This is a genomic window from Streptomyces sp. NPDC048415 (assembly GCF_040651675.1).
GTDB lineage: Bacteria > Actinomycetota > Actinomycetes > Streptomycetales > Streptomycetaceae > Streptomyces.
This window is the reverse complement of sequence record NZ_JBEZKJ010000017.1, coordinates 1-56,386: the sequence shown is the minus strand read 5'-3', so window position 1 is coordinate 56,386 and position 56,386 is coordinate 1. Positions and strand designations below refer to the sequence as shown.

Below are 56,386 nucleotides of genomic sequence, written 5' to 3'. Positions count from 1 at the left end.
TGCGGCAAGACCAACCTCGCCATGCTGGAGCCCACGATCTCCGGCTGGACGGTCGAGACGATCGGTGACGACATCGCCTGGATGCGGTTCGGCGAGGACGGCCAGCTGTACGCGATCAACCCCGAGGCCGGTTTCTTCGGCGTCGCGCCCGGCACCGGTGAGCACACCAACGCCAACGCGATGAAGACGCTGTGGGGCAACTCCGTCTTCACGAACGTCGCGCTCACCGACGACAACGACATCTGGTGGGAGGGGATGACCGAGGAGACGCCCGCCCACCTCACCGACTGGAAGGGCAACGACTGGACCCCCGAGTCCGGCACCCCGGCCGCCCACCCCAACGCCCGCTTCACCGTCCCCGCCGCGCAGTGCCCGATCATCGCGCCCGAGTGGGAGGACCCCAAGGGCGTGCCGATCTCGGCGATCCTCTTCGGTGGCCGCCGTGCCACCGCGGTCCCGCTGGTGACGGAGTCCTTCGACTGGAACCACGGCGTCTTCCTCGGCGCGAACGTGGCCTCCGAGAAGACCGCCGCCGCCGAGGGCAAGGTCGGCGAGCTGCGCCGTGACCCCTTCGCCATGCTGCCGTTCTGCGGCTACAACATGGGCGACTACATGGGCCACTGGGTCGACGTGGCCAAGGACAAGGACCAGGAGAAGCTCCCGAAGATCTACTACGTGAACTGGTTCCGCAAGAACGACGCGGGCAAGTTCGTGTGGCCGGGCTTCGGCGAGAACAGCCGTGTCCTGAAGTGGATCGTGGAGCGGCTGGAGGGCAAGGCCGAGGGCGTCGAGACGCCGATCGGCATCCTGCCGACCCGGGAGGCCCTGGACACCGACGGTCTCGAACTGTCCGAGTCCGACCTCGACTTCCTGCTCACCGTCGACAAGGACGTGTGGCGCGAGGAGGCCGGGCTGATCCCCGAGCACCTCAACACCTTCGGCGACCACACGCCGAAGGAGCTGTGGGACGAGTACCGCGCGCTGGTGCAGCGCCTGGGCTAGACCCACTCCGTAAGCTCCGCGGCCGGTCGGACTTGCCCTGACCTGCGACGTCGTCAGGACCGGCCGCGGTGATGGCAGCCCGGGAAGGCCGGGGCCCCGTACAACGGTGTACGGGGCCCCGGCCTTCGCGCGTGGCGCGGCGCGTCGAACGTAATCCCGGCCCCCATTTCTGGCATCACCTCTGCCCGGGACGGGAATTCGCGGGACACTCGGGACATCCTGCAACGAACCCCGAAACGACCCCGGAACGAGGTGAGCGGGGTGCGCACACCGGTCAGCGATCCCCTGAAGATAGGGCCGTACCGCATCGTGGGGCGGCTCGGCTCCGGCGGGATGGGGTGGGTGTATCTCGGCCGCTCGCCTGCCGGGCGCGAGGTCGCGGTCAAGGTGGTGCGGCCCGAGCTGGCGGCGGAGGCGGAGTTCCGGGAGCGCTTCACCCGCGAGGTCGCGGCGGCACGGGTGGTGAGCGGCGCGTACACCGCGGCCGTCGTCGACGCCGACACCGAGGCCGAACTGCCGTGGCTGGCCACGATGTACGTACCCGGACCCTCGCTCGCCGAGGCCGTCAGCACCGACGGGCCGCTGCCCGAACCACAGGTACGACAGCTCGGCGCGGGCCTCGTCGAGGCGCTGGGGGCCATCCACGCCGCGCACGTCGTGCACCGCGACCTGAAACCGGCGAACGTGCTCCTCGCCTCCGACGGGCCGCGCGTCATCGACTTCGGGATCTCCCGCGTCGACGGCGCCCCCGGCCTCACCCAGATCGGCGTCGTCGTCGGCACCCCGCCCTTCATGTCGCCCGAGCAGATCAAGGGAGCCCCGGTGGGTCCGCCGAGCGACGTCTTCTCCCTCGGCGGCGTACTGGTGTACGCGCTGACGGGCCGCCCGCCGCACGGCAGCGGGGAGGCGGTGCGTTACCGGGTCGTGCTCGCCGAGCCCGAACTCGACGGCGTACCGGCGTCCCTCAGGGAGCTGATCGCGCGCTGCCTGGCCAAGCGGCCCGAGGACCGGCCCCCGCTGGACGGGCTGCTCGCCGGCCTGCTGGAGCAGACGCCGAAACCGGCGTCCTGGCCGCCGCCGACCGTGGCCCACAGCATCAAGGTGCGCACCCACGAGCTGGCGAACCGTCGCAAGGAGGGCACCAGTGAGTCCGTCCCGTCCTGTCTGCTGCTGCACGCCCAGGCGCTGCTGGACGCCGGGCTGACCGACGCGATGGTCGCCGAGGCGGTGGGCCGTGGCGACGCCTGAGTCCCTTCCCGGCCGGAGCCACGACATCCTCGAAATGGGCACACACTGGCGGCAGTTGGTGCAGAACTGGGTGGGCAGACGGAATTACCACACCGTGACCGACACCGTTTCCGTTTCCATGCAATTCGATCTCGAGGAAACGGGGCGGATGGTCACCGTGCGCTTCATGACCACCAAAAGGCTCCTTGTCGCCTTCGCGACCGACGGCCACTTTCTGCGTCAGGACCAACTGGCCGTCGCCGCGGCGGCATCGAACGCGTGGAATACCGAACAGCTGAACCCTATGTTGTCCGTGTGGGACGTACGAGGTCCGCGCCCTTGTCTCGCAGGAGTGTGCGACCTTCCGCTGACCTGCCGGATGACGCAGGCGGATTTCGATGCTCTGGCCAGTGATTGGGTGGAACGGGCGCGGCAGATGTTCACCCGCTGCCATCAGGTATTCAAGTTGTAGAAGTGAAACCCGTTATGTGCCCCAACCCCTTCCGGGCACACGCCGGTTGCCCCCACTATGGGCGAGTGCCTTTCCAGGCCACGGTGGTGTGCCTTTGGGCCACGGGGGGTCGTCCATGCGGCGTTCGCTGTATGTCATCGCGCTTTTGGGACTGCTGAGCGCGTTCGTTCCGGCCGGGGCGGCGTCGGCCAGGACATGCGACGGGCAGCTCGCGCAGCGGCTTCGGTGCTGGTCCGGACTGATCGATGCCGGGCCCGTCGAGATCACCCTGGATCAGGCGCTGCCGCTCGACAGCAAGGCGAAGGACCTCAAGGCCATAGAGCGGGAACTGGCCACCCGCGACCAACTCGTGGTCCGGGTGCCCGCGGGCGCGCACACCGGCGAGGGCGGAACGGTGCTGCTCGCGCTGGCGGGCGGCCGTCTCGTGGCCCCGGACGCCAAGATCGACCGGCTGACGGACCCGGAGGTGCAGAAGTGGCTGGACGGCCTCGGCGCCTGCGATCGGCATGACGCGAGGAACCTGTGCGGCCTGATCGCGCCCACCAAGGGAAAGCAGCCCGAACTGGTCGGCAGTGAGCTGATCAGTCAGCGGAAGGCCGCGAACCTCTCGGACCACACGTTCAGGATCGGCCCCTCCACACCGCCCACCTCGAAGGCCCCCTCCCACAAGGAGTCCACGTCGAAGCCCGGCGACGGTTCCTCCCCGGGCACGGGCATGGACACCACCACCCAGGTCCTTGCCGTCCTCTGCGGCCTGCTCGTCCTCCTGCTCACCGCTCTGCTGTTCCTGATCCGGCGATCCTCCCGGGCGGTGGGCACCCTCTCCCGCCGTGCCCTCGCCGCACCGGGCGTCGGGGCCGTACCGTCCGCCGCCGCGCACCCCCGTACCGCCGACGAGGCCACCACCCGCCTGAGGGTCACGCCGGCACCCCGCTACGGACGTCGGGTCGGCAACGTACCGGGACCCGCCAGGTCCGCCGTCGTGCGCACCGAACTGCACCCCCAGGGCTATGTCGAGCTGGACCGCGTGCTGTACCGGGCGGTGTGGGCGGAGCCCGGCCGGCCGCCGCCCGCCCCCGGCGGACTCGTCGACGTCACCGACGCGCGGGAGCGGAACTCCGACGTCCTGTACGCGTTCCCGCCCACCACCGGACGGCACGCCAAAGGCACCCGGCCCTGAGACCAGGAGACACAGAGATGCACAGCGAATACCCGCCCACGCTGCCTGCGGAGTACGCCGACATCGAGTTCGAGAACAACGCGCAGCGGCTGCCGCTCGTGCTCTGTCTCGACACGTCGAGCTCCATGGCGGGAGCGCCCATCCAGGCCCTCAACAACGCGCTCAGGGAGTGGACCCGGGAACTGCACGACGACGTCAGCCTCAGCTACAGCGTCGAGGTCGCCGTGGTCACCTTCGGCGGCCAGGGCGTCGCCGCCTGGCGCGGCCCCCAACTCCTCCCGCCACGCGCCCCGGTGAGCCCCTTCGTGCCCGCGCACACCTTCCAGCCGCCGCAGCTCGGCGCCGCCGGGGTGACCCTGATGACCGAGGCGCTGGAGCTGTCGATGCACATCGTCGCGGCCCGCAAGGCGGAGCTGCGCGCCTCCGGACTCCAGTACTACCGGCCGCAGATCTGCCTGGTCACCGACGGGCTGCCGACCGACGGCACGGGTCATCTCACCGACTCCTGGCACCGGCTGGTCCCCGTCCTCGCCGAGGAGCAGCGCGCCCGCCGCTTCCGGCTGTACGCGATAGGCGTCGGCGGCATCACCGACATGGGCGAGCAGGTCCTCCAGGCGTTCGCGCCGAAGTTCAACGCCCGGCTGCAGGGATTCCCGTTCCGCGAGCTGCTCCAGATGATGTCCGCGAGCGCGAACGCCGAGCAGAAGGGCGCGGGCGACGAGGTCTTCGAGAAGATCTTCAGCCAGTTCAAGACCCAGCGCCCGGCCTGGGAATCCTGACCGATGGCCGCGGGTGACGAGCGTGCGGTGCCGTGGCGGATCCACGGCATGAGCGTCGAGGGCTACCGCCACCGCCGCCAGGGACTGCCCTGCCAGGACGCCTGCGCGTACAAGGTGTCGGCGTCGGTCGCGGTCCTCGCGGTGGCGGACGGCGCGGGCAGCAGGCCGCGCTCCGAGGAGGGGTCGCGGCTCGCGGTGGAGCTGGCCGCGGAGCACTTCGCGCGACGGGCCGCCGCGGCGGCGGAGTGCCAGCCGGGCGAGAGCGTGCACGAACTGCTCGAGGGCGCCTTCCGTGACGTCAGCAAGGTGTTCCTGGACAGAACCGGCGCCGACGCGGCGGACTTCGCCACCACCCTCACCGTCGTGGTGCTCGCGCCGGGCTGGCTCGGCCATCTCACCGTGGGCGACGGCTTCGTCGTGCTGCGCGCCGGTACGGAGGACGGGGAGCGGCAGTTCCATCTGCTGCCGCAGACGGCGGCGGTCAGCGAGTACAGCAACGAGACGGTCTTCCTCACCTCGCCGGACGCGGCCCGCTGGGTGCACACCGACTGTGTGTCCGACGAAGGCATCGACGGGGTGCTGCTGTCCACCGACGGACTGGTGCAGGCCGCGCTCAACCGCTCCGGGGGCGGCGGCGCGCTGTCCCCGAACGTCTCCTTCGTGGACGCCGTGTTCCGCTCCCTCGACGCTCCCGGGCCCGTGACCGACGACGCCCACGAGGGCCTGGCCACACTACTGAGGTCGGACCGGCTCACCGCCCTGAACGCCGACGACAAGACGCTGCTGCGGGCCGTGCTCAGGGCGCGGCCATGAGCGGCCTCACCGTGTTCCTGGACGGCAAGCCCGTCACCCTGGCTGAACTGCCGTTGAAGGGCGGAGGCCAGGCGGCGGTCTTCCCGGTCGTCGGCGACGACGGGATCGTCGTGAAGCTCTACCGCGAACCACCGGGCCTCGAACAGGAGCGGCGGCTGATGCGGATGCTGACCATGTCCCCGCTCGCCGCCCGCCCCACCGACCGCTCCCAGCCGCCCGAACTGGCCTGGCCCACCGCCCTCGCGCGCGGCCCCCACGGCGAGTTCCTCGGCTATGCCATGCGCCGCTTCGGCGAACCCCAACACGTCCAGCTGATCGGCCTGTTCACCCGCGCCCAGCGCCTCAAGCTCTTCGCCGACCGGGCCGACTGGCGCTTTCTGCTCGGCGTCGCCTGGAACCTAGCCTTCATGACCGCCCGCATGCACTACGACAACCTCGTCATCGGCGACTTCTCCAGCAGCAACGTGGTCGTCGACGCCAACGGCTTCGTCACCTTCCTCGACTGCGACTCGATCGCCTTCAACGACCCGGTGACCGGGGAACTCTTCCCCTGTCTGATGCACACCACCGACTACTCGTCCCCCGAGCGCCAGGCCGGCGGCCCCGCCACCCGCGCCACCGACGACTTCGCCCTCGCCGTCCTCGTCTACCAGCTGCTGACCGCCGGCAACCATCCCTTCGGCGGCGTCCCGCACGACAGCGCCTCCGAGTCGACCGTCAAGGACAACATCGCCGCCAGCTGCTCCTACGTCGTCCGCCCGGAGCGCGTCGTCATCCCGCGCGGCACCATCGACCCCTCCGTGCTGCCCCCCGAACTCCTCACCCTGGCCCGCGCCGCCTTCGGCCCCGGCGTGCAGGCCCCCGCCGCCCGCCCCCCGGCGGAGGCCTGGCTGCGCGCCCTCGACAAGGAACGCTCCCTGGTACGCGGCTGCCAGAGCCGCCCGCTGCACGCGTACGGCTCCCATCTGCAGTCCTGCCCCTGGTGCGGCCGGGCGGCGGTCACCGGACACGACGTGTTCAACGGGCCGACACCGGTGCCCGTCCCGGACACGCCGCGGGCGGAGGGGACCGGCGGAGCGTGGCCCACGGCACTGAAGGTCGCCCTGCTGATCGCGGTGGTGGTGATCCTGATCGTCATCGCCACGCAGGGGGGATGAGCCCCTACCGCGTGCGCCCCCGGTCCTCCGGATACCGCGTGTGCGACTCCTGCCGTCGCGCCTCGGTCTCCCGCAGCGCCACCGCCGGCCGGTCCGACTCCTCGTGCAGCACGGTGAGTTGGCGCTCCAGGTGACGCTCCGGCGGTTCGCTGCCGGGTGCCGGCCGGGGTCCACCACCGCGTCCGCACGAAGGTGTCGCCGGCCTCGGGAATGTCCTGCCGGACGGCGCGGGACAGCACGTGTACGCCCCCGGGTCCTGGGCGAGGACCTCGGCGCCCCAGCCGGGGTCCAGCAGGGCGGCCAGGAGGTCGGTCAGCCCGGTGAGCCAGCCGGCCGCGGCGGGCGGCAGCTCGACGCCGTCCAGATACTCCCGGGCCTGCCGAATCGCCCCGCAGCTCCTTAAGGGCCGCGGCCTGCCGGTGGCGCGGGGGGCGCGGCTCGGGCGCTCCAGTTGTGCCGAGGGGTCCGGGAAGTCCGGAAGGGCGGCGCGCTCGGGCGGGGCGATCAGGGCGCCCGCACCGTACAGGCCCGCGACGACGACCGGCCGGTACGGGCCCGCGACCCGATCGCTGGTTGTGGCGCCCGGTCCGCGCGTCGCTGTGGGTGCGCGCGGACCGGGGCCGTCTGAGGGGAGCCCGGGGGCTCAGCGGGACGCGAGTTCGCGGGGGTCGGCGGCGGAGGCGTGGGCGTCCATGCGCTCGGCGGCGAGGATCGCGGCGGCCGTGTCCGCGCGGGACGCCGCGACGACGAGGGCGCGTCCGGCGAGGGCGTGCGCCCGGTGGTGGAGTGCCGCAAGCCGCGGCTCATGGTCGGCGGCGGTCGCCGAGGAGCGTACGGGCGGCACTCCGTCCCGCAGTCGCGCCACCTGCTCGGCGAGCCGCTCGGCCGCCGTGTCCAGATCGGCGGACGGGGCGAGCGCGCGGATCTCGTCCGTCACCGCGAGCAGCGCGGCGAGGTGGCCGGCGAGCTGGATGTCCAGCTCCTCCTCGCGCGAGCGGTGGGGGAAGTCGGAGGGGGCAGGGCCGGCCATCGTGTGGACCGACTTGGTGCGGATCGGTTCGTACATGGGATGGCCTCCTGTGCGCTGACAGGAAGCCATCCTAGCTTAGATTCCGTCTAAAGTTGAGCCTGGTCGCAGAAGTCGTCACCGCGCCCACCCAGCGTGAGCGTCACGGCTGGCTGTAGCCGTCCAGGAAGTTCCCGATCCTCGTCACCGCGTCGGTCAGATCGCCGACGGTCGGCAGCGTGACCACCCGGAAGTGGTCCGCCTTGGGCCAGTTGAAGCCCGTCCCCTGGACGACCATGATCTTCTCGCGGCGCAGCAGGTCGAGCACGAGCTGCCGGTCGTCCTTGATCTTGAAGACGTTCGGATCGAGGCGCGGGAAGAGGTAGAGCGCCCCCTTCGGCTTCACGCAGCTCACGCCGGGGATCTGCGTCAGCAGCTCGTAGGCGACGTCCCGCTGCTCCTTCAGCCGTCCGCCGGGCAGCACCAGGTCGTTGATGGTCTGCCGCCCGCTGAGCGCGGCGACCACACCGTGCTGCCCCGGCATGTTCGCGCACAGTCGCATGTTCGCGAGGATCGTCAGGCCCTCGATGTAGGAGTCGGCGTGCGCGCGCGGGCCCGAGATCGACATCCAGCCGACCCGGTAGCCCGCCACCCGGTATGCCTTCGACATGCCGTTGAAGGTGAGCGTGAGCAGGTCCGGGGCGATCTTGGCGGTCGCCGTGTGGGTGGCGCCGTCGTACAGGATCTTGTCGTAGATCTCGTCGGAGCAGACCAGGAGGTTGTGGCGCCGGGCGATGTCCGTCAGGCCCCGGAGCATCGCGTCGTCGTACACCGCGCCCGTCGGGTTGTTCGGGTTGATGATGACGATCGCCTTGGTGCGGTCGGTGACCTTCCGCTCCACGTCCGCGAGGTCGGGCATCCAGTCGGACTGCTCGTCGCAGTGGTAGTGCACGGCCGTACCGCCCGACAGGGATACCGCGGCGGTCCACAGCGGGTAGTCCGGGGCGGGTACGAGGACCTCGTCCCCGTCGTCCAGCAGGCCCTGCATCGCCATCACGATCAGCTCGGAGACGCCGTTGCCGACGAAGACGTGCTCCACGTCCGTCTCGATGCCGAGGGTCTGGTTGTGCATGACCACCGCCCGGCGGGCCGCGAGCAGGCCCTTCGCGTCGCCGTACCCGTGCGCCGAGGAGACGTTGCGGAGGATGTCCTCCAGGATCTCGGGGGGACACTCGAAGCCGAACGCCGCCGGGTTGCCCGTGTTGAGCTTGAGGATGCGGTGACCGGCCGCTTCGAGCCGCATCGCCTCCTCAAGAACCGGACCCCGGATCTCGTAGCAGACGTTGGCGAGCTTCGTGGACTGGATCACCTGCATGTCCGTGAGCTTACGGCCGCGTAACGCCCAGCGGGGCGTGTTTTTCACCACGTGAGACGTGGCGGTTTGGTCATCTTTGTCCCCGCGCTACGCCGCAAGCCCTTACGGTCTCTACAATTCGCGCCCATGTCCTGGCAGAGCGGCGATCCCGAAGCCCCGCCGAAGGTGTACCTCCCGCGGCCCGACGGCGAGGCGCCCCCGGCCTACGAGACGTACGCGGATCCGGCGGAGGCGCACGGCTGGCGGGAGGGACAGGAGGACGGCGGCGCCGGTGCGGGGGAGACGTACGGCGACGGCGACGACACCCTCGTACAGCGTGCTGTCCCCGATGCGCCGCCGGGGCGGCACGAGCGGCTGCTGCGCCGGCGCCGTGCCCGGCTGGTGCGCCGGGCCGCGGTGGGGGCCGGGGTGGGGTGTGCCGTTCTGCTCGCCGTCGTGGTCTCGGGAGTCTTCGACTCCGGGGCGTCCACGGGCCCTCGGACCTCGGGGGGCGGCGGGGGCGACAGCGCTCGCGAGGACGCCTCCTCGACGCCGTCCGCGCCGGCCGCGACCGCCACGGGCGGTGGCACGCAGGGGCCGTCACCCGACGCCTCGCGCTCCTCCGCGAGCCCGAGCGCCCTCTCGTCCGCTACGGCGGTGTCCGCGTCCCCGTCCCCGAGCGTCTCCGCCGCCCCCGCGTCCACGGCCTCCGCGACCGTCTCGGCGACCGCCACGGCCGATTCCGGCCCGGGTAACTCGGGTGGCAGCCCCGGCCACGGGCAAGGTGCTACGAAGCGGCCCAAGTAGCCGCCGACCCAAGTAAGTTGGCTCTGCCGTAACGGGGGAGGCAGGGCGTGGAGTTCTCGCTGTTGAACGACGAGCCGGTGGTGGCGCCGGGGGACGATCTGCTGGGGGCCGGGCGGGCCGCCAAGGAGCTCGCCGAGCTGCTGTGCGACTCGCGGTCCGCGACCCCGTTCACCCTGGCGGTGGACGCCGGCTGGGGCATGGGCAAGAGCAGTCTGATGAAGCTGCTCGACGCGGAGCTGCGGAGCAGGAGTGTCCCCACGCTCTGGTACAACGCCTGGACCTCGACCGGGGCAGACGCGCTGGAAGGCCTGATCAAGTCCGTCCTGATGAAGTTCGACAAGCGGCTGCTGCGGCGGGCGGCCCACCGGGTGTCGGAGCAGCGGGTGGTGATCGGGGTCGTACGGGCCGCGCTCACGCTCCTCGCGGGGCCGCTCGGGGCCGCCGGACTCGTCGACCGGCTGTGGCGCGACCTCTCCGTCGACCCGCAGGCCCGCAACACGATGCGGGACGAGCTGCGCAAGCTCGCCGCGGCGTGGGCGGAGTCGACGCCGTACCAGCCCCGGCGGATGCTCGTCGTCTTCATCGACGACCTCGACCGCTGCTCCGAGGAGACGGTCCTCGCGGTGTGCGAGGCGGTCAAGGTGTACCTGGACGTTCCCGGGCTGGCCTTCGTCATCGGCTGCGACCGGTCGGCGCTCGGACCGAGCGGGCTGTTGCGCGATCTGTCCCCGGCGGGGTCGGCGTTCATGGAGAAGATCTTCCAGACGAGCTACCGGGTGCCGGTGCCGGGCGTCGACAAGGTGAAGGAGTACGTCGGCCACTGCGCCGAACGCTCCGGCCTCGAGGACCTGCTCGGCGAGAACCTGGTGGATCTGATCGCCACCCACTCGTCCCGCAATCCGCGCCGGATCAAGAAGCTCCTCAACGGGTTCGGCCTTGAGCGGGCCCTCAACCTCGTGTGGGAGCCCTTCAGTTCGGGGGCGGTGATCCGCATTCTGCTGCTCCAGCAGCTCTATCCCGACTTCTACCGCACACTGCTCGCCCGCGATGGCGCCGATGTGCACGGGATTCACGAGTTCCTCCGCTACCGGAGGGTCCGGCAGGTGCTGAACCAGCCCTTCGCACCTCCCACCCCGGAAGCCTGGGAGGCCGCGGCCGAGTGCCTTGCCGCGTACGACCTGGCCGCACCGGCCAGGAATCTGCCCGAGTCCTGGGGTTCGTCGCTGGCCCAGCTGGAGGAGTGTCTGCCCACCGGCTTCCCGGGACTGGTTCTCGACCAGAACTTCGTCACCCTCATGAGGGAGTTGGTCCTGCTGGACGAACTGGACGCCCTGGTCGAGCAGTTGCAGCAGGGCGCCCCCTCGGTCGTCGTGGCCGACCCCGACACCGAGCCCCCGCCGGCGGGATCGGCGGGAACTTCCCGCACTCCCGCGCCGTACGCGGGCATGCAGCTGCTGTGGATCGACGACCACCCCGACCGGAACGCCGAGTTCGTCGAGCGTCTGGAGGCCCAGGGGGCCCGGGTCTGGGTGGCCACGGACCGGGAGCGAGCCGAGCACGTGCTCGGCGTCACCCGCATCGACCTGCTGATCTCCGACGTACAGCGCGGACTCGACCGCGACGCGGGCATCACCGATCTCCGTAGCTGGCGGGAGCGCGAACGGTACGCGGGACCCGCGGTGTTCTTCACCAGTCGCATCACCCCGAGCCGTGAGGCGAGCGCCTCGGCCCTCGGCGCGCGGATCGCCACCAGCCCCGCGGTGCTCTTCCAGTACGTCGACGAGACACAGGGACAAGCCGACAAGCCGAACGCTGGGTGAGTCGTGTGAAAGGGAAGGATTCGCGGGTAATTCACCTAAGCACCGTCCCGTACTCGACCTGGGCCGAACTTCCGTGTGGTCAGAATCCACCGGATGGCCGCATGCCCGGCAGGCGCGGTGCCGCGAGCGTCGCCCTCGCCCTCGCCTTCGCCCTCGCCTTCGCCTTCGCCTTCGCCCTCGCCCTCGCCCTCGCCCTCGCCGGGAGCCTCGGACCGGCTTCGCGGCCATGGAGCGGTCAAGAGCCCCGGACGAACGGGCCGTCGGCAGCCCCGACTCGGCCGGAATCAACTCCTTGCCCCCGAGCCCCTCGACCCTCACAATGCGCATGACAAAAAAGAAGGTGACCGGAAAGTCTCCTGTCGCCCCTGTCGCAAGAGGGGACCCCCACATGAGAAAGCCTCTCGTTGCCGCGCTCTTCGCCCTGGTGATCGCCGGAGCAGGCGTGGTACCCGCGGTCGCGGCACCCGCGCCCGCACCGGCTGAGCAGGCGTCGACCGCTCAGGCGCCCCATGCCCAACCGGCCCTCCGGGCCGTCGACTTCGCCGGCACCGTCGCGCTCAGCAACTGTTCCGGCTCGGTCATCCGGATGCCGAACTCCGAGGACGACGACCCGGCACTCGTGCTGTCCAACGGCCACTGCCTGGAGACCGGCTTCCCGGAGCCCGGCGAGGTCATCGTCGACCAGTCGTCCACCCGTTCCTTCAGCCTGCTCAACTCCGCCGGGACGAAGGTCGCGACCCTGCGCGCGAGCAAGGTCGCGTACTCGACGATGACCGACACGGACGTCACGATCTACCAGCTCACCCGCACCTACGCGCAGATCAAGAGCTCGTACGGCATCAGCGCGCTGACGCTGAGCGACACGCATCCGGTCGCCGGGACCGCCATCAAGGTCGTCTCCGGCTACTGGAAGCGGATCTACAGCTGCAACATCGACGGGTTCGTGTACCGCCTGAAGGAGGGCGGCTGGACCTGGAAGGACTCGGTCCGTTACACCTCCGCCTGCAACACCATCGGCGGTACGTCGGGTTCGCCCGTGATCGACACCTCCACCGGCAAGGTCGTCGCCGTCAACAACACCGGTAACGAGGACGGCGAGACCTGCACCGAGAACAACCCCTGTGAGGTCGACACGAGCGGGAACGTGACGATCCATCAGGGCATCAACTACGCCGAGGAGACCTACCAGATCGTCCCCTGCTTCGGTCTCGACAACAAGCTCGACCTGAGCCGCACCGGGTGCACCCTGCCCAAGCCGTAAGAGGTACGCGGCGGGCGGTCATCCGGTGACATCGCGGCGGACCGCCCGCCCCGCCAGTACGTCCGTCCTGCGCCCGTCATCGATCACGAAGCGGCCGTCGACGAGGACGTACGGGATACCGGTCGGCGGGGTGCGCGGCGCCTCGAAGGTGGAGCCCGCCGCGACCGTGGCCGGGTCGAAGAGGACCAGGTCGGCGCGGTGGCCCTCGCGGACGGTCCCGCGGTCGGGCAGGCGCAGGCGGGCGGCGGGGCGGCCGGTGAGATGGGCGACGCACTCCTCCAGGGACAGAACGCCCAACTCCCGCACGTAGCGGCCGAGATAGTGCGGGAAGGTGCCGTACGCGCGCGGGTGCGGCTTGTCGCCGCGCAGGATGCCGTCGGAGCCGCCCGTGTGCACCGGGTGCCGCATGATCGCCCGGACGTTCTCCTCGTGGCCGACGTGCTGGAGGATCGTCGAGCCGAGGCGGTCCTCGATGAGCAGGCGGCGGGCGGTGCGCCAGGGGGTCTCGCCACGTTCGTCGGCGCAGTCCCGCAGCGTCTTGCCGACGTAGGACGCGAGTGCGGGGTCGCTCACCCCCGAGATCTCGATCGTCTCCCACTCGATGGGCACGCCGTGGCAGCCGTCGGAGCCCACGACCTCCAGGTGGTGCCGGATCCGCTCGGCGGTCGCGTCGTCCCGCAGCCGGGCGAGGATCACCTCCGGTCCGCCCTCGCTCGCCCAGCTGGGCAGCATCGCCACGAGCGTGGTGCAGCCGGGGGTGTAGGGATAGGTGTCCAGGCTGATGTCGGCGCCCTGCGCGAGCGCTTTGTCCAGAAGGGCGAGCAGGTCCGGGGCCCTGCCCTTGTTCACGCCGAAGTTCATGGTGGCGTGGGCGAGGTGGAGCGGGCAGCCGGCCTCGCGGGTGAGGGCGATCATCTCCTCGTACGCCTCCAGGGCGCCCGCCCCGTAGGAACGGTGGTGCGGGCAGTAGTAGCCGCCGTGCGCCGCGACGACCCGGCACAGCTCCGTGAGTTCGGCGTCCTGGGCGTACATCCCGGGCGTGTACGTCAGACCGGACGACATCCCGACGGCGCCCTCCCGCATGCCGTCGGCCACCAACTGCCGCATCCGGTCCAGCTCCCGGGGAGTCGCCTCGCGGTTCTCCCAGCCGACGACGAGCGCCCGCACCGTGCCCTGGGGGATCAGATACGCGGCGTTCACCGCGATGCCCTGGTCCAGACGGTCCAAGTACTCGCCGACCGACCGCCAGCTGAAGTCGATGTCGTCCCCCGGCCCGTTCCAGCCGGTGATCGCCCGGCGGACCTCGGCGAGCGTACGGTCGTCCACCGGCGCGTACGACAGCCCGTCCTGGCCGATGACCTCCAGCGTGACGCCCTGCGCCGCCTTCGCGCTGTGGTCCGGGTCGCTCAGCAGGGCCAGGTCGCTGTGCGCGTGCATGTCGATGAAACCGGGTGCCAGGACCAGGCCCTCGGCGTCCACCTCCCGCATCGCGAGGGGGCGTTGGCATCCCGCCGCCGCAGCCTCCTGGACGATCGCGACGATCCTGCCGTCGTCGACGACCACATCGGCGCGGTAGGAGGGCGCGCCGGTGCCGTCCACGACGTCCGCGTCACGGATGACGAGATCCATCACGGCGGTCTCCTGTCTCCTAGAAGAAGGTGCGGACGTAGTCGACGACCGTGCCGTCCGCCTCGACCAGCGGAATCAACTGCCACTTGTCGAAGGACGTACAGGGATGGGACAGGCCCATGCCGAGCCAGTCCCCGACCCGCAGGTCCGCCTCCGGGGCGGTGCGGATCCAGGCGTGCTGGTCGGACAGCCCGGTGACCGTGATGCCGGTGGCCGGGCGCTCGGTGCCGTCCCGGCGGACCACCTGCGCCTCCGGAAGGTCCAGGTCGTACGCCGCGTCCCGCTTGCCCGCGTTGGCGAAGGCCTGCTCGGGGGAGGGGCGGGAGACGACCTGGGCCCAGAGCCGGAAGGCGGGGTGCAGGGCGCCCTCCTCGGGGACCCGTGCGAACGGCGTGAGCCTGCGGTAGTGGCCGTCGTCGTGCGAGACGTATGCGCCGGAGCGCAGCAACTTCAGTACCGGCAGGGAAAGTTCGGGGATCTCCGCGAAGACGTCGGCCACCGCGTCGAACCAGGCGCTGCCGCCCGCGCTGACCACGATCTCCTCGAGCCCCGAGAACCGGCCCGCCTTGTCGAAGTCCACCGCGAGGCCGGTCAGCCGGCGCAGCCACGCGTGCACGCGCTCGGGGTCCGCCTGCGGGACCTCGCCCTCGTAGCCCGCCACGCCGACCAGGCGGAGCGTCGCCGTCGCGGCCACCGCGTCCGCGACCGCCGCGCAGTCCGTCTCCGTACGGACGCCGGTGCGGGCGCCCTCGCCGGCGGCGAGCTCGACTACGACGTCCACGGGGCGGGCGGTCTCCCGCAGCGCGGCGTCCATCAGCTGTACGCCGCGTACCGAGTCGACGTAACAGACGAAGCGGAAGCCGGCGTCCCGGGCCAGTTCGGACGCGATCCAGCGCAGGGCCGCCGCGTCGACAAGCTCGTTCGCGAGGAAGATCCGGTCGATCCCGAACTCCCGTGCCACGCGGACCTGGTGGGGGACCGCGAGGGTGATGCCCCAGGCGCCGTGCTCGATCTGCTTCCAGAACAGCTGGGGGGCCATCGAGGTCTTGCCGTGCGGGGCGAAGGCGAGGCCGTGGCGGGTCGCGTACGTCTCCATCAGTTCGAGGTTGTGCTGGAGGCGCTCGGCGGAGAGGGCCAGGACGGGGGTGGTGAAGCCGTCCGTGAAGAGGCTGCGGCGCTGGGCGGCCAGCTCGCCGACGGTCAGGCCGGCCGCGTCCGGGGGGAGGCCCTTGAAGCGGTGGTCGACGCGGTCCGCCGTGAGAGCGGCCAGCTGTGCTGCGGCGGTGTCGGCGCCCATGGGGCCTCCTTGATGAGGTGCGTTGCAGGTGCGTTGCGTTGTATGCAACGGTCATTGCGTATGTCGCTTACTGCTGTCTAACATCCCAGCCAACGCAGGGTCAACGGTGCCGTTGGCCGCGAGAGCGAGGAGTCCCCACCATCGTGACCATCAACGGGCAGGCATGTGCGACATCCCACGACGCGGCCGTCGTCGACGTCGTCGCGCTCGGCGAGTCCATGGTCACCTTCCTGCCGTCCCGCCCGGGCCGCCTCGCCGACGTGCCCTCGTTCGAGCGGGGGATCGGGGGCGCGGAGTCGAATGTCGCGTGCGTACTCGCCGCCGCCGGGCACCGCGTCCGATGGATCGGCCGGGTCGGCGAGGACGGCTTCGGCGATCACCTCGTCGACGCCATCCGTTCGTACGGCGTCGACACCTCCGCCGTATGCCGGGACCCCGCGCGTCCGACCGGCGTCTACTTCCGCACGGCGGGGGACCGGGCGACCGACGGCCACGAGGTGGCCTACTACCGGGCCGGTTCGGCCGCCTCCGCGATGGCGGTCGAGAACGTGGACCTGGACGCCGTCCGCTCCGGCCGCGTACTGCATCTGTCCGGCATCACCGCCGCGCTCTCCGAGGACTGCCTCGGCCTGATGCGCGAGCTCACCGCGCGCGGGCCCGGGCGACGTCCGCTCGTCTCCTTCGACGTCAACCACCGCCCCGGGCTGTGGCGCGAGGCCGCGGGACCGCGCGTCCTGCTCGACCTCGCGCGCGGCGCCGACCTCGTCTTCGTCGGTGACGACGAGGCGCGGGACGCCTGGGGGCTGTGCGGGGCGCGGGCGATCCGCGACGCGCTGCCCGAGCCGGACGTCCTGGTCGTCAAGCAGGGCGGGGGCGGGGCGACCGTCTTCGACAGCACGGGCGACGCGGGCGCCGAGGACGCCACATTCGTACCGGCCCTGCGCGTCGACGTGGTGGCCGCCGTCGGCGCCGGGGACGCCTTCGCCGCCGGGTTCCTGTCGGCGACCCTGCGCGGGCTCCCCGCCAGGGACCGGCTGCGGCACGGCCACCTCATGGCCGCCGCCGCCCTCACCGTCCCCGGCGACCTCGGCACGCCGCCCTCCCGGGGCCACGCCGACCGGCTGGCCGCCCTGGACGACGGTGCGTGGGAGAGACTTCGACTCGGCCCCGGCTGGACCGAAGCCGTCACGCGGGCCGCGGAGGAGGTACGTACCCCATGAGCCAGACCGTCGACCGAGCGCTGAGCATCCTGCCGCTGCTCGCCGAGGGGCCCGCCGACCTCGGGCAGGTCGCCGACCGCCTCGGCGTCCACAAGTCCACGGCCCTCCGCCTGCTGCGCACCCTGCACGAGCACGGCCTCGTCTACCGCCAGTCCGACCAGCGCTACCGCCTCGGCGCCCGCCTCTTCGCCCTCGCCCAGGAAGCCGTCGAGAACCTCGACGTCCGCGAGATCGCCCACCCCCACCTCGTACGGCTGAACGAACAGTGCGGGCACACCGTCCACCTCGCCGTGTACGAGGAGAACGAGGTCCTCTACATCGACAAGGTGGAGAGCCGCTATCCGGTGCGCATGTACTCGCGGATCGGGAAGCCGGTGGCCATCACCGTCGCGGCCGTCGCGAAGCTGCTCCTCGCCGACCTGCCCGAAGCCGAGCGCCGCTCCCTCGCGGAGAAGCTCGACTACCCCCTGTACACGGCCCGTTCGATCCCCGGCGCCGCCGCCTTCCTCAAGGAACTGGCGACGGTGCGCGAACAGGGCTGGGCCACCGACCTCGGTGGCCACGAGGAGTCCATCAACTGCGTCGCCGCGCCCATCCGCGGCGCCGACGGACGCGTCGCCGCCGCCATGTCGCTCTCCGCGCCCAACGTCGTCGTCACCGCCGACGAACTCCTCACCCTGCTCCCGCTGGTGCGCCGCACGGCGGACGCCATCAGCAGCGACTACTCAGGCAAGACACCGGCAAAGGACCCCGTATGACGGACAAGATCGCCCTCACCCCCACGACCCACACCACCCCGCCCGCCAAGTTCTCGCACGGCGTCAAGAAGGGGAACATCCTCCAGGTCGCAGGGCAGGTCGGCTTCCTCCCGGCCGAGGAGGGCAAGCCCCCGACACCCGCGGGCCCGACCCTGCGCGAGCAGACCTTCCAGACCCTCGCCAACGTTCGGGCGATCCTCGAAGAGGGCGGCGCGAGCTGGGACGACGCGATGATGATCCGCGTCTACCTCACGGACGTCGACCACTTCGCCGAGATGAACCAGATCTACAACCAGTACTTCGAGGAGCAGGGCCTCACCGCGCCCCCCGCCGCCCGCACGACGGTCTACGTCGGCCTGCCGGCCGGACTCCTCATCGAGATCGACGCCCTCGCCGTCCTCGGCTGACGGCCACTCAACTCCCGCACCCCGTACGTCGTCACGGTGCGGCGCCCCTTGTTCCCTCGGGCGCCGCACCGCGATCCCCCCCTGCCCGAAAGCCCCATGCACTTACGAAACAGAGGCCCCCCTTGTCGTCGTATCCGCTCGCAGCGACAGCTCCAGCCACCCCCGACACCCCACCCCACACCGGCGGTCTGCTCCTCCTCATCGACGGAACGGCCGGTCTGCTCACCGTCGCCGCCCTCGGTATCGCCCTCCTGCTCCTCCTGATCATCAAGGCCAGACTCCAGCCGTTCGTGGCCCTGCTCGCCGTGTCCATAGCCGTCGGCCTCGCGGCCGGACTGTCGGTCACCGAACTGTTCGGCACGGTGCAGCGGTCCACCGCCGTGTCGGTCATCGAGACCGGCATGGGCGGCATCCTCGGCCATGTCGCGATCATCATCGGCCTCGGCACGATGCTCGGCGCGATCCTCGAAGTCAGCGGCGGCGCCGAAGTGTTGGCGTCCCGGCTGCTCAACCTCTTCGGCGAGAAGCGGGCCCCGCTCGCCATGGGCCTCACCGGCCTGATCTTCGGCATCCCGGTCTTCTTCGACGTCGGCATCTTCGTCCTCGCGCCGATCGTGTACGCCGCCGCCAAGCGGTCCGGCAAGTCGATCCTGCTCTACTGCATGCCGCTGCTCGCGGGCCTCTCGATGACCCACGCGTTCCTGCCCCCGCACCCCGGACCGGTGGCGGCGGCCGGTCTTCTGCACGTCCAGCTCGGCTGGGTCATCCTCATGGGCATCGTCTGCGGCATCCCCGCCGTGCTCGCCGCCTGGGCCTACTCCGCCTGGATCGGCAAGCGGATCTTCGTCGCCGTACCGCAGGACATGGTCGAGGCCGCCGCCGAGGCCAGGCTGGCCGTCATCGAGGAACAGCGGGCGGCGGGCGTGGAGCCCCGCGAGAAGCCGGTGCCGCTCGGCACGGTCCTCGGCATCATCGGTACGCCGCTGCTGCTGATCCTCGCGGCCACCTTCTCCTCGATCGCCCTCGACCCGTCCACCGGCCGCTCGGTCATCGAGTTCTTCGGCAGCCCCTTCGTCGCCCTCACCATCGCCCTGCTCCTCGCGTACTACCTGCTCGGCATCCGGCGCGGCTGGTCCCGCAAGTCCCTGGAGACCGTGTCGACGTCGTCCCTCAAGCCGGTCGGCAACATCCTGCTGGTGGTCGGCGCGGGCGGCATCTTCGGCGCCGTACTGAAGGCCAGCGGTGTCGCCCAGGCCCTCTCGGACACCTTCAACGACGTCGGCCTTCCGGTGATCGTCCTGTCCTACCTGATCTCCGTGGTCCTGCGGGTCGCCCAGGGCTCGGCGACGGTCGCGATCGTCACCACGGCCGGCATCGTGGCGCCACTCCTCGCCGAAGGGCACCACTCGCAGGCCTTCGTCGCCCTCGTCATCATGGCGATCTCGGCGGGCTCCATCTTCGCCTCTCACGTGAACGACGGCGGGTTCTGGATGGTCGCCAAGTACTTCGGCATCAGCGAGCGCGACACCCTGAAGTCCTGGACCGTCCTGGAGACGGTGCTGTCGGTGGCGGGGTTCGCGGTCGCGGCGCTGGTGAGCCTTTTCTTGTAACAGCCGTGCGGCTAATCAGGGGCTGGCTGTTCCGGGCACAGGATCTTCGACCATACTGCCCGCTGTGGAGCAGCGCATAGGTTCGAACAGCCAGCCCCTGGACGTCCCCGTCGTCCCCGCCGCCGCGGTCGACCCGGCGTACATTCCCGGGCTCACGTCACCCGCGCCCGCGGAGCCGGAGAACACGGTCGAGGAGACCGAAGCGGAGGAGACCGAAGCCGAGGAGACCGAAGCCCAGGAGGCCGAAGCCCAGGAGACCGAGGCCGAAGACAAGGCCGCCAAGGAAGAGGCCTCCGCCGGGGAAGATGCCTCCGACGAGGAAGAGGCCTCCGACGAGGAAGAGGCCTCCGACGACGACGCCCCCGAGTCGGACGCCCCCGTCTTCGAGGCCTCCGACCGGCGCGCCTCGATCACGGCCGACCACAGTGGCGTACGACTGCGTCTGGACGACCAGGAGGCGGAGTTTCGCTGGGACGAGATCGGCGCCGTCGAGACGGAGTCGCCCCGCTTCGGGAAGCGGTTCACCATCACGGTGCACACGCCGGACCGCCGCTGGTACCCGATCGAGATCGAGGCGACGGCCCGGGCGCGCTTCAAGGAGTGGGAGACGCGGCTGGACGAGGTCCTGGACGCCTACTTCCAGGAGTAGCCCCGGTCAGCTCGCGCAGTACTGCGCCTCCTTGCCGATCGACCGGTACATGCAGTCCGCGTTCTCCAGGAGCTGCAGCACCGCGTCCCGGTTGCGTGACGTCTCCCGCTCGATGACCTCGTCGGGCGGGTAGAAGCCGCCGCCGGAGCTGGACGTCGGATACATCTCGAAGGTGTAGTCGAAGATCCTCTGGGTGCCCCAGAGGTAGTCGTCGATCGAGCCGTCCGTGATGTACAGGTCGCTGGACTGCTCCGGCGTGTAGCCGTTGCTGGCGGCCATCTTCTGGCCGACGGCCTTGAAGGCGCCCGCGTCGTCCGCCGTCATGCCGGTGGCGGTGTCGGAGTACGTGTACCCGAAGGGCCACAGCACCAGTTCGCTGTAGGTGTGGAAGTCGATCCCGGCCTTGATCTGCTGCTTCCCGCCGACGACCCGGCCGCGTACGAAGTCGGCGACCACCTTCACCTCGGGCGCGGACTCGGCGGAGGCGCCGCGGTAGGTCTCGGAGGACGTGGAGCCCGAGGAGCCGCCGCAGCAGCCCCACTTGTAGTTCCAGTTCCGGTTGAGGTCCGTACCGACGTACGAGGAACCGGAGTTGGGCTGGCGGTTCTTGCGCCACGAGCGGTACGAGCCGGTCGCGATGTCGTACTCGCCGCCGTCGGGGTTGAGGTCCGGGACGATCCAGATCTCGCGGTTGTTCACCATGGTGGTGACCCGGGAGTCGGAGCCATAGCCCGCGCCGAGCTCGCGCAACAGGTACAGGGCCATCTCGACGGTGAGGTGCTCACGGGCGTGCTGGTGGAAGGTGAGGAGGACCTCGGGCTCGTTCTCGTCGGTCGCCACGTTGTCGCTGACCTTGATGGCGACGATGTCCCGGCCCTGGTACGACTTGCCGATCACCTTCTTGCTCATGATGCTCGGGTAGGCCGCGAGACGCTGGTCGATCTCCGTGTTCGTCTCGGCGTAGTTGTGATACTTCGAGTCAGCCGAGGGGAAGTCGAGGACGCGTACGTCGTCGGCGCCGCTCGCACGGTTCGGCGCCGAGCCGAGCAGCGAGACCTCGTACCCGAGTCCGCGCAGCTTCTTGATCTGGTCCGCGCGTCCCGAGACGACGACGGTCTCCTCGTCGGCCTCGTCCACGGTGACGCCGGCCTGCTGGATCGCCGTACGGGTCACGGGCGTGGTGCTCTGGTGGATCTCGTACTGCCTGATGTCGTCGGAGGAGGGCGCGGGGGCCTTCACTCCGCCGGCCGTGGCGTCGGTGGCGGTGGCGGTGAGGGGAGCCGCGAGGGCGAGGGCAGCGAGAACGGCGAGGGCGGCGGTGCGCCGCCCGCTTCTGCCGGTGCCGTCCGGGCTGCCGCTGCCGCGTATGCGGAGTCGCATGAAGTCTCCTTGGATCTCCAGGAATTCCGGGATCTCCGGAATGTGGGGAGTGGAGCGGGGGGTGGTTCATGGCGACGTGCTGGGTGCGGGTGTGGCGCTCATGGTGAAGGCATGGCATGAGCAGGTCAAGCGAGGACAAAGGGCCGGTGGCGGGAATCGGCCGTATCTCCTGTGATGATCGGTGCGGGCACCCTTGTGCACCCCCGACCCTTTACGCTTTCTTGAAGCGCATGACGGAGACCACTGGGAAGCAAGCTTCAGGGGAGACCATCTCCCGCCCCCACAAGTCCAGTTGGAAGTACATCGGCCCGGGCATCGTCGTCGCCGCGACGGGCGTCGGCGCAGGTGACCTCGTCGCCACCCTCATCGCGGGCAGCAACTTCGGCTACACCCTGCTCTGGGCCGCCGTCATCGGCTGCCTGGTCAAGATCTCGCTGGCCGAGGCGGCCGGCCGCTGGCATCTGTCCACCGGCCGCACCCTCTTCGACGGCTGGGCGAGCCTGGGCCGCTGGACGACGTACTTCTTCGTCGTCTACGCCGTCGTCTGGGGCTTCGTCTACGGCGCGGCGGCGATGTCGTCGAGCGCGCTCCCGCTCCAGGCGCTGTTCCCGGACGTCTTCCCCGCCGACTGGTCGATCAAGCCGTGGGCCGTCATCTGCGGGCTCGTCGGCCTGGTCTTCGTCTGGTTCAACAAGTACGAGGTCTTCGAGAAGGTCATGACCGTGCTGGTCGGTGTGATGTTCGTGGTCACGGTCTACCTGGCCGTGCGCGTCACCCCGAACCTCGGCGACGCCTTCGCCGGGCTCCTCCCCGTCCTCCCCGACGAGAAGGACTCCATCCTCAACACGCTCGGGCTGATCGGCGGGGTCGGCGGGACCATCACCCTTGCGGCGTACGGGTATTGGGTCAACGCGAAGGGCTGGACGAACACCGGCTGGATGAAGGTGATGCGGCTGGACAACCGTGTCGCGTACGCCACCACGGGCATCTTCGTCGTCGCGATGCTCTTCGTCGGCGCGGAACTCCTGCACTCCGCGCATGTCGCCCTCTCCAGCGGCGACCAGGGCCTCATCCAGCTCGGCGACCTCCTGGAGGAGAAGTACGGCACGGCGACCGCCAAGTTCTTCCTGATCGGCTTCTTCGCCACCTCCTTCACCTCACTGATCGGCGTCTGGCACGGCGTGAGCCTGATGTTCGCGGACTTCGTGGAGCGCTACCGAGCGCGCCGCGAGGTGAAGGGCGAGGAGGTGGCCTCCGGCGCCCGCGAGAAGTCCTGGCCCTTCCGCGGCTACCTGCTCTGGCTGACCTTCCCGCCCATCGTCCTCCTCTTCCAGGGCCAGCCCTTCCGCCTGGTCATCCTCTACGGCGTCCTGGGCGCAGCCTTCCTCCCCTTCCTCGCCCTCACCCTGATCTGGCTGCTCAACTCCTCCCGCACACCGCGAGAATGGCGCAACGGACTGCTGAGCAACGCCATGCTCGCGATCGCGGGAGTGCTGTTCCTCGTGCTGTGCGTGAAGCAGATCTGGGACCAGCCCTGGTCGGAGTTCTTCTGAGCTACTTCCTTTGGCCTACAGCGCGTGCACGTGCGGTCCCACGGCGTTCGACCACGCGTTGCCCGCCGACGCGTCCCAGTTCGTCGACCAGGTCATCGCGCCGCGCAGACCCGGGTACGTCTTGGAGGGCTTGAAGGAGCCGCAGTTGCTGCCCTTGGTCAGGCAGTCCAGGGCGTTGTTCACGATGGTCGGGGAGACATAGCCGCTGCCCGCGCCGCTGGTGGAGGCCGGCAGACCCAGGCCCACCTGGGACGGGGAGAGGCCGCCCTCGAGCTGGATGCAGGCGAGGGCGGTCAGGAAGTCGACCGAGCCCTGCGAATAGACCTTGCCGTCGCAGCCGAGCATCGAACCGCTGTTGTAGTACTGCATGTTGACGACGGTGAGGATGTCCTTGATGTTCAGGGCCGTCTGGAAGTACGCGTTCGACGTGGACTGCATGTCGATCGTCTGCGGGGCCATCGTGATGACGAGGGACGAGCCCGCCTTCGCCGACAGCGACCGCAGCGCCTGCGACATGTACGTCGCGTTGAGGCCGTTCTCCAGGTCGATGTCGACGCCGTCGAAGCCGTACGTCTGCATGAGGGAGTAGACCGAGTTCGCGAAGTTCGTCGCCGACGTCGAGTCGCTGATCGACACCGTGCCGTTCTGGCCGCCGATGGAGATGATCACCTTCTTGCCCGCGGCCTGCTTGGCCTTGATGTCCGCCTTGAACTGGTCGACGGTGTAGCCGCCGAGGCCGGCCGAGTCGAGGGTGAAGCTCACCGCGCCGGGCGTGCTGGTGGCGTCGGCGAAGGCGACGGCGATGATGTCGTATGCGGACTGCACGGCGGAGATCTTCTGGACGGTCGCCCCGTTGTTGAAGTTCTGCCAGTAGCCGGTGACGGCGTGCGCCGGCAGCGACGTCCCTCCTCCGGTGGACGCGGTCGTCGTGCCCGTGACCGCCGACGACTTCGCCGACTCACCGGCCGAGTTCGTCGCCGTGACCTGGAAGGAGTACGACGTGGAGGCGGCGAGTGAGGACACGGTCGCCGAGGTCCCCGTCACCGACTGGACCTTCGTACCGCCCTGGTAGACGTTGTAACCGGTAGCGCCCGACACCGTGTTCCAGGACAGCGAGACCGACGAGGAGGTCGTGCCGGCGACCGCCAGACCCCCCGGGGTCGCGGGGACGGTCGGGGCCGGGCCGCCGCCACCGCCGCCGTCGGGGCCGTACACCGACAGGTCGTCCGCGTAGTACGCGGCCTGCCCGTACCAGCCGTGCGTGTACACCGTCACCGAGGTGGTCGACGCGCCAGTGGTGAAGCTGGTCGACAGCTGCTTCCAGGAGGCGGAGTCGGGCGTCCACGTCGACACGTCCGTCGTACCCGTGCCGGTCACGCCGACGTAGCTGTACCCGCCCTGCACCCAGGCGCTCAGCGTGTACGTCGAGTTGGGCTTGACCGCGACGGACTGGGTGCACTGGGCGTTGTCCTGCCCGGCGGGCGTGGCCTTCAGCGCGGCCGAGCCGCCGTGCACCGGGGAGGAGACCGTCGTACCGCTGCTCGCGGAACAGGTCCAGTTGCTCAGGCCCGACTCGTAGCCGCCGTTCTTGGCGTTGTTCACGTCGGCGGCCGAGGCGTCGGTGGCGAGGCCGGTGAGGGTGAGGGCTGACGCGGCGAGTGCGGCGGCGAGGAGCCCCGCCCAGGTACGTCTGCGCCTGGGCATGCCTGATACGCGGTCCACTGGGACCTCCGATGAGGGGAGGGGGGATGGGGGGTGCGCGACGGTGGCCACCGTTGGTTGTTGTACAAGTTGGTCCAGACCAATTCGGTTGTCAAGACCTGTGGAGTCCGCGGAACACTCCAACCCGCTTTACCCGACGGCGAGTTGTGTCATATGCGTCTCACTCTGCGTTGATCAAGCCCGCACCTTCCGTGAGTTGATCTCGGGAAGTCGGTGTTGAGCGGCCCATGCCGTGGATATGGTGCTGATGCAAGAGGACGTCACAGTGACGGTCTGCGGCCATCCGTGACGGTCCATGGCGTAAAAGGGGCGATCTGAGGCGGTGGTTGACCACCCCGCCGCAGCGAACGGGGTGTGTGCAGCGTGCCGACCGCGATAGCCGTCACCAGTCCCGACCTGGTGCTCCCGCCGCACGACCGGCAGACCCCGCCCGCCGTCGTCCAGCCGCTCGACACCCTCGAAGGCTCCCTCACCGGAATGCACGCGCTCATCGAGCAGCACGGGTACGTCATCTCGCTCTACCCCTCCTCGGTCGAAGGAGCCGTCACCCAGCGGCTGCACACCGTCCGCTCCGTCCTGGAGAGCGACCGCATCGCGCTGCTCGGCATCGATCTGCCGCCGCTCGGAGTCGCCCTGCTGGCCCAGCAGCTGCGACAGCTGTCTGTCTGCGACTTCAGTCCCGGCGTGCTCGCCTCCTCCGCCCGGCTGCTCGCCCACTACATCTACGCCGGCGCCCTGCTCGGCTCGGTCGCCAAACTCGACCGCGTCCCGGTGACCCTGACGTCCCACGCCAAGTCCTGGGTGCCGGGCGCCCAGTTCGCCGTACTGGCCAATCCGCGACCGCAGCTCATCAGGGTCGGCCAGGAGGAGCTGCCGGGGCCCGAGTTCGGCACCCGGCTGCTCGCCGCCGCGGGCCAGCCGCCGTCCGACTGGGTCACCACGACCCTCGCGCCCGCCTGGCGTGTCCAGGGCGTCGCGACCGTTCCGCTGCCGCAGGAGTCGGCCCGCTGGTGGGGCACCTCGCGGCTCGTCGAGTTCGCCGCCGGGCTGTACGACGTCTCCGTGCTCTACCAGCTCGTGTCGTCCGTCCGGCGGGAGGAGTGCCACTGGTGCGGGCTCGAACTCATCGGTGACCGCTGCGGGTTCTGCGCGTCGCCGCTGCTGTCGCCGTCATCGTCGCAGGAGCTTCCGGGCACCGCCGTACGGGCAGCCTCTTCGGTACGCGCCCTGCCCCGAGGCGCCACATAAGCACCACGCAGCACACCTGAACACCAGGCACGACCGCTCGACCCCGCCGTCCCCCGCAGATCGAGGTTGTCCGCGTCATGAACTCACGCCAGCGCCGCGGCGTCATCCTGCTGGTCCTCTCGGCCTTGTGCGCCCTGGGCGCCTTCGCCGGAGTGCTTTCGGTGATCCGTGACGTGAACTCCAAGGTCGGCCCGGAGGTGGCGGCGTACCGCCTGAAGGGCGACATCGCGCCCTACAAGGAGCTGTCGGCCGACCAGTTCCAGAAGATCTCGATGCCCAGGCGCTGGCTGTCGTCCACCGCCGTCACCAGCCTCTCCCAGATCCGCGGCAAGATCGCGGTCACCAAACTGGAGAGGGGCTCCCTGCTGCAGACCGACATGATCGTGGACCGTCCCGAACTGGCGGCCGGCCAGCAGGAGATCGCGATCATGATCGACGCGGCGACCGGCGTCGCGGGGAAGATCAACCCCGGTTCGCGGGTCAACATCTACGCCACCTTCAAGGCGCAGAACGACAAGGGCACCGACCAGTCCAAGGTCATCGTCGAGAACGCCCGCGTCATCGACGTCGGCAAGCTCACCGCGCTCGACCCCGGCCAGTCCAGCTCCGACCGCCGCACCAGCGCCACCCAGGCCGTCCCCATCACCTTCGCGCTCGACACCGCCGACGCCCAACGCGTGGCGTACGCCGAGTCGTTCGCCGAACACGTCCGGCTCGCCCTGGTCGCGGGCGGCTCCGACGCGGCCGTCCCACCCGGCGACCGTACGTACACCCTCGACGAGGACAAGTAGGAGGCCGCGCATGACGACCGCTCCCGCTGGGGCCCGTCGAAAAAGGCGTGAACCGCACGCAGTGTGCGACAGCCGTCAAAGGTGCCGTCGATGACCATCCGCATCCTCCCCGCCGTCGGCGACATCGACTCGGCCCGCGCGCTCACCACGCTGCTGAGCCAGCTCGCCGACGCCGAACCGGCCCCGCCCGTCCCCGACTCCACGGCCCTCCTCGACACCCTCGCCCGGCTCGCCGCCGAGTCCCTGGACGAGCTGCCCGAAGTGGTCCTGGTCCACGAACGGATAGGCCCCGTACCCGCGCTGGACCTGATCCGCGACCTGGTGATGCGCTTCCCTGCGGTCGGTGTCGTCCTCATCACCGCCGACACGAGCACCGGCGTCCTCACCGCCGCGATGGACTCCGGCGCCCGCGGCATCATCGGCCTGCCGCTGGGCTACGACGCCCTCGCCGAACGCGTCCAGGCGGCCGCCGCGTGGTCCGCCGGCATGCGCCGCCACCTCCACAGCGGAACGCCCGAGCTGTACGCGGGCCCCGGCGGCACCGTGGTCACGGTGACCGGCGCGAAGGGCGGCGTCGGCGCCACGCTCACGGCCGTCCAACTCGCCCTCGCCGCACGGGCGTCCGGCCGCAGCGTCGCGCTGCTCGACCTGGACCTTCAGTCGGGTGACGTGGCCTCGTACCTGGACGTGCAGTTCCGCAGGTCGGTCGCCGACCTCGCCGGAATCAGCGACATCAACCCCCGCGTCCTCCAAGACGCGCTCTACACCCACGACAGCGGCATCGGACTGCTCCTGGCCCCCGCCGAGGGCGAGCGCGGCGAGGAGGTCACCGACCGGCTGGCCCGCCAGGTCCTCGGTGCCCTGCGCTCCCGCCACGACGTGGTGGTCGTCGACTGCGGCTCCCAGATGAACGCGGCCACCGCGGCGGCCGTGGAGATGGCCGACCAGGCGCTGCTGCTGGTCACCCCCGACGTCGTCGCCGTCCGCGCCGCCAAACGCATGGTCCGCCTGTGGGACCGCCTCCAGATCCGCAAGGCCGAGGAGACGACCACGGTCATCAACCGCCACTCCCGCGGTACGGAGATCCAGTCCTCCCTCGTCGAACGGGTCACCGGCACCAGGGTCGCCCGCTCCGCCGTCCCCGCCGCCTTCAAGGAACTCCAGTCCGTCGTGGACGCGGGCCGCCTCCAGGACCTGGACGCCCGCTCGACGGTCAAGCAGGCGCTGTGGGCGCTCGCGGGCGAGCTGGGTCTCGTGGTCGCCCAGGAGGGCGGGGGCGGCGGACGGCGTCGTAAGGCGTCCTCGGACCGAGGAGCGCTGACCCTGCGCCGAAGGGGCGGCGACCGGGGAGCGGTGACCCTCGAATTCGCCGGGATGTTCCCCCTGCTGCTCGTCGTCATGACGATCCTGTGGCAGTGCGTGCTGTACGGCTACTCGTACTCGCTGGCGGGGAACGCGGCGGACGAGGCGGCACGGGCGGCCACGGCGGCGAACGCGGTCAACGGCGATGTCGCCGGGGCGTGCGCGGCGGCGGGAAGCCGGCATCTGCCGGGGTCCTGGAAGGGCGCGGAGATCGAATGCGGTCCGGCGGGCTCGGTGATGAAAGCCACCGTGAAGGTCGACGTGCCGCTGTTCTTCCCGGGGTTCGACGCGGGCTGGCAGGTGAACGGGACCGCGGGCGCGGCGCTGGAGGGGGACGGCGGATGAGGCCCTCCTTGAAGCGGCGGCTGAGCGAGGACCGAGGCGTCTCCATCCTGGAGTTCGCCGGGTTCCTGCCCATCCTGCTGGTCATCGGGATGGCCGCCATCCAGCTCGGTCTTGTCGGGTACGGCATCAACCAGGCGGGCTCCGGGGCACGAGCCGCCGCGCGGGTCGCCTCCCAGGACGGTGACGGCTCGGGGGCAGGCCAGGCGGCCGTGAGCGGATGGCTGAACCCGGACGTTCCCCCTCCCGCGAAGGGCGCCGACACGACCACTGCGACAGTCACGGTCCACGTCCCTTCCGTCATCCCCCTCTTCGACGACGTGACCGTGGTCCGCCACGCCACCATGCCCACCGACGACTGACCGCTCGTGCGAGAGGAGCCGAAATCATGAGCCTGCGTTCCCGTATCGCCGCCCCCGACGAGGGGGGGCCCGCCCGTGAGGACGGACACCTCGTCGCCGTCTACCGCGCCAAGCTCCTCGAGGAGATCGACCTCGCCGAGATGTCGAGCCTCGCGGCAGCCGAACGCCGGGTACGCCTGGAACGCGTACTGGGCCACATCATCAGCCGCGAGGGCCCCGTACTCTCCTCCGCCGAGCGCTCGCAGCTGATCCGCCGGGTGGTGGACGAGGCCCTCGGGCTCGGCGTCCTCGAACCGCTCCTCGCCGACGCGTCGATCACCGAGATCATGGTCAACGGGCCCGACTCGATCTTCGTCGAGCGAGCGGGCCGCGTCGAGCAGCTCCCCCTCCGCTTCGCCTCGAACGAACAGCTCATGCAGACCATCGAACGCATCGTCTCCACGGTGAACAGGCGCGTGGACGAGTCCAACCCGATGGTCGACGCCCGCCTCCCCACCGGCGAGCGGGTCAACGTCATCATCCCGCCGCTCGCGCTCACCGGCCCGACGCTCACGATCCGCCGCTTCCCCCGCGCGTACACCCTTCCGGAGCTGATCGGCCTCGGCTCGCTCGACGAGCAGATGCTGATGCTCCTCGCGGCCTTCGTGCGGGCCCGCTTCAACGTCATCGTCAGCGGCGGCACCGGCAGCGGTAAGACGACCCTCCTGAACGCCCTCTCCGGGCTCATCCCGTCCCAGGAGCGCATCATCACCATCGAGGACTCGGCCGAACTCCAGCTCCAGCAGGAGCACGTCATCCGCCTCGAGTCCCGCCCCCCGAACGTGGAGGGCAAGGGCCAGATCACCATCCGCGACCTGGTCCGCAACTCCCTGCGCATGCGCCCCGACCGCATCATCGTCGGTGAGGTCCGCGGCGGCGAGACCCTCGACATGCTCCAGGCCATGTCGACCGGCCACGACGGCTCCCTCGCCACCGTCCACGCGAACTCCGCCGACGACGCGCTCATGCGGCTGCAGACCCTCGGCTCGATGTCCGAGGTCCAGATCCCCTTCGAGGCCCTCAAGGACCAGATCAACTCGGCGGTCGACGTGGTCGTCCAACTGGCCCGGCACGCCGACGGCTCCCGCAAGGTCACGGAGATCGCGCTGCTCGTCTCGCACGGCCGCGAACAGTTCCGCGTCGTGCCCGTGACCCGCTTCGTCCCGCGCCCCGTCGGCCCCGACCGCGTCGTCCACGGCCACTTCGAGCATCTCCCGCTCCCGCGCTCGGTCGCGGAGAAGCTGTACGTCGCGGGCGAGCCGCTGCCGCCCGCCTTCGGAGTGGCGGAGGCCATCGACGTACTGAACACGAGGCAGGCGATCGGATGACCCCCAGAACGGAGAGGAGCGAGCCGTGAACAACCCCGCCCTCCTCGCCCTCGGCGCGACGGTGCTGTGCGGCACACTCGCCGTCGCGGGCGTGCACACGTACGCCTCCGGGCGTGCCCAGCGCCAGGCCCTCGTCGACCGTCTCGCCGGCGGCGGCCCCTTGCGTGAGGCCGCCGGCCGCGTACGCCGCTTCGCGGCCGTCGACCGCCGGCTGCGTCGCACCCGCCTCGGCCGCACGATCCACCTGCGCCTGTCGGCCACCGGGCTCGACGTGACGGCGGGCGAGTTCTCCACCTACGTCACCGCCGTGGTCGTGGCCCTGTGGCTGATCGCGTCCGCCTCGCTCGCCCCCTTCTTCGGCCCGATCGCCGGCGCCCTCGGTCTGTGGAGTGCGGCCATCTTCCTCAACTGGCAACGGCAAAAGCGCATCGAGGCGTTCATCAGCCAACTCCCGGACGTGGCCCGCCTGCTGGCCAACGCGACAGCCGCGGGACTGGCCCTGCGCACCGCGCTGGCCATGGCGGCGGAGGAGCTGGAGGCCCCGGCGGGCGAGGAACTGGCCCGGGTGGCCGACCAGTTGACCCTGGGCCGCACCGTCGACGACGCCCTCGGCGAACTCTCCGAACGCCTCCCCTCCCGCGAGCTGATCGTGCTCGTCACGACCCTGGTCCTCGCCAACAAGGCGGGCGGCTCGGTTGTCAGCTCCCTGCGCAACCTCACCCAGACCCTCGAAGACCGCAAGGAAACCCGCCGCGAGGTCCGCACGATGCTCTCCGAGGTGAACGCGACGGCCTTCACGGTCCCGTTCCTGGGCATCGGCTCGCTGGTCCTGATCAACTCCTCGAACGAGGGAGCCCTGGCCCGTGTCACCGGCTCCCCGCTCGGCCAGGGCCTGATCCTGCTGGCCCTCGGCCTCTACACCGTCGGCTTCTTCGTCATCCGCCGCCTCGGCAAGATCGAAGTATGAGGGAGGGGTTACGTTGCTGCCGTTGCTGCTCGCCGTCCTGATGGGCGCGGCCGTCGCGGGCGTCCTCCTGGGCATCCGCCTGATCCGCGCCGACGCCAGACTCCCCAGCGACCTCACGCTCGCCCTGGAGGTCGGCGGAAGCCGCGTCTCCAAGGCGGACTCGGCGGTCGACCGCCTGGGCATGCGCCTCGCTCCCACCGTCCTGCGTCTGATGGGCCCGCGCCGCGTCGACGCCAAACGCCGCCGCATCGACATGGCAGGCAACCCGGGCGGCTTGACGCTGAACCGCTATGCGGCCCGCCGCGCGGTGTACGGCATCTTCGGCGTCGTACTGGGTCTCGTCTTCCTGTCCAACGGCCAACTGCTCTTTGCCGCCCTGACGCTGGCCTTCGGCCTGGTGGCCGCCGACGCCCTCATCTGGCAGGCCGTCCGCGAACGCAAGGAGGTCATCGACCGCACCCTCCCCGACTTCCTCGACGTCCTCGCCGTCGTGGTCTCCGCGGGCCTCGGCTTCCGCCAGGCGCTGGACCGGGTGGCGGAGAAGTACGAGGGTCCGTGGGCGGACGAGCTGCGCATCACCCTGCGCCAGATGGACATGGGCGTCAGCCGCCGCCAGGCCTTCGACGAGTTGCGCAAGCGCAACTCCTCCGAGCAGGTCGCCCAGTTCGTCTCGGCCCTGCAGCAGGGTGAGGAACTGGGCTCCCCCATCGCGGACACCCTGATCCAACTGGCCACGGACATGCGCCGAACCGACGCCCAGAACGCCCGTCGCCGCGCCGCGAAAACCGTCCCCAAGGCCACGATGGTCACCCTCGTCTTCATGCTCCCGGCCACGATGATCCTCATCGCCACGGGCATGTTCTTGGGCTCGGGGACGAACTTCGGCTCGATTTTGGGCCGATGATGAAGGGGCGTCTCGCGGAGCTGTGGGCAATCGTGCCGCTGGGGCGGCGCCCCTCGGGTAGCTACGGGCCGGCGTGCCGCAAGGGGCGGCGCCCGTCCCAACGAGAGCGGCACCTCGTAGGCGACGAGCAGCGCACCCAACCCGACGGCAACCAGCACGCCGGGCCCTCGGCGGAGGGGGCAGGAACCCGTGCCGGTGGGCACAAAGGCGCCGAGTACCCGGAACCGGGGTCGAGCACAGGTTGGCCCAAGGGCGGCGCCGGCTACCTGGCGGACGACGCCCCCGCCCCCGCCAGCGTCCGCCTACAGCTCAACGCCCTGCAGTCCCTCTGCCGCCAGGCCTTCGCCGTCCGCCTCGCGGCCATCGCGATAGGCGCGCCCTTCGCGATGACGAACGCCGCGAACGGCCCACCCCGCTACGCGGTCCTCGCCGCAGCCGTCCTCGGCGTCATGGGCTCGTACGCCATGCTCAGAGACTGGGACCGCCTGGGCCCCCGCCTCCTCGCCCATCCCACCCTGATGGCCGTGGACCTCACCTTCGGCGCGATCCTCCTCCTCACGGCGTCCCCGGCGTCCCCACTCGCGTACGCGACGGTCTGCACCCCGCTCCTCGCGGGCCTGCTGTACGGCTGGCGCGGCGCCGGAGTCTTCACCGGCCTGCAACTCGTCGTCCTCCTCACGGTGTTCAGAGCCTGGGAACACCGCCCGGGAGCAGGCGCAAACACCCTCCTCATCGCGGGCTTCTGCGTCGGCGCCGGCATCATCGGCGTAACCCTCCGCAATCTGATGTTCCGCTTCGGCACGGCCAGCCAGGCGCTGTCCGAGGCGAACTCCCGCCTGGCCGTGGCGGAGGCAGTGGAATCCGAACGCGCCCGGCTGGCCCGCGAGATGCACGACTCGGTGGCCAAGACGCTGTACGGCCTTGCCCTGGCGGCGGAGGCACTGGCCGCCTCGGCGGACGGCTCGGACCCGCACACGCTCAAACGCCAGGCGACGACCGTGGCGGACGCGGCGCGCCAAGCGGCGCGGGAGTCCCGAGCGCTGCTCTCGGACCTACGCCGCCGCACGGATTGCCCCACCCCGGACACAGACGTCCTGGCCGAACTCCAGGCTCACACGACGGAGTTCGAATCGCGCACACACCTGGCCACAGCGCTACGACACCGGGGCGGCCCCCCGCTCCTGCCGCGCGCCACCGCCCACCAGGTGCTGGCGATCGCCTCCGAGGCGTTGGAGAACGCCCACCGCCACGCGGGCGCGAGCCGTGCGGTGGTCGAACTGGACATCTCGCATGCGGAGTTCGCCCTACGCGTGCAAGACGACGGCGTCGGCCTCCCCACCGCCCTCACCCTCGACGACCTGTCGAGAACCGGCCACTTCGGTCTGCTCGGCATGACGGAACGAGCCGCCTCCCTGGGCGGCCGCATCGCCCTGACCCAGTCCCCCGAGGGCGGCACCGAGATCCACCTGACACTCCCCCTCCCCGCAGCCGCCCCCCACACTCCCCGAGCGGAGGCCGCACATGCCTGACGAGGCACTTGACCAGGCACGATCCGGGCCGCCCCTACGTGTGCTGGTGGCCGACGACAACCCGGTGGTCCGGGCAGGCCTGACCGCGCTGCTCGACGGCCACCCGGACACAGAGGTGGTCGCGGCAGCGGCGGACGGCGAGGAAGCCCTCGCGTACGCCGCCCGCCTGACCCCGGACGTCGTCCTCCTCGACGTCCGCATGCCCGGCACGGACGGCCTGACCGCCCTGCCCGCCCTGGCCCGTCTCGCCCCGGTGATGATGCTGACGTACAGCAGCGAACCCGAGGTCGTGGCCGAGGCACTGCGCCGAGGCGCGTCCGGCTACTTGATCCACGGCGAGTTCACTCCCGCCCAACTCTTCACGGCGGTACGCGAGGTACGCCACGGCCGTCCAACTGCCCCTGTCCGGGATTCACTCGGAGTTTCGTACGAACCGTACGAACTCTCTTCGCATCTGCAACCATCTATGGCACAGTCGTCAAAGGCCCAACCCGGCTACGCGCCCGGCCCCCGCCGCAGCGCCCCCGGCCGCCCCGACTTCGGCCTGAGTTCAAGGGAGGTGGAGGTGATGGACCTCATCGCCGCCGGCATGAACAACCGCCAAATCGCCGCCACCTGCTTCATCAGCGAGAAGACCGTCAAGAACCACATCAACCGTATCTTCGCAAAGCTGCACAGTTGCTCGCGCAGCGAAGCCATCGCCCACTGGCTGGGCACGTCCCACGAGGGGTGGACCCGATGACTCCCCCCACCACAAGTTGGGCCCCTGGACCCACCCGCAGTAGGCGCCTTCTCACGTACGGTGCTCGGGTCGGTAGTGGCACCGGGTGGGAGGGCAGGCATGATGAGCAGGCTCGAGAGGTGGACGGGGGCCGTTGTTTCCCGGGTGCGGGGGAGGGGACGGGACGCGGGGGCCGGGTTTGTGGAGTATGCGGGCCTGATGATCATTATTGCCGGGATCTTCACGCTGATCGACCAGTTGGGGCTGGACGGACTGATCTCCGGGGCGATCGGCGACGCGGTCGACCGCGTGATCGGCGGAGGCGGCTGACCCACCTTCTCCCGAACGGCGACCGAGGGCAGACTCTCCCGATCTACATCTGGCTGACGGCGATTCTGCTCTTCGCCGCGTTCGCCTTCTTCGCATTCGCCCAAGCAGCGTCCGCCCGCAATGGAGCTCAATCCGCGGCGGACGCTGCGGCGTTGGCGGCCGCGCAGGACTCCCGCGACGAGCTGATGAGGGGCCTGGCGGGGACAATTGGCCGGGACGACCAGTGGCTCGACTGGCTCAACGGCGACCTGTTCAAGGGCACAGGAGCCACTGCTGCGGCAGAGCGGCTGGCCGCCGAAAATGACTCGACGGTGCAGGGCGATGCCCAGCCCGCCACCGCGAATGGATTTCCGGGCTACCGCGTGGCGATCGAGACCCGTTACACGGTTGGGGACTCGATCATCCCTGGCACTGAGACACAGCACGCCAAGGCCCATGCCACGGCGGTCATCGAGCCGCGCTGCACGTTCGCCCCCGGTGCGGATCCCAAGAAGCCCGTTGAGCTGGACTGCGGCGGCGAACTCGTAGACATCGATCCCGAGGATTTCAATTCGGACGACCTTCCTGACGCGTCCGTGCTGTTCTCTGTGCATCTGGCCGAATGAGAGGAAGCCGTACCGATGGATCTCCGGCACACCATGCGGGGCCGCAGGGCAATGGCCGCGATGGCGATCACGACTGGGTTGCTCCTCACGGTGGCCGGCTGCGGTGGGAGCGGTGGCGATAACAAGGCGAAGGAAAGCACTTCGGCTTCCTCTCCCAGTTCAAGCAAGGACGACGGCGGGAGCCAGCAGTCGCAGGCACCGTCTGCCGACAAGGTGCTGGCGACGGCGAAGGACGGCGACATCACCGTCACCATCACTTCCGCCCAGCGTGACCAGGGTGGCTTCGTCACCGTGTCGGGCCAGGTGACGAACGGCGGAAGCAGCTCGTGGCTGGGTGCCGACTGGCAGAGCAACGAGACGGAGCTGGCCGGCAATGGCGGCTCCTTGTCGGGTGCCAGCCTCGTGGACGAGAAGGGCAAGAAGAAGTACCTCGTCCTGCGAGACACCTCCGGACGCTGCCTCTGCACAAAGTTCTCGCGGGTGCGGCCGGGTGGCTCGACAGCATGGTTCGCACAGTTCCCCGCCCCACCGGAAGGCACGGACGCGGTCAACTTCCAAGTGGGCTCTTTGCCTCCCACCGCCATCAATCTCACCGAGGGCGAGTAGCCATGGCCCTCACCGCCCGTACCACCCATACCTTGACGGCCCTGGTGGTACTGGCCACCCTGACCCTCCTGGGCGACCCGGCGCACGCTGACACCGACCCCAGCGCCCCACCCGGCAGCGTCACCACCTCCCCACCCCCCGAAGTGGACGCCAACAGCCCCGGCCTGAAGCTCGCCGACGGCGCCACCCTGGCCCCCGCGAAGGTCCTGGACATCAAGTCGGTGGTAGAGGACCTGGGCGGTGAGGAACGCCGGGAGGACACGAACTCGGACGTGACGTTCGCGCTGCAGGCGGAGGTCCTCTTCCCGAAGGACAGCTCGAAACTGAACCCGGACGCCCGTTCCCGTATCCAGGCGATCGCGGACGAGATCAAGGCCCAGAACGCGACGACCGTCAGAGTCTTCGGCTTCACCGACAACCTCGGCTCGTACGCCCACGGCCTGACCCTCTCCAAGAAGCGAGCGGAAGCGGTCCACGACCAACTGGCCGCCGCCCTCGGCTCCACGGACATCACCTTCGAGGTACGCGGCTACAGCGAGGACTACCCGATCGCCGACAACACCTCGGAACAGGGGCGCCGCAAAAACCGCCGCGTGGAGGTGACGTTCCCGCGCGGGGCGTCGAGCGGCGCGCCGTCGGGAACCCAGAGCTGAGCGAAGCAAACGCAGGCAAGCGGCAGGCATGCCCCAGGGCATGTTCGCGGTCAAAGGACCATGCGTCGGTATTCAGGCCGGACAGCAGACCGGGCGACGGAGTACCACCCGTCAGGTCCCGCTCACCGTCGGCGCAGCGGGGCCGGGCGACACGGGGCCACGCGTCCTGGTCGGCGAGGGGCGCCGGTGTCACCATGCCCCGGGATGGCCCGTGAACCACGTCGGTGAGGTGCGTCATGAGGAAGATCGTGCTGATGATGTCGGTGTCCCTCGACGGCTTCATCGAGGGGCCGGATCGCGAGATCGACTGGCATCTGGTCGACGCCGAGCTGCACCGGCACTTCAACGAGGAGATCAAGAAGCTGGGCGCCCTGCTGAGCGGGCGGGTGACGTACGAGCTGATGGCCGGTTTCTGGCCGACGGCCGACAAGGCCCCGGAGAGTACGGCTGAGATCGTCGAGTTCGCCGGGATCTGGCGGAACACGCCCAAGGTGGTGTTCTCCCGGACGCTGCAGCGGGCGGAGTGGCACACCACCATCGTGCGGGAGGTCGTACCGGAGGAGATCAGGGCGCTGAAGGAACAGTCGGGCGGGGATCTGGGCCTCGGCGGGGCCGATCTCGCCGCCGCGTTCCTGCGGCACGACCTGATCGACGAGTTCCGGGTGTACGTCCACCCCGTGCTCATCGGGCGTGGCAAGCCCCTGTTCCCGGAGGCGGACGCCCTGACCCGGCTCCGGCTCGTCGAGTCGCGGGCCTTCGGCAACGGGGTCGTGCTGCTGCGGTATGAGCGCGAACGTGCCAATGGCGCGGGTGAGTAAAAGAGTTGTCCGTGGTGTCCGGCGCCGGTAGGAAGGGCGCATGACTGGACTCGGCGCTGTGTTCCGGCCCCAACTGCCTCCCGAGCGTCTGCGTGCCATGGCGCGCGTGGCGGACGACGCGGGCATCGAGGAGCTGTGGCTGTGGGAGGACTGCTTCCTGGAAGGGGGCATCTCCGCCGCGGCTGCCGCCCTCGCCTGGACCGAGCGGCTGCGCGTCGGCGTGGGCCTGCTGCCCGTCCCGCTGCGGAACGTCGCCGTCACCGCGATGGAGACCGCCACCCTGCACCGGCTGTTCCCGGGCCGCGCCGTCCTGGCCGTGGGCCACGGCGTCCAGGAGTGGATGGGGCAGGTCGGAGCGCGCGCCGAGTCGCCCGTGACGCTGCTGCGCGAGTACCTCGACGCGCTGCGCGCCCTGTTGCGGGGCGAGCGGCTGACCACGTCCGGGCGGTACGTGAACCTCGACGGCGTCGCCCTCGACTGGCCGCCGGGAGAGGTGCCCGAAGTCCTCACCGGCGCCACCGGGCCCCGTACGCTCCGGCTCGCGGGCGAGGCCGCCGACGGCACCGTCCTCACCGCCTCCACCGCGCCCGAGGGGGTACGGCGAGCACGCCAACTCATCGACGAGGGGCGCAAGGAGGCGGGCAGGACCGATCCGCACCGGGTCGTCGTCTACCTCCACACCGCCACCGGAGCCGACGCCGCCGCCCGGCTGCGCGCCGAGATCGAGGCCAACGGCGAGAACCCTGTTCCGGAACACGGCGTGGCGGGAGACGCGCACGCCGTCGCCGAGGCCGTCCAACGCCTCGCCGACGCCGGTGCCGACACCGTCGTTCTCCAGCCCACCGCCGACGAACCCGACCCCGAGGGCTTCATCCGCTTCGTGGCACACGAGGTACGGCCACTCGTCCCCTGACCCTTCGGCGCAGGCCACGCGTCAGCCGGCGGAGGTACGCCCCCTCGCACCTGTCCCGGACGTCGCCGCATCACCCCCGCCGGTGATCCCCCGTTCCGCCGTCGATCAGCTCCCGCACGATGTCCATGTGCCCGGCGTGCCGCGCGGTCTCCTCGACCATGCGGATCAGGACCCAGCGCAGGGAGACCGTCGTGCCGTTCCACGACGTGCCCAGGTCGTCCAGCGACAGCTCGGAGAGGGTGCGGTCTGCGGCGGCGCGGGCGCGGCCGTAGAACTCGACGATCTGACGCGTCGTCTCGCCGGGGCCCGCGCTCATGTCCTCCTCGCTGAAGGGGTCGAACCAGAGCGGCTCGACCTCGCGCCCGAACGTCGAGCAGAACCAGCCGTACTCGACGGACGCGAGATGCTTCACCAGGCCCAGCAGGTTCGTGCCCGACGGCGTCATCACGCGTCTGACCTGCTCGTCGTCCAGCCCGTCGAGCTTCCACAGCACCGCGTCCCGGTGCCGGTCGAGACTCGCGTGCAGGCTCTCCTTCTCAGCCCCGGTGTACGGCACCCGGACGGTTCCTGGATTCGTCGTCATGCCCGGAACGTAACAGCGGGCACTGACAACGCCGGGCGGCCGGACACAGCGGAAATTCCCTCGCCGCGGGGCGGGCCCGTTGAGAGGATCCGCCCATGGCCATCACCCGCACCTTCGAAGACCTCGTCGCCGAAGCCGAGGCGGTGTCCATCGACGGCTGGGACTTCTCCTGGTTCGAGGGCAGGGCCACCGAGGAGCGGCCCTCGTGGGGGTACGCGCGGGCGATGGGGGACCGGCTGGCCCGCGCGAGCGCCGCGCTCGACATCCAGACCGGCGGCGGCGAGGTCCTCGGCTCCGCGCCGAAGCTGCCCCCGCTCACCGCCGCCACCGAGGGCTGGCCGCCGAACGTGGCCAAGGCCACCGCCCTGCTCCACCCGCGCGGCGCAGTGGTCATCGCTTCCCCCGAGGACGCGCCGCTCCCGTTCGCGGCCGAGGCCTTCGACCTGGTCACCAGCAGGCATCCCGTCCACACGGACTGGTCGGAGATCGCCCGTGTACTCCGCCCGGGAGGCACGTACTTCTCCCAGCAGGTCGGTCCGGCGAACGTCTTCGAGGTCGTCGAGTACTTCACCGGTCCTCAGCCGGAAGAGGTCAGGAACGGCCGCCACCCCGATCGTGCCGCCGCTGCCGCCGAGGCCGCCGGGCTCGACGTCGTCGACCTGCGCTCGGAGCGGCTGCGCGTCGAGTTCTACGACATCGGAGCCGTCGTCCACTTCCTGCGCAAGGTGATCTGGATGGTCCCCGGCTTCACCGTCGACCAGTACCGGCCCCAACTCCACGCCCTGCACGAGGACATCGGGACCAAGGGCCCGTTCGTCGCCCACAGCTCCCGCTACCTGATCGAGGCCCGGAAGCCGTAAAGCCAAGACTCAGGCGTGCGCCCCGGCCGTCACCCTCCCCACGACCAACTCCGCCTCCGCCTCCAGGACTTCGCCCATCCGCTCCACCTGTCGCGCCAACTCCCGCTCCCGCGCCGCCGTCAGTCGTCCGAGGGGTTCCACGGTGAGCGTCGTACGTCGGCCTTGGCGCCGCTGGTGCCAGACCCGGCGACCAGGCCGTCGACCAACAGCAACGGGTAGTTCCCGGCCTGCCCGCCCGCGAGAGCACGCGTGTACGCCCGGCCGGGGAACAGCAGCTCGCGCGGCTGGGCGGCGATGGCGTACGCGTCGAAGTACGGCAGCAGCCGCACCCCCGGCACCGGCTCGGCGCGCGGAAACTCCGTGTCCCCCGCCGACACCCACGCCGCCTCGCCCGCGAAGTCGACCTCCTCGATCTCCCCTGCGCCGGCCAGCGAGGCGAAGAGGTCGAGGGCCCAACCCCGGGGAGCAGCGGCCCACTTGGCGAAATGCGGCGCCGTCGCCGGGCCGTACGCGCGCAGATAACGCCGTACGAGCAGGGAAAGGCCTCGCGCGGCGGCAGTCGCCTCGTCCGCGGCGAGCGGCTCGAAGCGCGGGGGCCGGGTGTAGGTCACCTTGCGGCCCCGGTTCGGGCCGCAGCACAGCGCGCCGCGCAGAACCCGCCCGGTGCATCATCTGGCGCCAGCGCGGCCACATGCCCTGGAACGCGGGCATCACCAGATCCCCGGCCCACCCCCCCGGTGCGCGCCACGACCGCGTCGTTCAGCTCGTCGATGGTGAGAAACGCGCCGTCGAGGGCGTCACCGATCGCCGCGACGACCTCGTCCGCCTGCGCCCCGGTCAGCCGGACGTCCGGCGCGAAGGGGCTCGGGCCGGCCGGGACTGGCAGTCAACGCGGCGGTCCAGAAGGGCAGTTCGGCGGACGGGAGCAGATGCAGGGTGCCGCGCGGGCCGTACGCCTTCAGCAGCGACCGGTCCTCCCACAGCGCCGCCCGTACGTCCGCCCGGGTCAGCCCCTCGGCCCGCACCCCCACCGACATCTCGGCCGCCGACAGCACCTGCGCGTGCCCGCCGAGCATCGCGCCGACCACCTCGGCGACCGGCGTCCCAGCCGGCGCGGGTGAGGCCAGGAACTGCCGTTCCATGCGCCGCGCGATCGCCTCGCCCCATGTGATCCTCAAGGTCATGCGGGCGACGCTAGACCTGAAAGAGGTCAGATCCTGTCCGCATACTGCTCCCAGGGAATCGGCCGCTACGCCCGCGCGTGGTCGATTGACCGAAAACGCACCCATGCAGGACTCTGTGCATGAGATGCCCGTCCGGATGGCGGACGCGTGCCGGGCGTCACCGCGGGCATCGGCGCGGGGTTTCCACATCGTTATCGAGGGCCGCTCCCCTCGGCTGTTCGCCTCACGTAAGTTCAGACCAAGGTAATTCGCGTGAGCAAACTGCGCGTGTGGCACCGCGCAGTGGAGGGGGCTGCGCGGTGCTGCGTCCGCTCCCTGACGTGGCGTCACCCATCCTGTACCGCGACCCTCACCCCGCGCCGTACGCCCCACCGCGCCATCGCCCCGGCCTCCGCCTCCAGCACATGCCGGGCCAGCGGACGAGGCAGCCCCACCCGGCCGGGACGCATCGTCCGCACCGCCAGGACCCGCGATTTCCGGTCCAGATAGGCGACGTCGATCGCGAACCGCATCCCCAGGGTGTGCACCGAGCTCGCCGGACTCAGCAGCAGCGCGCCCTCGATCCCGTCGCGCCCCAGGAGCCCGCGCCGCCGGGCGCGCGCCGACCCGGCGACCTCCAGGGGTACCGGCTCGGGCGTCTGCTCGGTGGTGAACGTGGCCATGACTGCGAAGTTAGCGGCGGCGTCAAGCGCGCTCACTCCGCCCCCGTCACCCGCCTGGAGTACGTCAGGACAAGTCGGCGACGAAAACACAAACCGGGGGCAAATCCATGGGTTCTCTCCGTATCCCCCATGATTCCCTTTGAATCAGCTGTGATTCGGTCATGATCGCACCCTGAATCAGGGCTTCCGCGCCCACCTCGGCGTCGCCGGACGATTTCGGAGAGTAGTTGTGGCACGCCGATGCACACAGCATCACTTACGAAGGGTTATGGTGGAAACCCCCCCTCGGGCCGGTCCGTCTCCCCCCCACGGACCGGCCCGTTTTTTCTGCCCGCACACCGCCGCCCGACGGGCGCCCCCGTGCGCCCCCCGGCCTCCCGGGCACCGGCTCCGGTGACTCAGCGGCGTCCGGCCCAGATATTCGTCCCCGGCGTCGACACCGCGAACGTGTCGATCTCCTTCAGCTCCTCGTCCGTGAGCTTCGGCGCCGTCAGTGCCGCCACGTTCTCCTCCAGCTGCGCCACGCTGGACGCGCCGATGAGGGCGGAGGTCATCCGCTCGTCGCGCAGCACCCAGGTGAGCGCGAGCTGGGCGAGGGACTGGCCGCGGCGGGCCGCGATGTCGTTCAGCCCGTTCAGCCGGCGTACGACCTCGTCGCTGAGCAGGTTCGGGTCCAGCGACTTGCCCTGGGTGGCACGCGAGCCCTCCGGGATGCCCTTGAGGTACTTGCCGGTCAGCAGGCCCTGCGCGAGCGGCACGAAGGAGATGCAGCCCATGCCGGCCGCCTCCAGCGTGTCGAGCAGGCTGTCGTCCTCGGTCCAGCGGTTGATCATCGAGTACGACGGCTGGTGGATGAGCGGACGGACACCCATCCCGGTGAGGATCCGGGCCGCCTCGGCGGTCTGCTCGGCGGTGTACGAGGACACGCCCACGTAGAGCGCCTTGCCCTGCTGGACGGCGGACGCCAGCGCGCCCATCGTCTCCTCCAGCGGGGTGTCCGGATCGAAGCGGTGCGAGTAGAAGATGTCCACGTACTCGACACCCATCCGCTGCAGTGAGGCATCCAGGGAGGAGAGCAGATACTTGCGCGAACCCCACTCGCCGTACGGGCCGGGGTGCATGAGATAGCCCGCCTTGGACGAGATCACCAGCTCGTCCCGGTACGGCGCGAAGTCCTGCTTCAGGAGCTTGCCGAAGTTGAGCTCGGCGGAGCCGGGCGGCGGCCCGTAGTTGTTGGCCAGGTCGAAGTGGGTGACGCCCAGGTCGAAGGCGCGGCGCAGGATCGCGCGCTGCGAGCCCAGCGAGCGGTCGTCGCCGAAGTTGTGCCACAGGCCGAGCGAGACGGCGGGCAGCCTGAGGCCGCTGCGGCCCGCACGCCGGTACTCCATCGCGTCGTACCGGTCCGTCGCGGCACGGTATACAGACATGTCGTTCATGCATACGAAGCTACGACAGCCCACTGACACCCCATAGCCCAGGCCCCGTTTCGCGGGGGTAGGCTTCGCCCGCGGGGACCGCTATATGGGCAGGGAACGCGCTCAGCCGCGCGCCTGTCTGTTCCACACGGAGGGGCTGACAACACGTGAACCTGCGCGAAAACCTGCGCCGTCTGCTGGTCAGGTTCTATGCACGCAGGGTGGAAGGCCACCTCGACCACGACCAGGTGCCCAAGCACATCGGGGTCATCATGGACGGCAACCGGCGCTGGGCGAAGGCGGCGGGCTCCACCACCGCCCAGGGCCACCGGGCCGGGGCCGACAAGATCGAGGAATTCCTCGGCTGGTGCTCCGAGACCGATGTCGAGGTCGTCACCCTGTGGCTGCTGTCCACGGACAACTTCGACCGCCCGCAGGATGAGCTCGGCCCGCTGCTCGGCATCATCGAGGGCGTCGTCCGCACCCTCGCCGCCGACGGCCGCTGGCGCGTCCACCACGTGGGCACGCTCGACCTGCTGCCCCCGAAGATGCAGATGGTCCTCAAGGAGGCCGAGGAGTCCACCGCGCACGTCGACGGGATACTCGTCAATGTGGCCATCGGCTACGGCGGCCGCCAGGAGATCGCCGACGCCGTGCGCTCCATGGTCCTCGACGCCGCGGACAAGGGCACCTCGCTCGAGGACCTCGCCGAGGCCGTCGACGTCGACCTCATCGGCAAGCACCTCTACACCGGCGCCCAGCCCGATCCGGACCTGGTGATCCGCACCAGCGGCGAGCAGCGGCTGTCCGGATTCATGCTCTGGCAGACGGCCCATTCCGAGTACTACTTCTGTGAAGTCTTCTGGCCGGCCTTCCGCAAGGTCGACTTTCTGCGCGCCCTGCGCGACTACGCGGCGCGACACCGCCGCTACGGAGGCTGAACCCAGCAGCACCCCGGGACCGTACGTCATCAGGAGTTAACGAACGCGCCGTCATATGCCGTGGCATGGCGTGGCCTGTTCGAGGGCATAAGCCTTCCAGGTCGATGCCCGAACCACGGGTGTCGTATCTCAGCGGACGGCACGGGGCCGTCCGCCCGGGAGGCCCTTTGCACCAGCCCGACCGTGCGGTCAGTACGGACGAAGCGGAGGGCCGGTTTTCGGCCCGCGCATCGGTGCCCGAGACCGGTCCAGATCTCCTCCGTCGCTCCCCGACCTCATCCGAGGGGGTACGTCCTTCCGTGGTGACCAGCACAAAGCGCCACAAGCCAGACCGGCGCACCTATGTTCTCGACACCAGCGTCCTGCTGGCCGACCCGAATGCCCTGAGCCGCTTCGACGAGCACGAAGTAGTGCTGCCGATCGTCGTGGTCACGGAGCTGGAGGCCAAGCGGCACCATCCCGAGCTCGGCTACTTCGCCCGGCAGGCCCTGCGCCTGCTGGACGAGTTCCGGGTCCGGCACGGCCGCCTGGATTCCCCGATTCCCGTGGGGGACCTCGGCGGGACGGTACGCGTCGAGCTCAACCACTCGGACCCCAGCGTCCTGCCCAGCGGGTACCGCCTGGGGGACAACGACTCCCGCATCCTCGCGGTCGCCCGCAATCTGCAGGCCGAGGGGTACGACGTCACGGTCGTGTCGAAGGACCTGCCGCTCAGGATCAAGGCCTCCTCCGTCGGACTCCTCGCCGAGGAGTACCGCGCCGAGCTCGCCATCACCGGTTCCTCCGGCTGGACCGGAATGTCCGAACTGACCCTGGCGGGCGAGCAGGTGGACGTCCTCTTCGAAGAGGGTCACGCGTACGTCCCCGAGGCGGCCGACCTGCCGGTGCACACCGGCCTGACGATCCAGTCCGAGCGCGGCAAGGCGCTGGGCCGCGTCACGTCCGAGGGCAACGTGCGTCTCGTACGCGGCGATCGCGAGGCCTTCGGCATCAAGGGGAGGAGCGCCGAGCAGCGCATCGCCCTCGATCTCCTCCTCGATCCGGACATCGGGATCGTGTCGATGGGCGGCCGGGCCGGCACCGGCAAGTCCGCGCTCGCGCTCTGCGCCGGCCTGGAGGCCGTCCTCGAACGCCGTCAGCACCAGAAGGTGATGGTCTTCCGGCCGCTGTACGCGGTGGGCGGGCAGGAGCTCGGCTATCTGCCCGGCTCCGAGTCCGAGAAGATGAGCCCCTGGGCGCAGGCGGTCTTCGACACGCTCTCCGCGGTCACCAGCCGCGAGGTCATCGAGGAGGTCACCGCACGCGGCATGCTGGAGGTGCTGCCGCTCACCCACATCCGTGGCCGCTCGCTCCACGACGCCTTCGTGATCGTGGACGAGGCACAGTCGCTGGAACGGAACGTTCTACTGACCGTTCTGTCCCGAATCGGCGCCAATTCGCGGGTCGTTCTCACCCATGACGTGGCGCAAAGGGATAATTTGCGCGTCGGCCGATATGACGGAGTGGTCGCCGTGGTCGAGAAATTGAAGGGGCATCCGCTCTTCGCGCATGTCACCCTCAACCGGTCCGAGAGGTCCCAGATTGCAGCCCTTGTGACCGAAATGCTGGAGGACGGGCAGATCTGAACCCACCTGGCCGCACTTGTCAAAAGGTGGTGCGTACAAGGTAGTTGGCGCCGTCCGGCAAAAGGCGAAGAGCCTAGCCGGGCGGCGCCTTCGCGTGCGGCGCTTTCCGCAAAACCCCTGGGGCAAACGAGGTGTGAGCTTTCACACGCAACGGAGAATTGCCTTGCGGCGTCGGGTTACGGCAGAGTCTCACTCCTGTCAGGCCCCGCATACGACACACCTGTACCCCCAGCGGTACGGCACCACAGGAACACCAGAACTCCATAAAGCCGTCGTATGCCGCCCGCGCACCACGCGGCGCTCCCCTCGCGGGAGTTGCCCACCGGGCCCGCGCCTCCCGTGACCCCGCAGTTGGGAGGCCAGCGCCAAGGGGCACGATTGCGTCCGCGAGGGTCACCTACAGCGGGCGATGCTGGAAGGAAACCGTGTGAGCCGGATTTCGGTCCGGGGATTCGCAGTGGCCTCGGCCACCGCGGTCACCGCCGTCGGAAGCGTCGTCGGAGTTGCCTCGGGCAGCACCGCCCAGCCCTCGAACGACGCCGAGGCGACGGCAAGTGACTCGACCCTCCTCGCGGACATACCTGCGGGCCAGCAGGCCCAGGTGCAGACAGCGTCCCTGACGCAGCAGGCCGACGCACAGGCCATCGCCGCGGACGCCAGCGCCAAGAAGGACGCCGAGGAGGCCGCCCGCAAGCAGGCGGCCGAGGACGCGGTCGCCAAGCAGAAGGCCGCGGAGAAGGCGGAGAAGGAAGCCAAGGCGCGCAAGGCGGCGCAGGAAGCGGCCAGCCGCTCCGCGACGCGCGACGCCTCCAGCTTCTCCGTCCAGGCCTCGTACACCACCGCGCAAATCCAGGCGATGGCGCGGCAGATGGTGCCGAGCGGCCAGTTCCAGTGCTTCAGCAACATCGTGGACCACGAGTCCAGCTGGAACTACCGGGCGGTCAACGCCTCCTCCGGCGCCTACGGTCTCTTCCAGGCCCTGCCCGGCTCCAAGATGTCGTCCGTCGGCTCCGACTGGCAGACGAACCCGGCCACGCAGATCAAGTGGGGCCTCAACTACATGGACAGCCGGTACGGCAGCCCCTGTGAGGCCTGGTCGTTCTGGCAGGCCAACAGCTGGTACTGAGCCCCCCGCCGCACACCGGCCGCTCAACCTTTCCGAGCCCCTCCCCGTCCTAGGGTGAGGGGCTTCGGCCATGTACGGTCGGAACCGACGACTCCAGGGGGGAGTTGGTGGGGAGCAACGGGGGAAGAGGACGGATCATGTCGCGAGTGCCAGGGTGGCTGGGCCGGCTGGGCGCCGGACTGACCGAGCTGGGGGAGCGGTTGGACGAGCGCCGCGCCGAGGTGGAGAAGGAGTCGGGGGACTCCCTCGGCACGGAGGACTCGACGGCGGACGCCGGGACATCGGGGGCCCCGGCCGAGAACCGAGCTGACAGCAGCCCCGACGAGGCATCCGCACTCGCGACGGTCTCCACCGGCGTGTCCCCTCCTCCCGTCGCATACGTGCCCGTGACGGTCGAGCGACCCGACCCCGCCCTGGCCGTTCCCTGGGGTATGCGGGTCGCGGCCGAGGCCGGCTGGCGGCTGCTCATTCTCGCGGGCACCGTCTGGGTGTTGATGCGGGTCATCAGCGCCGTACAACTGGTGGTGCTGGCCTTCGTGGCCGCGCTGCTCATCACCGCGCTGCTGCAGCCCATGGTGGCCCGGCTGAAGCGTCATGGGGTGCCGCGGGGACTGGCCACCGCGCTCTCCGCGATCCTCGGCTTCGTCATCATGGGGCTGGTCGGCTGGTTCGTGGTCTGGCAGGTCCAGGAGAACATCGACAACCTCTCCAACCAGATCCAGGACGGCATCGACGAGTTGCGCAAGTGGCTCCTCAACAGCCCGTTCCATGTCACGGACAAGCAGATCAACCAGATCGCCAAGAACCTGCGCGAGGCGATCGGCGCGAACACCGACCAGATCACCTCGGCCGGCCTGGAAGGCGTCACGGTCATCGTGGAGGCGCTGACCGGGATCCTCCTCACGATGTTCTCGACCCTGTTCCTGCTCTACGACGGCAAGCGGATCTGGGAGTGGACGCTCAAGCTCGTTCCGGCCGCCGCGCGGCCCGGGGTCGCGGGGGCGGGGCCGCGGGCCTGGCGGACGCTGACGGCGTACGTCCGTGGCACGGTGGTGGTCGCCCTCATCGACGCGATCTTCATCGGCCTCGGCATCTACTTCCTCGACGTGCCGATGGCCGTGCCGCTGGCCGTCTTCATCTTCCTCTTCGCGTTCATCCCGCTCGTCGGTGCGGTGGTGTCGGGGGCGTTGGCGGTGGTGGTCGCGCTGGTGACGCAAGGTGTCTTCACCGCGGTCATGACGCTTGTCGTGGTGCTTGCCGTGCAGCAGATCGAGGGGCACATTCTGCAGCCGTTCATCCTGGGGCGGGCGGTGCGGGTCCACCCCCTCGCGGTGGTGCTGTCCGTCGCCGCGGGCGGGATGGTCGCCGGAATCGGCGGGGCGGTCGTCGCCGTTCCGCTGGTCGCCGTCACCAACACGGTGGTCGTCTATCTGCGGTCGTACGCCCGCGAGGTGGCACTCCGCCAGTCCCCGGAACCGCGCGGCGCCACCGCTTTGGACGCGGCGCCGGGACCCCGGCCGGGGGCGTAGCCGGGACTGAGTCCAGCCGCTCCGGCCTTTGAGGAGCGGGGGTTTGGTGGCGGAGTCCCCAAGGATTGGTGGCGGAGTCCCCAAGGAGGGGACGGGCAGGGGCGCAGGGGGCGTAAACCGCTTGAGCCCCGCCCACCGCGATCGGTGGACGGGGCTCAAGAACAAGCCGGCGGAGCCTACTCCGCGAGGACCGCCTCAGCGTCCAGCGTCGTACCGACCGCCTGGATCACCGCCGCGATCTTGAAGGCTTCCTGGATGGTCTCCCGGTCGACCCCGGCCTTGCGGAGCACCTGCTCGTGGGAGTCGAGACACTGCCCGCACCCGTTCACCGCGGACACGGCGAGCGACCACAGCTCGAAGTCGACCTTCTCGACACCGGGATTGCCGATGACGTTCATCCGCAGCCCGGCCCGCAGCGTCCCGTACTCCGGGTCGGAGAGCAGATGCCGCGTCCGGTAGAAGACGTTGTTCATCGCCATGACGGCCGCGGCCGACTTGGCGGCCGTGTAGGCCTCGGGCGACAGCTGAGCCTTCGCCTCCGGCTCCAACTCACGCAGCACACGCGGCGAGCGGGACGCGATCGCGCAGGCGAGCACCGTCCCCCACAGCTGCTGCGCCGGAAGGTCGGAGTTGCCGATGACCGAGCCGAGGTTGAGGCGCAGGTCCTTCGCGTAGTCCGGCAGGGCGGACTTCAGTTCATCGAGTGCCATGAAGGTCACTCACCGGCCAGCAGCGCGACCGGGTCGAGGGTGTTCTCGCCCTTGGTCCAGTTGCAGGGGCAGAGCTCGTCGGTCTGGAGGGCATCCAGAACCCGCAGGACCTCCTTCGGGTTACGCCCGACGGAGCCCGCGGTCACCATGGAGAACTGGATCTCGTTGTTCTGGTCGACGATGAACACGGCACGCTTGGCGGCACCGTCCTCGCCCAGGATGCCGAGCGCGGAGCTGAGTTCCTGCTTGGTGTCGGCCAGCATCGGGAAGGGCAGGTCGCGCAGGTCGTCGTGGTCCTTGCGCCATGCGTGGTGCACGTACTCGCTGTCGGTGGAGAAGCCGAGGATCTGCGTGTCGCGATCCTGGAACTCGTCGTTCAGCTTTCCGAACGCGGCGATCTCGGTCGGGCAGACGAAGGTGAAGTCCCGAGGCCAGGCAAAAATGATCTTGAACTGGCCCTCGAACGACTTGTGGTTGAGCTGCTCGAACTCCTTGCCCTTCTCGAGCGAGACACAGGCCGTGAGATCGAACTCGGGGAACTTGTCACCAACGGTGAGCATGGGGCTCCTCTGGAGCGGAAGCGAAGGCCGCTTTGCGGCGTTTCACGCGGGTTGGACGCGAGCTAGCCTTCCATGACGTTACTGATCAGTGAAATCGGGAATAGGTGGAAGATTGATTTGCTCTGGCTATCACGATGGTGAGCGCCGGTGCGCCAGCGGACTTCGATCCGCGAGGGGTCGAACCGGCTACCTCTTCCCGTGGGGTGGACGAAGACGTCGGTGGCCCACTCCCGGATGTGGCTTCGCTTTTCCGCCAACGGGAGTTCGGCCCAGCGGGCGATGACAACGGGCAGCGATTGGGCGAGGGATTCACGCCGTGCCGACGCGGCACGGATCTCGACCATCCGCTCGGCCGTGAGGGTCGCCACTTCGGCGCGCTCCCGCTCGAATTCCTCCAGGGACAGTGAGCCCGCCGAGCGCCGCGTCCAGGCGTGCCCGAGCTCCTGCAGCAGGCGACGGGCTTCCATCCAGGAGCCGGGCGCGGCAGGAAGGCACAGTTCCACCTCTTGGCGAGCGCGTACGGCAGCAGAGCGGAGATGGTCGAGGAGTGCGGCCTGGACGGTGTCGTCCGTGAGCGGGCCCACGCGGGAGACCCCGCCGCACCCACCGTCCGCAGTGCGGCACTGGTACCGGAAGCCGTATCTCGCAGCCTGCTCGGATCCGGATGTGTACGGGTTCTGGCGCAGCGGGCAGCCGCAGCGGCCGCACCGGGCGATGCCGGACAACAGGTACCGGACGCTCGTGCAGTGCGATGCGCGCTCCTTGGCCTTGGCCCGCGAGCCGAGGAGTGTGACCAACCTCCGCCATTCCTTGACGGTGACGATGGGCTCCCAGTCACCCGATACTGGTTCACCTTGTCCATCGCGGACCACGTGGTCAGGCAGCCAGGGAGCCCGGCCGAGCGATTCCCGAACGGATTGGGGAATGTAGGTCCGGTAGCCGCACAAGCGGGGGTTGATCAGACGATCCCTTACCGATCGGTGGTTCAACCGGCGTGGCTGTTCACCCGAGCGCTTGGTCCGCAGCGGTGTCACTCCCGCTTCGATCCACCTTCGCCGGACGCCGCTGATGGAGTCGCCCGCCAGGATGTCGCGGTATGCCTGCCGGATCAGCTCGGCCTCGTAGGGGTCGACGCGGATGCCATCGCGCTGCCAGCCGAAGGGGCGCCTGCCCCCGTGATGGGCCAGACCCGTCTCTGCGCGCGCCTTGTTGACCCGGGCGATGCGCCGGGACATGTTCCGGCTCTCCTGGAGCGCCGCGAAGACACACTCACGCGCACGCTGCTGCCCTTCGAAGTCGGCGAGATCCACGTCCTCCACGCAGGTCGCGAAGATCAGCGGCCCGGGCGAACGGACGTAGACATCGATCAGCCGCTCCAAATCCAGTGGCTGCCGGGCCACCCGGTCCAGGTCGTATGCGATACCTCCGTCGATAATGCCGTCTGCCAAGTCCTTGAGTAGTTCCTCGAAGGCGGGGCGGCGTCTGTCCTCCTTGAACGCCGAGGCATCGTTGTCCTCGTACACCTTGCCGATCAACCAGCCGCGTTCCCGGGCCAGGGCTCGGCAGTCGGCGAGCTGGCGGCGCACGCCCTCCCCGCGCCGCTCGGGGTCGTCAAGGTCGTCGTCCTGGGACATGCGCACGTAGGCACCGATAGTGATCACGGGTTCCCGCCCCTTCGAGCCGTTGACACGATGAGTCGATATGACCAACGACAATGGAGCTCGAACGTTCTGTCCCCTCTGGAAGATTTATGTCAGGAGGAAGTCATCGCGAGGAAGCAGCCCACGCTCGCCCAGCTGCGCGCCTTCGCCGCTGTGGCCGAGCATCTGCACTTCCGTGACGCGGCTGCCGCGATCGGTATGAGTCAGCCCGCGTTGTCGGGCGCGGTCTCGGCGCTGGAGGAGATCCTCGGGGTGACCCTGCTGGAGCGTACGACCCGCAAGGTGTTGCTCTCGCCCGAAGGCGAGCGTCTCGCCGTACGAGCGAAGGCGGTGCTGGCGGAGGTCGGCGCGCTCATGGAAGAGGCCGAGGCGGTGCGGGCGCCGTTCACCGGAGCGCTGCGCCTCGGTGTCATCCCCACCGTCGCGCCCTACCTGCTGCCCACCGTCCTCAAGCTCGTCCACGACCGTTATCCGGACCTCGATCTGCAGGTCCACGAGGAACAGACGGCCAACCTGCTGGAGGGCCTCGCGGTCGGACGGCTCGACCTGCTGCTGCTCGCCGTTCCCCTCGGGGTGCCCACCGTCACCGAACTCCCGCTGTTCGACGAGGACTTCGTCCTCGTGACCCCGCTGGACCACTGGCTGGGCGGCAGGGAGGGGATCCCGCGCGAGGCGCTGCGGGAGCTGAATCTGCTGCTGCTGGACGAGGGGCACTGTCTGCGCGACCAGGCGCTGGACATCTGCCGGGAGGCGGGGCGCGCCGACGCCCCGGTCACCACGACCGCCGCCGGGCTCTCCACCCTCGTCCAGCTCGTCGCGGGCGGCCTCGGCGTGACGCTCCTGCCGCGTACCGCCGTCAAGGTCGAGACGACGCGCAGCAACCAGCTCCTCACCGGGTACTTCGCGGACCCGGCACCGACCCGGCGGATCGCGCTGGCGATGCGGGCGGGCGCGGCGCGGGCCGCCGAGTACGCGGAATTGGCCGCAGCGCTCCGGGAAGCGCTGCGGCCGCTGCCGGTCAGAGTCCTCTGAACCACTCGGTACGCAGCAACTGCCGGGTACGCAGGGATCCACTCGGTACGCGGCGACTACTCGGTACGCGGCGACTACTCGGTACGCAGCCCGTCCGGCCGCATCAGGCGGATCAGCGGTGGCAGGCTGAGCGCCGTCACCAGCACCACGATTCCCGCGCCGATGCCCGTCATCGCCAGCACGCTCGCCCAGTCCACGCCCACCGGGGTGTCCGTCATCTTCAGCAGGACGGTGCCGAGGGTCAGGCCGACGACCGACGCCAGGGCGAGGCCCAGCGCGATCGGGACCGCGGTCTGCCACAGCACCGACAGGCTCAGCGTGCGGCGCCGGGTGCCGAAGGCGACCAGCGACGACAGCAGCTTCCTGCGCTCGCGCAACTGCTCCAGCTGGGAGACCAGCAGGCTCGCGCCGATGAGGACGAGGACGCAGGTCGCGCCGACGAAGAGGCCGGTGCGGATGGACGTGAACCGCTTCGACTGCGTGGTCGCCGTCCAGTTGTCGGGTTCGGCGAGCGGGTCGAGTTTCGCCGCGGTGTTGCGTACCAGCTCACGGACGTCCGGCACCGACTCGTCGAGCTGGAGGTAGACGGTTCCGTACACGGCTGGGGCGGCCTTCGCGGGGAACGCGCCGGGCGTGAACAGGAAGCCCCCGCGCTCGTCGCCCGTCGGATCCTCGCGCGAGCCCGCCTGCTTGATGCCCTTGGGCACCGTCCAGGCGATCTCCTTGCCCTTGGTGGAGGTTCCGTAGGACGGGTCGATGTAGAGCTTTTTGCCGGCCTTGTCCAGCTGCGGGGTGTACTGGTCCCACTTGGCGCCCTCCACGGCGAAGATGTCGCCGTCCTTGCACGAGGGCAGCTTGGCCGCCTCGCGCAGGGCCGCGCAGTCGCCGACGGTCACGGCGGCCTCGTGCTCGGGTTCGTCGCGCCCGTCGCCCACCTGACCGCTGGACAGAGCCGTCGTGTGGGTGACCCCGGGGGTCTTGGACATCTGCCGGACGACGTCGCTCATCAAAACCTCGTCCGGCACCCGGATCGACATCTGGGCCCGCGAGAGATCGTTCTTGGCGACCTTCGTGTAGTCGCCGTCGACGCCGGCGAACAGCATCTGCAGGGCGATCGCGCCGGCCACCGCCACCGCGATGCCGTTGACCATGCGAGCCGCGGTGCCACTGCTCAACTGGAGCCTGCGAATGGCCAGTTGCCAGGCGACGCCGCCGGAGTTCAGCCGGGCGACGACCGCCTCGACGACCCAGGGCAGCAGCGCGGTGATGCCGACCAGGAGCAGCATGACGCCGCCGATGACCAGGTACTGGTTGAAGTTCCCGTTGTCGCGGCCCTGCCCGATCATCGGGTAGAGCATCGCGAGGCCGCCCAGCGGCAGCAGCAGCCGCCACCACAGCCGGCGCCGCGAGGGGCGGGCCGTGCGGACCACGCCGAGCGGCTCGATGACGACGCCGCGCAGGGCGAAGAGCGTCACCGCGACGGCGGCCGCCGGGACGGCCAGGGCGACGAGTGCCACCAGGCCGGGCGCCGGATTGAGGTCGCTGGGGAAGACGCTGGTCCTGAAGACCATGATCATGCCCGCGAGCTGACGCCCGATCAGGAAGAAACCGGCGCCCAGCACCAGTCCGACCAGCGCTCCGGCCAGCGCCTCACCGGCCGCGATCCGCCGGGTCATCCGGCCGTCAGCGCCGACCAGCCGGAGCGCCGCCAGCCTGCGGTCGCGCCGCTCGCCGCCGAAACGTACGGCCGCGGCGATGAAGACACCGACCGGCATCAGCAGCACCACGAACACGATCAGTACGAGCAGGAGCAGGACCGGGTCCATCGCCTCGGACTGGCCGCTGGAGCCGAACGCGTCGATGCGCTCGATCCGGCCGGTCGTCAGGCTGGTCGCGCGCAGGCCCTCGGCGCCCGCGTAGTAGGCGAGTTCGTGCGGATCGACGAGGCCCGCGTCGGCGATCGTCCCGGTGAGGCGGTAGGGCAGCCGCTCGCGCAGCAGCTTGCCGTCGGAGGACTTCAGCAGCCGGTCGAGGGCGGGCGAGACGACCATGTCGCCGACCGCGGGGAACTTCGCCAGCCCGGGCGGCAGCGGCGCCCTGGCGCCTTCGGGCTGGAGCACCCGGCCGCGTACGTCCTGCTCGTGGAAGGTGGTGTCCGTGGTGCCGACGAGCAGCGTGTGGTCCGACTTCTTCTCGACCACCGACTGGTACGTCATGTCGTTGCGGGCGCGTTCACGGTCGTGCCGGGACGTCAGCGCGCTCGGTATCGCCGTGGTGAGCAGCAGCAGCGCCACACCGAGGCCGACCCCGACGGCGGTCAGCAGCACGCGCACCCAGGCCTCACGGCCGCCGGTCACGGCGAACTTGGCGCCCATGGCCAGATCCCGGGCCCACTGCGGAACTCCCCGGGCGGCACCGACCGCCTCGGACGAGGGGCGGTCGCTCATACGATCCGCTCCATGTCCCGCGACTTGCCGTCCCGTACGACGATCTCGCGGTCCGAGTACGCGGCCACCCGCGCCTCGTGCGTGACGAGCACGACGGCGGCGTTGGTCGAGCGCGCCGCGTCGGTCAGCAGCTGCATCACGCGCTCGCCGTTGAGGGAGTCGAGCGCGCCGGTCGGCTCGTCCGCGAACAGCACGCGAGGGCTGGTGACCAGTGAACGGGCGACGGCGACGCGTTGCCCCTGACCTCCGGAGACCTCACCGGGCCGCTTGCCCTTGAGGTCGTCGACCTCCAGCCGCTCCATCCACGACAGGGCGGCACGCTCGGCCTCCTTGCGTCCCTTCCCGTTCAGCCGCAGCGGCAGTGCGACGTTCTCGACGCAGGTCAACTCCGGGACGAGCTGCCCGAACTGGAAGACGAACCCGAAGTCGCTGCGGCGCAGCGCACTTCGCTGAGCGTCGCTCATGACGGCCATCTCCTGGCCGTTGTACGTGATCGATCCCGAGTCCGGTGTGACGATGCCGGCGAGGCAGTGCAGCAGCGTGGACTTGCCCGAGCCGGACGGGCCCATCACGGCGACGACCTCACCGGGGTGGATCGAGAACTCGGCGCCGTCCAGAGCGGTCGTCGGTCCGTATGTCTTGCGAAGCTCCGACGCGGCGAGCAGGGAGCCGGGGGGAGGAGTCATCGGGTCGTCACCGCCTCGGCGAGCTTGTCGAGGCGCGCGGCGGTGAGTTCGAGCCACCGCAGATCGGCCTCGAGGTGGAAGAGGGCGTGGTCGCAGATCAACTGGTCCGCGAGGTCGCCCTTGCGCTTGCGGTCGGTCAGGATGCGCATCATGCGCAGGTGCTCCGAGCGCTGGGTGTCGAGGATCTCGCTCGCGTCGCGGTGGGTGAGCAGTGCGAGGACGACCTTCGTGTACAGGGTCGACTGCAGATACGGCTCGGGCTTCTCGGGTGTCGCGAGCCATCGCTGTACGTCGGTGATCCCGGCCTCGGTGATCGCGTACCGCTTCCGCTCGGGACCGCCGCCTGCCTCTATCCCGTCGACCTCGACGAGCCCGTTCTTGAGCAGCCGCGACATCGTCGAGTAGACCTGGCCGTAGTGCAGCGGCCGGTCGTGACCGAACTTTTCGTCGAAGGCCCGCTTGAGGTCGTAACCGTGCCGGGGGCCGGACTCCAGGAGTCCTAGGAGAGTGTGACCGATGGACATGCGGAGCACTCTACACACGGCGTATACACCCCGCGTATACGCGTCGCGTATAGATCATGGTGAGGGGCGAGAACCCGCAGGCCGGCGCCGATTGTCACGGTTCTGTCACCGACTTTTCTCGCCCCCTCCGCCCCTACCCGTCCCGTACCTGGGGGCTGCGCCCCCAGACCCCCCTTGTCGCGCTTCGCGCTCGTCCTCAAACGCCGGACGGGCTGAATCC

At 70.0% G+C, this 56,386-nt stretch carries 52 protein-coding genes and 2 pseudogenes (1 of these 54 cut by a window edge); 37 read left to right on the top strand and 17 right to left on the bottom strand.

The window, feature by feature from the left end; genetic code table 11:
* The 7 genes from AB0D27_RS14505 to AB0D27_RS14475 form a co-directional block, all read left to right on the top strand.
* On the top strand, positions 1-1,002 hold the 3' portion of the coding sequence (locus AB0D27_RS14505) for a phosphoenolpyruvate carboxykinase (GTP) (protein ID WP_362507196.1). The gene continues 822 nt to the left of window position 1, outside the view; the window shows 1,002 of its 1,824 coding nt (coding positions 823-1,824); the start codon falls outside the window, past its left edge; it ends in the stop codon at positions 1,000-1,002.
* A 261-nt stretch (positions 1,003-1,263) separates the two neighbouring features.
* On the top strand, positions 1,264-2,250 hold the full coding sequence (locus tag AB0D27_RS14500) for a serine/threonine-protein kinase (RefSeq protein WP_362507193.1): 987 nt from the start codon (positions 1,264-1,266) through the stop codon (positions 2,248-2,250).
* On the top strand, positions 2,237-2,701 hold the full coding sequence (locus AB0D27_RS14495) for a hypothetical protein (RefSeq protein ID WP_362507190.1): 465 nt from the start codon (positions 2,237-2,239) through the stop codon (positions 2,699-2,701). The genes AB0D27_RS14500 and AB0D27_RS14495 overlap by 14 nt, the downstream gene beginning before the upstream one ends.
* A 115-nt stretch (positions 2,702-2,816) precedes the next feature.
* On the top strand, positions 2,817-3,881 hold the full coding sequence (locus tag AB0D27_RS14490) for a hypothetical protein (RefSeq protein WP_362507187.1): 1,065 nt from the start codon (positions 2,817-2,819) through the stop codon (positions 3,879-3,881).
* Between the two features lie 17 nt (positions 3,882-3,898).
* Positions 3,899-4,660 (top strand): hypothetical protein, encoded by a 762-nt coding sequence (locus AB0D27_RS14485; protein WP_362507184.1) that lies wholly within the window; start codon positions 3,899-3,901, stop codon positions 4,658-4,660.
* A gap of 3 nt (positions 4,661-4,663) precedes the next feature.
* Positions 4,664-5,473, top strand: coding sequence for a PP2C family serine/threonine-protein phosphatase (locus tag AB0D27_RS14480; RefSeq protein ID WP_362507181.1), 810 nt, complete (start codon positions 4,664-4,666; stop codon positions 5,471-5,473).
* A complete protein-coding gene (locus AB0D27_RS14475; protein ID WP_362507178.1) occupies positions 5,470-6,630 on the top strand; it encodes a hypothetical protein in 1,161 nt (386 codons plus the stop codon). The genes AB0D27_RS14480 and AB0D27_RS14475 overlap by 4 nt, the downstream gene beginning before the upstream one ends.
* A 4-nt stretch (positions 6,631-6,634) precedes the next feature.
* Here AB0D27_RS14475 and AB0D27_RS14470 read toward each other — a convergent pair.
* The 3 genes and pseudogenes from AB0D27_RS14470 to AB0D27_RS14460 form a co-directional block, all read right to left on the bottom strand.
* A pseudogene (locus AB0D27_RS14470) lies at positions 6,635-7,156 on the bottom strand (hypothetical protein).
* A gap of 117 nt (positions 7,157-7,273) precedes the next feature.
* On the bottom strand, positions 7,274-7,696 hold the full coding sequence (locus tag AB0D27_RS14465) for a hypothetical protein (protein ID WP_362507175.1): 423 nt from the start codon (positions 7,694-7,696) through the stop codon (positions 7,274-7,276).
* 103 nt (positions 7,697-7,799) lie between these two features.
* Positions 7,800-9,011, bottom strand: a complete 1,212-nt coding sequence (locus AB0D27_RS14460; RefSeq protein WP_362507172.1) for a pyridoxal phosphate-dependent aminotransferase — start codon at positions 9,009-9,011, stop codon at positions 7,800-7,802.
* A 126-nt stretch (positions 9,012-9,137) separates the two neighbouring features.
* Here AB0D27_RS14460 and AB0D27_RS14455 point away from each other — a divergent pair, with 126 nt between their 5' ends.
* The 3 genes from AB0D27_RS14455 to AB0D27_RS14445 all read left to right on the top strand — a co-directional run bounded on the left by AB0D27_RS14455 (position 9,138) and on the right by AB0D27_RS14445 (position 12,878).
* Positions 9,138-9,797 (top strand): hypothetical protein, encoded by a 660-nt coding sequence (locus AB0D27_RS14455; RefSeq protein WP_362507169.1) that lies wholly within the window; start codon positions 9,138-9,140, stop codon positions 9,795-9,797.
* A 47-nt stretch (positions 9,798-9,844) separates the two neighbouring features.
* Positions 9,845-11,617, top strand: coding sequence for a P-loop NTPase fold protein (locus AB0D27_RS14450; RefSeq protein ID WP_362507166.1), 1,773 nt, complete (start codon positions 9,845-9,847; stop codon positions 11,615-11,617).
* Between the two features lie 388 nt (positions 11,618-12,005).
* Positions 12,006-12,878, top strand: a complete 873-nt coding sequence (locus tag AB0D27_RS14445; protein ID WP_362507163.1) for a serine protease — start codon at positions 12,006-12,008, stop codon at positions 12,876-12,878.
* Positions 12,879-12,896: 18 nt separating this feature from the next.
* Here AB0D27_RS14445 and AB0D27_RS14440 read toward each other — a convergent pair whose 3' ends face one another.
* Positions 12,897-14,507 carry a D-aminoacylase gene (locus AB0D27_RS14440; RefSeq protein ID WP_362507160.1) on the bottom strand — a complete coding sequence of 537 codons (1,611 nt, stop codon included), beginning with the start codon at positions 14,505-14,507 and terminating at the stop codon, positions 12,897-12,899.
* A gap of 19 nt (positions 14,508-14,526) precedes the next feature.
* Complete coding sequence (locus AB0D27_RS14435) at positions 14,527-15,804, bottom strand: amino acid deaminase (protein ID WP_362507157.1); 1,278 nt, start codon at positions 15,802-15,804, stop codon at positions 14,527-14,529.
* A gap of 143 nt (positions 15,805-15,947) precedes the next feature.
* On the opposite strand from AB0D27_RS14435, the gene AB0D27_RS14430 reads away from it, so the two are divergent.
* The 5 genes from AB0D27_RS14430 to AB0D27_RS14410 all read left to right on the top strand — a co-directional run bounded on the left by AB0D27_RS14430 (position 15,948) and on the right by AB0D27_RS14410 (position 20,448).
* On the top strand, positions 15,948-17,024 hold the full coding sequence (locus AB0D27_RS14430; protein WP_362507154.1) for a sugar kinase: 1,077 nt from the start codon (positions 15,948-15,950) through the stop codon (positions 17,022-17,024).
* Complete coding sequence (locus AB0D27_RS14425) at positions 17,021-17,782, top strand: IclR family transcriptional regulator (RefSeq protein WP_362507151.1); 762 nt, start codon at positions 17,021-17,023, stop codon at positions 17,780-17,782. The genes AB0D27_RS14430 and AB0D27_RS14425 overlap by 4 nt, the downstream gene beginning before the upstream one ends.
* Positions 17,779-18,189, top strand: coding sequence for a RidA family protein (locus AB0D27_RS14420; RefSeq protein ID WP_362507148.1), 411 nt, complete (start codon positions 17,779-17,781; stop codon positions 18,187-18,189). The genes AB0D27_RS14425 and AB0D27_RS14420 overlap by 4 nt, the downstream gene beginning before the upstream one ends.
* A 122-nt stretch (positions 18,190-18,311) precedes the next feature.
* Entirely contained in the window at positions 18,312-19,799 is a 1,488-nt protein-coding gene (locus tag AB0D27_RS14415; protein WP_362507145.1) for a gluconate:H+ symporter, read from the top strand.
* A 64-nt stretch (positions 19,800-19,863) separates the two neighbouring features.
* Positions 19,864-20,448, top strand: a complete 585-nt coding sequence (locus AB0D27_RS14410; RefSeq protein ID WP_362507142.1) for a hypothetical protein — start codon at positions 19,864-19,866, stop codon at positions 20,446-20,448.
* Between the two features lie 6 nt (positions 20,449-20,454).
* Here AB0D27_RS14410 and AB0D27_RS14405 read toward each other — a convergent pair whose 3' ends face one another.
* The gene (locus AB0D27_RS14405; RefSeq protein WP_362507140.1) at positions 20,455-21,828 is read right to left on the bottom strand and encodes a M14 family metallopeptidase; all 1,374 of its coding nucleotides are present in this window, start codon (positions 21,826-21,828) and stop codon (positions 20,455-20,457) included.
* Between the two features lie 230 nt (positions 21,829-22,058).
* On the opposite strand from AB0D27_RS14405, the gene AB0D27_RS14400 reads away from it, so the two are divergent.
* A complete protein-coding gene (locus AB0D27_RS14400) occupies positions 22,059-23,381 on the top strand; it encodes an Nramp family divalent metal transporter (RefSeq protein ID WP_362507138.1) in 1,323 nt (440 codons plus the stop codon).
* A gap of 15 nt (positions 23,382-23,396) precedes the next feature.
* Here the strand turns inward: AB0D27_RS14400 and AB0D27_RS14395 are convergent, their stop codons facing one another.
* Positions 23,397-25,085 carry a glycoside hydrolase family 18 protein gene (locus tag AB0D27_RS14395; RefSeq protein WP_362507135.1) on the bottom strand — a complete coding sequence of 563 codons (1,689 nt, stop codon included), beginning with the start codon at positions 25,083-25,085 and terminating at the stop codon, positions 23,397-23,399.
* 381 nt (positions 25,086-25,466) lie between these two features.
* Between AB0D27_RS14395 and AB0D27_RS14390 the strand changes: the two genes are divergently transcribed.
* From AB0D27_RS14390 to AB0D27_RS14320, 15 genes are all read left to right on the top strand, one after another.
* Positions 25,467-26,351, top strand: coding sequence for a hypothetical protein (locus AB0D27_RS14390; protein ID WP_362507132.1), 885 nt, complete (start codon positions 25,467-25,469; stop codon positions 26,349-26,351).
* A 77-nt stretch (positions 26,352-26,428) separates the two neighbouring features.
* Positions 26,429-27,142 (top strand): Flp pilus assembly protein CpaB, encoded by a 714-nt coding sequence (gene cpaB / locus AB0D27_RS14385; RefSeq protein ID WP_362507129.1) that lies wholly within the window; start codon positions 26,429-26,431, stop codon positions 27,140-27,142.
* Positions 27,143-27,232: 90 nt separating this feature from the next.
* A complete protein-coding gene (locus AB0D27_RS14380; protein ID WP_362507127.1) occupies positions 27,233-28,849 on the top strand; it encodes an AAA family ATPase in 1,617 nt (538 codons plus the stop codon).
* The gene (locus AB0D27_RS14375; RefSeq protein ID WP_362507124.1) at positions 28,846-29,208 is read left to right on the top strand and encodes a TadE family protein; all 363 of its coding nucleotides are present in this window, start codon (positions 28,846-28,848) and stop codon (positions 29,206-29,208) included. Before AB0D27_RS14380 ends, AB0D27_RS14375 begins: the two co-directional genes overlap by 4 nt.
* Positions 29,209-29,234: 26 nt before the next feature.
* Entirely contained in the window at positions 29,235-30,575 is a 1,341-nt protein-coding gene (locus AB0D27_RS14370) for a CpaF family protein (RefSeq protein WP_362507122.1), read from the top strand.
* 25 nt (positions 30,576-30,600) lie between these two features.
* Positions 30,601-31,542, top strand: coding sequence for a type II secretion system F family protein (locus AB0D27_RS14365; protein WP_362507119.1), 942 nt, complete (start codon positions 30,601-30,603; stop codon positions 31,540-31,542).
* Between the two features lie 13 nt (positions 31,543-31,555).
* Complete coding sequence (locus AB0D27_RS14360) at positions 31,556-32,446, top strand: DUF5936 domain-containing protein (protein WP_362507116.1); 891 nt, start codon at positions 31,556-31,558, stop codon at positions 32,444-32,446.
* Positions 32,443-33,975, top strand: a complete 1,533-nt coding sequence (locus AB0D27_RS14355) for a histidine kinase (RefSeq protein ID WP_362507113.1) — start codon at positions 32,443-32,445, stop codon at positions 33,973-33,975. Before AB0D27_RS14360 ends, AB0D27_RS14355 begins: the two co-directional genes overlap by 4 nt.
* A complete protein-coding gene (locus tag AB0D27_RS14350; protein WP_362507110.1) occupies positions 33,968-34,717 on the top strand; it encodes a response regulator transcription factor in 750 nt (249 codons plus the stop codon). Before AB0D27_RS14355 ends, AB0D27_RS14350 begins: the two co-directional genes overlap by 8 nt.
* Before the next feature lie 99 nt (positions 34,718-34,816).
* On the top strand, positions 34,817-35,026 hold the full coding sequence (locus AB0D27_RS14345) for a hypothetical protein (protein WP_362507107.1): 210 nt from the start codon (positions 34,817-34,819) through the stop codon (positions 35,024-35,026).
* The gene (locus AB0D27_RS14340; protein WP_362507341.1) at positions 35,023-35,631 is read left to right on the top strand and encodes a pilus assembly protein TadG-related protein; all 609 of its coding nucleotides are present in this window, start codon (positions 35,023-35,025) and stop codon (positions 35,629-35,631) included. The genes AB0D27_RS14345 and AB0D27_RS14340 overlap by 4 nt, the downstream gene beginning before the upstream one ends.
* 15 nt (positions 35,632-35,646) lie before the next feature.
* Positions 35,647-36,237: a hypothetical protein gene (locus AB0D27_RS14335; protein ID WP_362507104.1), complete on the top strand. Its 591-nt coding sequence runs from the start codon at positions 35,647-35,649 to the stop codon at positions 36,235-36,237.
* 2 nt (positions 36,238-36,239) lie between these two features.
* Positions 36,240-36,890 (top strand): OmpA family protein, encoded by a 651-nt coding sequence (locus tag AB0D27_RS14330; protein ID WP_362507101.1) that lies wholly within the window; start codon positions 36,240-36,242, stop codon positions 36,888-36,890.
* 236 nt (positions 36,891-37,126) lie between these two features.
* A complete protein-coding gene (locus AB0D27_RS14325; RefSeq protein ID WP_362507098.1) occupies positions 37,127-37,708 on the top strand; it encodes a dihydrofolate reductase family protein in 582 nt (193 codons plus the stop codon).
* A gap of 40 nt (positions 37,709-37,748) precedes the next feature.
* A complete protein-coding gene (locus AB0D27_RS14320) occupies positions 37,749-38,621 on the top strand; it encodes an LLM class flavin-dependent oxidoreductase (RefSeq protein ID WP_362507095.1) in 873 nt (290 codons plus the stop codon).
* A 70-nt stretch (positions 38,622-38,691) separates the two neighbouring features.
* On the opposite strand, the gene AB0D27_RS14315 is transcribed toward AB0D27_RS14320, so the two are convergent.
* Positions 38,692-39,204: a DinB family protein gene (locus tag AB0D27_RS14315; protein ID WP_362507092.1), complete on the bottom strand. Its 513-nt coding sequence runs from the start codon at positions 39,202-39,204 to the stop codon at positions 38,692-38,694.
* Between the two features lie 95 nt (positions 39,205-39,299).
* Here AB0D27_RS14315 and AB0D27_RS14310 point away from each other — a divergent pair, with 95 nt between their 5' ends.
* The gene (locus AB0D27_RS14310; protein ID WP_362507090.1) at positions 39,300-40,064 is read left to right on the top strand and encodes a class I SAM-dependent methyltransferase; all 765 of its coding nucleotides are present in this window, start codon (positions 39,300-39,302) and stop codon (positions 40,062-40,064) included.
* Positions 40,065-40,073: 9 nt separating this feature from the next.
* Here the strand turns inward: AB0D27_RS14310 and AB0D27_RS14305 are convergent.
* The 3 genes and pseudogenes from AB0D27_RS14305 to mgrA all read right to left on the bottom strand — a co-directional run bounded on the left by AB0D27_RS14305 (position 40,074) and on the right by mgrA (position 43,346).
* Positions 40,074-41,248: pseudogene (locus tag AB0D27_RS14305) on the bottom strand (winged helix DNA-binding domain-containing protein).
* Between the two features lie 326 nt (positions 41,249-41,574).
* Positions 41,575-41,910 carry a DUF192 domain-containing protein gene (locus AB0D27_RS14300; RefSeq protein WP_362507087.1) on the bottom strand — a complete coding sequence of 112 codons (336 nt, stop codon included), beginning with the start codon at positions 41,908-41,910 and terminating at the stop codon, positions 41,575-41,577.
* A 398-nt stretch (positions 41,911-42,308) separates the two neighbouring features.
* A complete protein-coding gene (mgrA, locus tag AB0D27_RS14295; protein ID WP_362507085.1) occupies positions 42,309-43,346 on the bottom strand; it encodes an L-glyceraldehyde 3-phosphate reductase in 1,038 nt (345 codons plus the stop codon).
* A 146-nt stretch (positions 43,347-43,492) separates the two neighbouring features.
* On the opposite strand from mgrA, the gene AB0D27_RS14290 reads away from it, so the two are divergent.
* From AB0D27_RS14290 to AB0D27_RS14275, 4 genes are all read left to right on the top strand, one after another.
* Positions 43,493-44,266, top strand: a complete 774-nt coding sequence (locus tag AB0D27_RS14290; protein WP_362507082.1) for an isoprenyl transferase — start codon at positions 43,493-43,495, stop codon at positions 44,264-44,266.
* A gap of 299 nt (positions 44,267-44,565) precedes the next feature.
* Positions 44,566-45,891, top strand: a complete 1,326-nt coding sequence (locus tag AB0D27_RS14285) for a PhoH family protein (RefSeq protein WP_362507079.1) — start codon at positions 44,566-44,568, stop codon at positions 45,889-45,891.
* A 427-nt stretch (positions 45,892-46,318) separates the two neighbouring features.
* Positions 46,319-47,017, top strand: a complete 699-nt coding sequence (locus tag AB0D27_RS14280) for a lytic transglycosylase domain-containing protein (RefSeq protein ID WP_362507076.1) — start codon at positions 46,319-46,321, stop codon at positions 47,015-47,017.
* 137 nt (positions 47,018-47,154) lie between these two features.
* The gene (locus AB0D27_RS14275) at positions 47,155-48,546 is read left to right on the top strand and encodes an AI-2E family transporter (RefSeq protein WP_362507073.1); all 1,392 of its coding nucleotides are present in this window, start codon (positions 47,155-47,157) and stop codon (positions 48,544-48,546) included.
* 176 nt (positions 48,547-48,722) lie between these two features.
* Here the strand turns inward: AB0D27_RS14275 and AB0D27_RS14270 are convergent, their stop codons facing one another.
* The 3 genes from AB0D27_RS14270 to AB0D27_RS14260 all read right to left on the bottom strand — a co-directional run bounded on the left by AB0D27_RS14270 (position 48,723) and on the right by AB0D27_RS14260 (position 51,477).
* Positions 48,723-49,256, bottom strand: coding sequence for an alkyl hydroperoxide reductase (locus AB0D27_RS14270; RefSeq protein ID WP_362507070.1), 534 nt, complete (start codon positions 49,254-49,256; stop codon positions 48,723-48,725).
* A gap of 5 nt (positions 49,257-49,261) precedes the next feature.
* Positions 49,262-49,816, bottom strand: a complete 555-nt coding sequence (locus AB0D27_RS14265; protein ID WP_362507067.1) for a peroxiredoxin — start codon at positions 49,814-49,816, stop codon at positions 49,262-49,264.
* 62 nt (positions 49,817-49,878) lie between these two features.
* On the bottom strand, positions 49,879-51,477 hold the full coding sequence (locus AB0D27_RS14260; RefSeq protein WP_362507065.1) for a recombinase family protein: 1,599 nt from the start codon (positions 51,475-51,477) through the stop codon (positions 49,879-49,881).
* A gap of 30 nt (positions 51,478-51,507) precedes the next feature.
* Here AB0D27_RS14260 and AB0D27_RS14255 point away from each other — a divergent pair, with 30 nt between their 5' ends.
* A complete protein-coding gene (locus AB0D27_RS14255; protein WP_362507062.1) occupies positions 51,508-52,509 on the top strand; it encodes a LysR substrate-binding domain-containing protein in 1,002 nt (333 codons plus the stop codon).
* 74 nt (positions 52,510-52,583) lie between these two features.
* Here the strand turns inward: AB0D27_RS14255 and AB0D27_RS14250 are convergent, their stop codons facing one another.
* From AB0D27_RS14250 to AB0D27_RS14240, 3 genes are read right to left on the bottom strand one after another with little or no spacing between them, the layout of a single operon-like run.
* A complete protein-coding gene (locus AB0D27_RS14250; RefSeq protein ID WP_362507059.1) occupies positions 52,584-54,956 on the bottom strand; it encodes an FtsX-like permease family protein in 2,373 nt (790 codons plus the stop codon).
* The gene (locus AB0D27_RS14245; RefSeq protein WP_362507056.1) at positions 54,953-55,642 is read right to left on the bottom strand and encodes an ABC transporter ATP-binding protein; all 690 of its coding nucleotides are present in this window, start codon (positions 55,640-55,642) and stop codon (positions 54,953-54,955) included. Before AB0D27_RS14245 ends, AB0D27_RS14250 begins: the two co-directional genes overlap by 4 nt.
* Entirely contained in the window at positions 55,639-56,166 is a 528-nt protein-coding gene (locus tag AB0D27_RS14240) for a PadR family transcriptional regulator (RefSeq protein WP_362507053.1), read from the bottom strand. The genes AB0D27_RS14245 and AB0D27_RS14240 overlap by 4 nt, the downstream gene beginning before the upstream one ends.
* Positions 56,167-56,386 lie beyond the last annotated feature (220 nt).

What these genes read in the sequence shown, in the direction of transcription:
- AB0D27_RS14490 (WP_362507187.1), top strand. Translation starts at nt 2,817, where the DNA reads ATGCGGCGTTCGCTGTATGTCATCGCGCTTTTGGGACTGCTGAGCGCG.
- AB0D27_RS14485 (WP_362507184.1), top strand. Translation starts at nt 3,899, where the DNA reads ATGCACAGCGAATACCCGCCCACGCTGCCTGCGGAGTACGCCGACATC.
- AB0D27_RS14480 (WP_362507181.1), top strand. Translation starts at nt 4,664, where the DNA reads ATGGCCGCGGGTGACGAGCGTGCGGTGCCGTGGCGGATCCACGGCATG.
- AB0D27_RS14475 (WP_362507178.1), top strand. Translation starts at nt 5,470, where the DNA reads ATGAGCGGCCTCACCGTGTTCCTGGACGGCAAGCCCGTCACCCTGGCT.
- AB0D27_RS14465 (WP_362507175.1), bottom strand. Translation starts at nt 7,696, where the DNA reads ATGTACGAACCGATCCGCACCAAGTCGGTCCACACGATGGCCGGCCCT.
- AB0D27_RS14460 (WP_362507172.1), bottom strand. Translation starts at nt 9,011, where the DNA reads ATGCAGGTGATCCAGTCCACGAAGCTCGCCAACGTCTGCTACGAGATC.
- AB0D27_RS14455 (WP_362507169.1), top strand. Translation starts at nt 9,138, where the DNA reads ATGTCCTGGCAGAGCGGCGATCCCGAAGCCCCGCCGAAGGTGTACCTC.
- AB0D27_RS14445 (WP_362507163.1), top strand. Translation starts at nt 12,006, where the DNA reads ATGAGAAAGCCTCTCGTTGCCGCGCTCTTCGCCCTGGTGATCGCCGGA.
- AB0D27_RS14440 (WP_362507160.1), bottom strand. Translation starts at nt 14,507, where the DNA reads ATGGATCTCGTCATCCGTGACGCGGACGTCGTGGACGGCACCGGCGCG.
- AB0D27_RS14435 (WP_362507157.1), bottom strand. Translation starts at nt 15,804, where the DNA reads ATGGGCGCCGACACCGCCGCAGCACAGCTGGCCGCTCTCACGGCGGAC.
- AB0D27_RS14425 (WP_362507151.1), top strand. Translation starts at nt 17,021, where the DNA reads ATGAGCCAGACCGTCGACCGAGCGCTGAGCATCCTGCCGCTGCTCGCC.
- AB0D27_RS14420 (WP_362507148.1), top strand. Translation starts at nt 17,779, where the DNA reads ATGACGGACAAGATCGCCCTCACCCCCACGACCCACACCACCCCGCCC.
- AB0D27_RS14405 (WP_362507140.1), bottom strand. Translation starts at nt 21,828, where the DNA reads ATGCGACTCCGCATACGCGGCAGCGGCAGCCCGGACGGCACCGGCAGA.
- AB0D27_RS14400 (WP_362507138.1), top strand. Translation starts at nt 22,059, where the DNA reads ATGACGGAGACCACTGGGAAGCAAGCTTCAGGGGAGACCATCTCCCGC.
- AB0D27_RS14395 (WP_362507135.1), bottom strand. Translation starts at nt 25,085, where the DNA reads ATGCCCAGGCGCAGACGTACCTGGGCGGGGCTCCTCGCCGCCGCACTC.
- cpaB (WP_362507129.1), top strand. Translation starts at nt 26,429, where the DNA reads ATGAACTCACGCCAGCGCCGCGGCGTCATCCTGCTGGTCCTCTCGGCC.
- AB0D27_RS14380 (WP_362507127.1), top strand. Translation starts at nt 27,233, where the DNA reads ATGACCATCCGCATCCTCCCCGCCGTCGGCGACATCGACTCGGCCCGC.
- AB0D27_RS14375 (WP_362507124.1), top strand. Translation starts at nt 28,846, where the DNA reads ATGAGGCCCTCCTTGAAGCGGCGGCTGAGCGAGGACCGAGGCGTCTCC.
- AB0D27_RS14370 (WP_362507122.1), top strand. Translation starts at nt 29,235, where the DNA reads ATGAGCCTGCGTTCCCGTATCGCCGCCCCCGACGAGGGGGGGCCCGCC.
- AB0D27_RS14355 (WP_362507113.1), top strand. Translation starts at nt 32,443, where the DNA reads ATGATGAAGGGGCGTCTCGCGGAGCTGTGGGCAATCGTGCCGCTGGGG.
- AB0D27_RS14350 (WP_362507110.1), top strand. Translation starts at nt 33,968, where the DNA reads ATGCCTGACGAGGCACTTGACCAGGCACGATCCGGGCCGCCCCTACGT.
- AB0D27_RS14345 (WP_362507107.1), top strand. Translation starts at nt 34,817, where the DNA reads ATGATGAGCAGGCTCGAGAGGTGGACGGGGGCCGTTGTTTCCCGGGTG.
- AB0D27_RS14335 (WP_362507104.1), top strand. Translation starts at nt 35,647, where the DNA reads ATGGATCTCCGGCACACCATGCGGGGCCGCAGGGCAATGGCCGCGATG.
- AB0D27_RS14330 (WP_362507101.1), top strand. Translation starts at nt 36,240, where the DNA reads ATGGCCCTCACCGCCCGTACCACCCATACCTTGACGGCCCTGGTGGTA.
- AB0D27_RS14325 (WP_362507098.1), top strand. Translation starts at nt 37,127, where the DNA reads ATGAGGAAGATCGTGCTGATGATGTCGGTGTCCCTCGACGGCTTCATC.
- AB0D27_RS14320 (WP_362507095.1), top strand. Translation starts at nt 37,749, where the DNA reads ATGACTGGACTCGGCGCTGTGTTCCGGCCCCAACTGCCTCCCGAGCGT.
- AB0D27_RS14315 (WP_362507092.1), bottom strand. Translation starts at nt 39,204, where the DNA reads ATGACGACGAATCCAGGAACCGTCCGGGTGCCGTACACCGGGGCTGAG.
- AB0D27_RS14310 (WP_362507090.1), top strand. Translation starts at nt 39,300, where the DNA reads ATGGCCATCACCCGCACCTTCGAAGACCTCGTCGCCGAAGCCGAGGCG.
- AB0D27_RS14300 (WP_362507087.1), bottom strand. Translation starts at nt 41,910, where the DNA reads ATGGCCACGTTCACCACCGAGCAGACGCCCGAGCCGGTACCCCTGGAG.
- mgrA (WP_362507085.1), bottom strand. Translation starts at nt 43,346, where the DNA reads ATGAACGACATGTCTGTATACCGTGCCGCGACGGACCGGTACGACGCG.
- AB0D27_RS14275 (WP_362507073.1), top strand. Translation starts at nt 47,155, where the DNA reads ATGTCGCGAGTGCCAGGGTGGCTGGGCCGGCTGGGCGCCGGACTGACC.
- AB0D27_RS14270 (WP_362507070.1), bottom strand. Translation starts at nt 49,256, where the DNA reads ATGGCACTCGATGAACTGAAGTCCGCCCTGCCGGACTACGCGAAGGAC.
- AB0D27_RS14265 (WP_362507067.1), bottom strand. Translation starts at nt 49,816, where the DNA reads ATGCTCACCGTTGGTGACAAGTTCCCCGAGTTCGATCTCACGGCCTGT.
- AB0D27_RS14255 (WP_362507062.1), top strand. Translation starts at nt 51,508, where the DNA reads ATGAGTCGATATGACCAACGACAATGGAGCTCGAACGTTCTGTCCCCT.
- AB0D27_RS14250 (WP_362507059.1), bottom strand. Translation starts at nt 54,956, where the DNA reads ATGAGCGACCGCCCCTCGTCCGAGGCGGTCGGTGCCGCCCGGGGAGTT.
- AB0D27_RS14245 (WP_362507056.1), bottom strand. Translation starts at nt 55,642, where the DNA reads ATGACTCCTCCCCCCGGCTCCCTGCTCGCCGCGTCGGAGCTTCGCAAG.
- AB0D27_RS14240 (WP_362507053.1), bottom strand. Translation starts at nt 56,166, where the DNA reads ATGTCCATCGGTCACACTCTCCTAGGACTCCTGGAGTCCGGCCCCCGG.